This is a genomic window from Pseudoalteromonas sp. J2K-J031 (assembly GCF_058197095.2).
In genome coordinates, this window is sequence record NZ_CM200279.1 from 3685172 (window position 1) to 3742842 (window position 57671).

The following is a 57671-nucleotide window of genomic DNA, read 5'->3' on the forward strand; positions in this document are numbered from 1 at the left end:
TGCAGCGGCAGAAGGCATCGACCTTAGCAATTACATCGCAATGGAAAAACAAATTGCTATGACCTCAAAAGGCTCTGCAGCAGTAAAAAACTTTCGCGACCAGCAATACATTAAATTTGGTTTTAGTGATATTCAGTTCATTAAAGATGATCCAAAAAACACCAAATAAATGAGTGCAATATTGTATTGTCCATTTAACCTGTTGCTGAATAAAAGATTTACTAACATATTAAGGTTATTCAGTTTTAGGTAGTAAAAATAATTAACAAGGATTGCTTATGACAACGATTTTGATTTGCGTATTTATCGCCGCTTTACTGCCTTATTTAGCAAAAGCGCCTGTTGCTTATGCCATGCAAAAAGACGGCGGTTACGATAATAACCACCCAAGAGCACAACAAGCGCGATTAACTGGCTTTGGTGCGCGTGCCCTTGCGGCACACCAAAATAGTTTTGAATCATTACTTATCTTTGCGCTGGCGATTGCAGTGGTATTGGCAACCAATAATATAGGCAGCACAGTGCAAGCATTAGCTGTTGTTTATATTGTTGCACGCGTTTTCTTTTGTATTTTTTATTACTTGAATCTCGATAAATTACGTTCAATGGTGTGGCTAGTCAGCCTGCTTTGCCCATTAGCTATGATTTGGCTGAGTATTCCATAAGGCTGAACCTTAATTAAAAACTAAAAAAGCGTGATTCAATCACGCTTTTTTAGTGTTAAGCTTTTGCTTCATCTGCTTCAGCCCCACTCAACCAGATTAATCAACCATTTTAAATGGCTCAAACAAGGTGTTTACATCCACGGTTGCCTGCAATTTGGCGGCAATTAAATACAAACCAGCCAATTTTCGGTGAATAAATAACGCATCGATGGGGGGCGTATGCCATTGCTTAGCCTGCGTGCTCATGGCCAGCCCAGCTTCTTTCATGCGGCGCGCTAACTCACTGTGAGCAAAATCATACTCACCTGTAAAGCGCAGCGGCTCACACGCCAATATAAACAAATCGATTACGTTATTTTTATAACTATCCAAGATCGTATTTTGAAAATAACCAATCTCGATTGCAGCACTCAATACCTGATTGTGGTCCTGCGCTTGCGCGCCAGAGAGTAGCTTACGATAACCACGGCTTAATAACTCAGGCACTTCGCGAGTGGCACCAAAATCGAGTAATACAATGCGATCTGTGCTGGCTTGGTATTGAAAATTGGCAAAGTTAGGGTCGGTTTGCACGAGTTTAAAATCAAACAACTCAAGAAAAAACAAAGCAATAAAATCACTAGCAATGCGATTTCGTTGTGCTTGGCTCAAATGACTCAGCTGCTCTATGGGTTGCGCTTCAACATATTCCATCGCTAAAATTTGCCCTGAACTGTATGCTGGGTAGTGCGTTGGCACTTTAAAGCGTGGGTTACCTGCCAAATGCTGCCCGTAGCGCGTTAAGTAACTGGCTTCTAATACATAGTCGGCTTCATTCAGCAGTTGTTTTTTCGCCTCAGCCACCAAGGGTTTAATATCAATTTCTGTTGGCAGCAAGCGTGATAAGGTTAATAACGTCATGACGTTATCCACATCACTCACCACGCTTTTTGCAATACCGGGATACTGAATTTTAATGGCAAGTTTACTGCCCTGCTCTGTGAAGGCTTGGTGTACTTGACCAATTGACGCTGCAGCAAAAGGCTTTAAATCAATGTGAGATAGCGTATCGAGCCAGTTATCACCCCACTGGTCTTTGAGCACAGCAATTAATTGTTTATGTGGCATGGGATCAGCATCGGCGCGTAACATCGCCAGCAATTGGGCGAGTTCAGGGCTGAGTAAATCACCGGCATCCATCGAGAGCAATTGGCCAAGCTTCATAGCTGCACCACGAAGATGGGCTAACTGTTTAGCTAAATGATTCATATTTTTCGGTTGCAGTAATAGCGCTTTATTATCCCATTGTTGTCCATTTAGCGCCCCTTTTGCACCCGATACCAGCATGTTGCCTGCCACTTTGCCAGCCATTGAGCCAAGTTTAGCCAAACGCGCTAATCGTGAAGTGGGTATTGCACGCTCTTTAGACACCTAACAGTCCTGATAAATTACCTTTAAGTGTAAGAAATACGGTTCAATCGGTCATTACGATCGATTGAACCGCCTTTTACTGGTTCGTTGTAAAGTTAAGGATGTGGATATTCAAACGCGCCAACATCGCCAGGAAATACCACCGGTGATTCAAATCCGTCTTTACTCACTGCGGCCACACCAAAGGTGTAATTATCAATCACGATATTCTCAAGTGAAGCGGCGGTGACTTTGCCAACATCACGACTAAATTGCCATTGTGGCTCACTGGTGTAGCGCCAATAGATACGATAACCCGCGATGGTAGGGTCATCGGACGCCTGCCAAGTAAAACTCGTACTTGCACTCACTGCCCCACTAATTTTTACCGCTTGTGGCGGCGCAGGCGCCCATGCCATAGCGGCCATGCTCACCGCATTCAGCGCAGTGAGTTTGGCGGCATAATCAAAGTCAACACCATCAATAGTATCGCCGTACACCACACCCTTTTCGGTCCGTAAGTCTTGATGCTGACGATCATAATGCTCATTGGTTTCCATAATGCGAATAGCGGCAAAACCAGCATCGTTAAAAGGACGATGATGTCCGCCACGACCAAAACGATCGAGGCGATACACTAATAAAGTATCGAGATTAGGAATGTAACGATCAGCGATGGTATCGATATAACGGGCCAAATTACGACTGGCCGAATCCACTTCACCGCCAGTAAAACGCCGAACCCGAGCTTGCTCTGGCGTCTCAATCACTCGCGTGCCTTCAGAGAACAGCCGTGCGGTGGTATTGTCGGTCACACCATTAATGCCAGTCACATTGCCAATCATGTCGTTGTTTAATACCCCATGCACCCGCCAGCCTTGCTGCTTGGCATAATCGGCTAAAATTTTGCCACCAAACAAACCTTGCTCTTCGCCAGAAAGCGCGGCATACACAATCGAACCGCTAAATTTGTACTGCGACAACACTCGCGCAGCTTCTAACGTACCGGCGACGCCCGAGGCATTATCGTTGGCACCGGGCGCATCGCTGGTAAAATCCATCACATCGCTGACGCGTGAATCAATATCCCCAGACATCATCACCATCCGGTTTGGCTCCACCATGCCGCGCTGAATAGCAATGATATTGACCACTTCAGTGGCATTGGGAATGCGTTTTTCGCCCGATATGGTCTCTTTGACTTCAATCACCTCTAAACAGCCACCACATTGGGTTGAGATTTTTTCAAACTCAGCTTTAACCCACCGCCTTGCTGCGCCAATACCACGGGTATCCGACTTCGTTTCGGATAAGGTATGGCGAGTGCCAAAATTCACCAGCGCTTGAATGTCATGTTCAATGCGATCTGCAGACACCGCTTTGGCAATCTGGTGCAGCTTTACTTGATCTTGATAGCTAATAGGATTAGCCAGCGCGAAATGGCTAAAAAACAAACTCACTGCAGCTAAAGGTAAATAAGTCACGGCACTTTTTGACTGAGTAAATGTTGAAATTGGTATTGTTAAAATAGGCATTTTGGAAATAGACATCACTGTTGCGCTCTTTTTATTTTGTCTTTTGAGACTAACCTAAGGCGAACAAACAACAATCATTTTGAGATGAACAGAAAATAAACAGGGTTAAATTAAGTGAGCACACTCGCTTTGTTTTTAATAAGGTGACATCCGCACTCAAGACCATAAGCCCATCCTAAAAACCCAAGCTAAAAAGCCCTTTTAACCGGTTGCTTTCAAGATGCGTGGGTGTTGGCAGTGCACCTTCACCTCAATCACCTAGTTCATCTATGCTCATGAGGATTCAGCCATTGGCCACCTACTCGCACCTTGAAAACCATTGGGCACAACCCGGATTTATTGATTCAATGTGATGCACTCAAGGCGTCAATAATCTTTACCTTTAGTTGGTTTGTTCAAGCAACCCAATAAAAAAGGCGAGCTCTAGAGCTTCTTCTTTTAAACGATTAAATCGCCCTGATGCACCACCGTGGCCGGCGTCCATATCGGTTTTAAACAGCAATAAATTATTATCGGTTTTTAACTCACGCAATTTCGCCACCCACTTCATTGGCTCCCAATATTGCACTTGTGAATCATGAAATCCGGTGGTCACTAAAATATTGGGGTAGTTTTGAGCGCGAATATTATCGTACGGCGAATAGCCTAAAATCGTGTTATAGGCATCCAGTTCATTAGGGTTGCCCCACTCATCATACTCGTTGGTTGTCAGTGGAATGCTCTCATCGAGCATGGTGGTGAGTACATCTAAAAAAGGAACCTGACAGCAAATACCTCGATATAACTCGGGCGCCTGATTAACTACTGCGCCCATTAATAAGCCACCCGCACTCGCGCCGGAGGCAAATACTTTGTCAGCATGAGCATAACCTTGTTGCACTAACGACTGGGTGACATCCACAAAATCATTAAAGGTATTTTGTTTATGCGCCAATTTACCTTGCTCATACCAATCACGGCCTAACATTTCAGAACCACGAATATGGGCAATGGCATAGACAAAACCACGGTCGAGTAAACTTAGCGCATTGACCGAAAAGCTGGCGTCAAAGGTAATGCCATAAGCACCATAACCATTTAAGAGCATTGGGTTTTGACTATTTTTGGCAAACATATCTTTGCGATACACCAAAGATACCGGTACTTCAACCCCATCGCGCGCTTTTATAAAAATACGCTCAGCTTGATACAGTGCGCTATTAAAATCGCCCAATACTTTTTGTTGTTTTAGTACATGGCTTTGACCGGTGGCCAAATCAAATTCCAGTAACGAACCGGGTGTCGTTAAACTTGAATAATACAAGCGGGCTTTTTGGCTATTTGGCTCTGGGTTTTCACCCAAACCGGCATAATAACAAGCATCATTAAATTCCAGGGGATACTCGCGCCCGTCGGCACAATAAACCCGAAAATGGATCTGCCCTTTTTCACGTAATGTCACCACTTTGTATTGCTCAAATAGCTCAACACACTCCAGCATCACCTCATCGCGATGGGCAATCAACTCGACCCACTGCGCTTGCTGTTCAATCGTAGCAAGGGTTGCTGTCATTAAACGAAAATTCTTCGCCTGCCAATTGGTCACTATATAAAACGTATCGCCCAGTTTATCTGCATCATATTCATGCCCCTTCACACGAGGGCATAATTGCATAAACTCACCTTGTGCATTATTGGCATCTAAGATCCAAGTATCACTGGTATCGGTCGCTTCTAAGTCGAGCATAATTAAGCTTTCATCACGGCTTTTACCCAAGCCCATAAAAAAGCTGTCATCGTGCTCTTCAAACACTAAAACATCATCAGCTTGCGACGTGCCCAATACATGGCGATACACTTGTGAGCCAAGTAAAGTTTTTAAATCTTTTTTGACATAAAAAACGGTTTTATTATCGTTCGCCCACACCGCTTGGCCTTCGGTATTTTCAAGGACATCATCGAGTAAAGTGTTGGTGGTTAAGTCTTTAAATCGAATGGTATAAATCCGACGGCTGTCGGTATCTTCTGAATAAGAAAGTAGTCTATCGTTAGGGCTAATCGAAAACTCGCCCAAATCATAATATTCATGTTCTTGTGCGAGCGCATTGCTGTCGAGTAACAGTTGTTTATTCAAGCCATGACCGTCGTCTGCACGATAATAGCGGGCAAACTCTTCATCGCCACTAATTTCAGAGCTATACCAATAGGCACCATCTTTTACCGGCACTGTGCTGTCATCTTTAACTATTCGGCCTTTTAACTCTTCAAACAATGCTTGCTCAAGCGCCTGATGAGGCTGCATTTGCGCATCGCAATAGGCATTTTCAGCCTCTAAGTGGGCAATAATCTTAGGGTCTTCTCGAACATCGTCCCGCATCCAGTAATAATTATCACAGCGACTATGCTGGTGATGAGTCATAACATGAGGGTGTTTTACCGCAACAGGGGCACTAAAGGTCGATTTCGCCACTAACTTATTTCCAAAACAAGAATATTAAAGTGGCAGTATTTTACCCAATCTCATAAAAAAAGCCCGAGATAATCGACTGCGGGCTTGGGGGGATAATAACAATCGGCCTCTTACGAGAAAAATTGCCTATTACTCAAGGGAAAGTAATCTGTTAAAAACTTATTCATACAACACTTCTTGCACTAAATGCCATGCGAGTGTCCAATTTTTGCCAACACCGGGCTCATATTGCTCATCCATATGCGCACCTAAACGACAAAACTCAGTATAAGGCCAAGGTTTACAACTATAAATTTGGCCTGTTTTTGGGTGAAAAACCCGATCACCAGCGCGATAGTCACTGCGATATTGCCCAAACACATAATCATATTGTGCTGCTGTTTGCCCTGTAGATGCTTCACGCTGCTGTTTGATATAAAAACGAATTTGAGCATGTGCTATTCCGCTCGCTTCGAGGGCAAAAATATTGTTTTCGCCAAAACTTGGAACAATGCCGAGCAGAGGATAATGACGACCCGCTTGCAGCACTTTAAAATGCTTATTAATGTGCTCACATAACAACTTGGGCCAAATGTGTGCCTCGCCCTCATTGGCTTGTGTAATATCAAACGTAATCGACAGCTCAGGCAACTCACCTTTTACATCAAATAGCTCTAACTTAACCTTATCGCCTTTATGTAGTTGCTGATTATTTTCAATCGAATGGATCACCGACCAATCGCCTGGTAACAACCCAGCTAAAACCTTAACCATGAAAACTGCCCTCTTTGGCAAATAAGGTGAAAACACCATGCCATGCACCATTTAATATGTATAAAAATAAGAATTTGGCAGAAAAGCTAAAGGCGCGTTTGTAATAAAACGAGACACTCAGGCACAACTCAATAAGTTGCGGCAACCCCGCTATCATGATCATAAAATGATGGTAGACCGGAAGCTTTGCGTCCTAACCTTTCGATTAGTTTGCCAAATAGGGGCAAATGATAATCAAACCACCTTAAAAATCAAACAAAAACATGAGTTAAATATTAAAATTCAACCTTAATAACTAGTTTTTAATGATTGGCCTGCCAAACAAAATTGCATACAATAGACCAAAAACAAGCGATGTTGACCATGCCTTACTCTTTAGTATTATTATTCCTGATACCTTTTTTAGGCCACGCATGCCCAATTTTGGCAACCGCGAATGAAGCTATCAATCGCACTGGCTCTCCAAACGCAATGCAGCAGCTCGACCAGTATGGCAACCAGATCTTTAATCCTTTTTTTGATTTAGGCAGCTGGCATGGTTTTTTATTGCCAGAAAAGCCGAGTGATTTTGGTTCATTTACAGGCCCTATGATCATCACTGAAGAATACAGCCTGTTTTTGGCACAAAAATTAGACCAACTCTCGCTCACCAATAAGCATACCGGTACACAATATGATTTTGGCAAAGCTTGTCGTTCACAACAGCAAGTTGCAGGGCAATTAGTGCAAGTTTATCAGTGGCCAGATCTTACTCTAAATTTAACTTTACAGTTTGTTACCCACCGCACCGCGTTAGTGCATGCGACACTTCACAACCTTAGTAACCAACCACTGGCACTTAATTTAACTTGGCAAGGGGAGCTTTTAACTCAATGGCAACCCGATATCGCCATCAAAACACAATTCCCTACTTGGCAACCCAAACTAACCACACACTCAAATGCCATCAGGTTTTCATTTTCAAGCATTCGCTCACCGTGGCAGTTGATGCAAAGTGATGGCGCTTATTATGAAATTAATCGCTCATTGCCAAGCCACACATCACTCAATCAAGCACAGACAAGCTACCAAAGCCAAAGCGACATCACTCTCGCCCCTTTTCAAACTATCGATATTTATACCGAACACAGTTACTTTCATCACCCAAAAGAGCACATCTCATCTGCCAACACCCAACACGTTGCACAACAAATAGCGGCAACAAAACAACGCTGGCAGAGTTATTTAACCCAATTGGAGCACAACTCGCCTGTACCTTTGGCCATTCAACAAAAGGCGCTTGCCACTTTGCTTAGCAATTGGCGCAGCCCTGCTGGTGCTATTTCGTTTGATGTGATCACTCCATCAGTTACAGCACGCTGGTTTAACGGTGCATGGGCGTGGGATTCATGGAAGCATGCGTATGCAATGGCAAAATTTGACCCAGAACTTGCTAAAAATAACATTCGCGCGCTTTTCAACTATCAAATTCAGGCCGATGATAAAGTTCGCCCGCAAGATCACGGCATGGTGATTGACGCTATTTTTTATAACAAAGATCAACAACGCGGTGGCGATGGTGGCAATTGGAACGAACGAAACAGCAAACCACCGCTAGCAAGTTGGGCGGCGTGGCATATTTATCAGCAAGATGGCGACATGCAATTTTTAGCACAAATGTATCCAAAATTATTAGCTTATCATCAATGGTGGTATCGCAACCGCGACCATAACCACAATGGCTTAGTAGAATATGGTGCAACCTTGCACCCCGCACAAACCACACCGAACGGCGAATTATTGTTTACTGTTGAGTATGCTACCCCGCCCAAAGACCTCGATTTAACCACATGCCAATTAAATAACAATCACAGTCAATTGAGCTATCAATGCAGTAGCAATAACCTGTATACACAAGTGCTGCAACATGCTGATTATCAAGCTCTCGATATACCTGTACAACATGGCGCAGGTTGGGAATCCGGTATGGATAATGCCGCACGTTTTGGCTTTATTAACCCAGACCAACTCGCGCGTTACAGCGAAGCTTATTATCAGGGTAACCTTAAAAAGGCCCGCCAAGATTGGCAAGTGCAATTTTTACCAAACCAAGTAAAAGGGCAGTTGGTTGGCTATTCAATCAATCAAGAATCGGTTGAGCTCAATAGCTATTTAGTACAAGAAAAACAACTCTTAGCCAAAATGGCGACTCTATTAAACAACCCCCAGCAAGCCACCCAACTTAATAGTGCTGCCAAACAATTAACACAGCTGATTAATCGCTGCTTTTTTGATGAGCAAAGCGGTTTTTATTACGACCGACAAATTAGCGACAGCCAAAACAATGAAATCTGCACAGGAAAGCTCCTCACCCAAAGAGGCAAAGGCCCTGAAGGTTGGGCACCTTTATTTAGCAATATCGCCAACATTGAACAAGCACAAAAAGTTGCAAATAGCATGCTTAACCCGTTGGAATTTAATAGTAAAATACCACTACCGACAGCTGCGCTCAACAACCCAGCTTACGACCCTGATATTTATTGGCGTGGCCGAGTGTGGCTCGACCAAGTGTATTTTGGCTTAATTGGTTTGCAAAACTATGGTTATCACAACGAGGCCAAGCAGCTATTAACGCAACTTATCTCTCACGCCGAAGGCTTAAAAGGCAACCAACCTATTCGCGAAAATTACCATCCAACAACAGGAAACATGCAAGGAGCGACTAATTTCAGCTGGAGTGCCGCCCATCTTTTAATGTTGGCTGATGAAATAACCACCACTGGCCCTAATAGCAAATAGCAAACGCAAATTAATTACAATTGCTCACAATATTTACACTAACAACACGCGTATAATTGAGCCGTTTTGGGTTAAAAATTATTAATTAGAGAACTTTGAAATGAATATTAAGTTTGTAACTGGGTTAGTAAGTGGCTTCATTCTGGGTTTTTGTTTAAATCACTATCTGATCACAAACTCTGATAAACAGCCCTTAAAAAACACTCGCCAAACGTTAACAGCGACAGCTAACCTTTCGCAGCAAGACGCAAAAATGCGAGCATTGTCTGAAAGTTTATTTATTGCTAACAACGATGCACCAAACCAACCGCTCAATCCCGCTGAAACGAGCGACGCAGCCCCAGAAACTCCTGATAACGACGCCGCTACAAATCAACCTCTACAAGAAAAATATGCCGCCATGGATGCACACTTTCAGAGCATTGAATTTACCAAGGCTGCATCTGAACTTGATTTAAATAACGCATTGCCTGAACTTACCCTTGCGCTCGGTTTGTCGGACGAACAAGCACAGGTACTGACACAACTATTGCACGATAAAAACAATGCTGAAATTGAATTACTCACCCCTTATTACCAAAGCAAAATGCCCGACATGGATACCAATCCATTTATTGACCCTCAAAATGAACAAGCCGAGCTTGATAATTTGAATTTAGAACGTGACGCCATTAACCAGCATTTCACTTCAAAACTCAGCGAGTATTTAAATGAACAACAAATCAGCCGTTATCAGCAATTTGAACAACAAAAACTAGCCCAACAAGTTAAATTTACTCAGTTTTTTAGTAGCCAAAGTTATTTTGCAATGATCCCTTCACTTGATGCCAGCCAAAAACAAGTGATTTTAGATTTACATCAACATGCTTATGACGAGCAAATGAAAAACCTTGAGGTAAGAATTGGGTCTTTTGGCACAGCCAACCCACAACAGAATGAACTTGATTTCTTTCAAGATATTGATATGCAAATTAGTCAGGTATTAACCGCTGAACAACTGGCGTTAAAAAAGACATTCCAACACCCCTAATTGCGTTCAAATACTTTTTTACAGCACAAAATTAAGCGTGAGCTTGTTGAAACTGTTTTGGACTCATACCAAACATGCCTTTAAACCGACGGCTAAAATGGCTTGGGTCGACAAAACCGCAGTCATAGCAAGCACGAGTAATGCTGCACCCTTGCTTAATTTTATCAGCAGCAAAACTTAGCCGCTGCTCCAACAAAAATGCCTGCGGCGTACTATTTAAATGCTTTTTAAATAAGCCATATAATCGACTGCGACCCACACAGGCAACCTTACACACGGCTTCAATTTCTATCGGTTGATGTAAATTACGCTGAATATAAGCCAAAGCGGCATGCAATGGCGTCAGTTCTGGGTCGCGCTGCACATGTTGTAAAAACATAGCCCGGGCTTTAACCCGAAACAGCCGCACAATTAGCTCGCTGATCCCCAAATCAAGCAGCAACCCCCTATCATCGGGTTCTTCATAACACACTTGTGTTAAGCGCTGGTATAAAGCCTGAGTAGCCATGGAGTTATCAAGCTGCAACGTGGCCTGCGCAGATAAACTAGCTGGTTGCTCTAACGCCAAGCGCTCAACCACCTGCTGGATTTTTTTACTATCTATTTCAATGGTTAAACATGAGGTGGGGGCTTGCCATGTAGCCGCAGGAAAGTCGATTGCGACCTGCTCGCCCGCCGCTATCATAAAGCTTTGACCGGGTAAAAAACGCTGTCCTTGCTCAAATGACGTATGGTGCATCACCTTTTCACCTAAGGACATCGCACACAGCATCAACTGCTCTGTTTTAAAAGGCACGTTATAAGCAGTCTGATAGGTGTCATACAAACAAATTTGCACATCATCACCGTTAAAAACAGTGCGATTATCAATCAATGTTTGAATGTTTTTACTGCGGATCAACTGCGCCATGCCCCTGTCCTTATGCTCAAAAATGAACAGCCAGCATGGACGAAAAATGGACAGCCAGTCAAGTTTTTTGCACCGAGCGACAAGTAGACCTTAGTCCAAAGCGCTAGGCTAAGGTCGGAACTCTCACAATTGGAAACCTAACAATGATCTATAAAAATCCAGGCCAACCCGGTTCACTCGTTTCATTTAAATCGCATTACGGTAATTTTATTGGCGGGCAGTGGGTTGAGCCCGTTGATGGTCAATATTTTGAAAATACCAGCCCTGTGACTGGCGAAGTCATTTGTAATATTCCGCGCTCAAACGCAAAAGATATCAATTTGGCGCTCGATGCCGCTCATGCAGCAAAAGATGCGTGGGGTAAAACCTCAGTGACAGAGCGCAGCAATTTACTGCTAAAAATAGCCGACAGAATTGAACAAAACCTCGAAATGCTCGCGGTAGCTGAAACATGGGATAACGGTAAAGCAGTGCGTGAAACCTTAGCGGCCGACTTACCATTATGTGTTGATCACTTTCGTTATTACGCTGGCTGTATTCGAGCACAAGAAGGATCTATCGGCCAAATTGATGACCAAACTGTTGCCTATCATTTTCATGAGCCGCTTGGTGTAGTTGGCCAAATCATTCCGTGGAACTTTCCATTACTCATGGCAGCATGGAAATTAGCACCCGCACTGGTGGCAGGTAACTGCGTGGTACTCAAGCCAGCAGAACAAACCCCAGTATCTATTTTAAAGCTAATTGAGGTCATTGCAGACTTATTACCAGCAGGCATTTTAAATGTGGTGAATGGATTTGGTAAAGAAGCCGGTGAAGCATTGGCAACCAGCAAACGCATTGCCAAAATTGCGTTTACGGGCTCAACCCCTGTAGGTGCGCATATTTTAAAATGCGCTGCCGAAAACATCATTCCTTCGACGGTTGAGCTTGGTGGTAAATCACCCAATATTTATTTTAACGATGTAATGAGCCAAAGCGAAGAATACATCAGTAAATGCGTTGAAGGGGCTGTCTTGGCCTTTTTCAATCAGGGTGAAGTCTGTACCTGCCCATCACGCTTGTTAGTACAAGAAGATATCTACGAGGCATTCATTGCCAAAGTCATTGAGCGCACACAACAAATTAAGCGTGGAAACCCGCTAGATACCGACACCATGGTTGGTGCACAAGCCTCGCGGCAACAGTTTGATAAAATTTTAAGCTACCTTGAAATTGGCAAACAAGAAGGTGCACAAGTGCTTATTGGCGGCGGCATTGAGGCCATCAGTGATGACTTAGCACAAGGTTACTATGTGCAGCCCACCTTATTCAAAGGCAACAATTCAATGCGGGTTTTCCGTGAAGAAATTTTTGGCCCAGTGGTCAGTGTTACCACCTTTAAAGATGAAGCCGAAGCGATTGCTATTGCCAATGATACCGAGTTTGGGTTAGGCGCAGGCCTTTGGACTAAAGATATGAACCTTGCCTATCGCATGGGGCGCGCCATTGAAGCAGGCCGCGTGTGGACCAATTGCTACCATCATTACCCAGCGCATGCTGCTTTTGGTGGTTACAAAAAATCAGGGGTTGGCCGCGAAACTCACAAAATGATGCTCGACCATTATCAAAATACTAAGAATCTGTTAGTGAGCTATACCGACAGCCCGCTAGGATTTTTCTAATCGAGTAATGCAATACCTAAGCATACTCAATTAACGTCAAAGCCATGCATTGCATGGCTTTTTCATTACTTTTACCCGCGTCTTAAACCGCAAGGGCTGGGCGGCTGCGATAATAGCTAATGCAGATAATTTGCGCGGCATTGGTTAGCAAAATCATCACAAACGTTAAAATATGCGACACGCTTGGCGCAGCCATCGACAACTCAGCAAGTAACCCACTCGCCCCTGCAATAAACTGCAAACTAAAGTAGCGGCTAGATTGATTGGCCACATCGCCACTTTTAATTGTTTTAAATGTTTGTGGAATGACTCGTAACGAGCTCATGACCAGCCCCACATAAGTTAATCCAATCAGCAACTGCGCAGTACTAACCCCATCAATTAACAACAAGCTAAAGGGCAACAACGCAAAAATCTGCATCATAACTAGCTGCTTACGCTGCAACACACTGGCGTTGTAACGCATAAAATAATACAAAATAACACTACTTAATAAGCCTGTAACACAAAATGGCAGTAGCATATAAAAACGCTCAAAAAACACATTGTAAGCAATAAAATAACTACTTTGCGCCACACCAAAGCTCATCATCAACAAAGACAATCCCGATACGCTGCGGTTTTTACGAATTTTACTTACTAGGGGCAAAAAGCTTAGCGCCAAGATTAAAGATGACAAAATAGGGAGATATTGGCTCATAGGGGGTGCCTTACGTAATTTAAATGTTAACAATAAAAACAATGCGTTACGACTTGTATGCACAAGTGTAAACCAATGAATTTTATATAAAATTTAATAAGGCGCGCATTGTATAGATCCTCATCTCAATTGCAAGTCGTCGATAAAATAAACAAAAAAAGCCCGCACATTACTGTGCAGGCTTCTTATTAAACTAAAAACTTATAGCGAACGATTAGGCTTTATTTTCTTGATGATGCGGTGCTTTATTTCGCGATAACTTAGTTTTAACCCAGCTAAAAGGCTTGCGTAAATCATACAAAATTAAGTACAAGCACGGCACTAATACCAAGGTAACAATAGTGGCAAACAATACTGCAAAACCCAGCGCAACCGCCATCGGAATAACAAACTTAGCTTGTAAGCTGGTTTCAAACATTATTGGCAATACGCCTACAAAGGTCGTAATCGAGGTTAATGTAATCGCCCTAAAGCGAGCGCAACCCGCTTCAATAACTGCTTTTTTAATGTCATACCCTTCTTCACGTTTTTGGTTAACGTAATCGGTCATCACCAAGCTGTCATTAATCACGACACCTGCCGCCGCAATTAAACCAAAGGTCGACATCATGCTGATATCTAAGCCAAAGAAGAAATGCCCCCAAATTGCGCCCGTTAAACCAAACGGTATCACCGACATAATAATCAGCGGCTGAGAGTAACTTTTAAGAGGCACAGCCAGCAAAATATAAACGATGATCATCCCCGCCAAGAAAAACAGCATTTGCTCGTTAGCTTGAGCTTGTTGCTCTTCAATAGCGCCGCCAAGTTCACTTTTCACCGACGGAAACTCAGTTGCAAGCTGCGGTAATAAATCATCTTTTACTTTTTTAACCACTTCGTTCGGCTCAATCACCTCTTCGTCAATCGCACCAAACACATACACAGTGCGATAACCTTCTTCACGACGAATATAACTAATGCCCGGTTTTTCATCTAAAGCAACCACATCACCTAGCATGACTTCTTGGCCTTTTGGTGTGGTAATTACGGTGTATTTCAAAGATGAAAACGCTTCACGAGTGAGTTTAGGGTAACGCACCATCACCCGCACTTCTTCACCATCACGCAGAACTCGCTGCGCTTCACCACCATAAAAGCTCGACCCAACCTGATTGGCTATCGATGACAATGTCAGCCCTAAATCATACGCAACAGGCAACAAGGTCATTTGCACTTCTTTACTGGCAGGGTCAATGGTTGAACTCACATCATACAAACCTTCTTGCTGTTGCAGCATGTCGATTAAACGACGGCCTGCAGCATTCAAGGTATCGATATCTGAGCCGTATAATAAATAACCAAACTCACCGTCACCCCCGCTGCCATTCACATCATCTTGAATAGTAAACGACTTCATACCAGGAATTTCAGGCAGCGCTTCACGCCAGCGACGCGACAACTCAAAGGTATTAAAAGGTCGCAAGTCTTCTTCAACTAACGGCACAACAATCCGTGCCTCGGTGCGGTCTTGGTTAAACGCTAAAATATCGCGGATCATCCCTTGGCCATGTTCAGACTTCGTTTGCTCATCTATTTTAAGAATGACTGCTTCAATTGTTTTTAAAGCCGCAATCGTTTGTTGGTCAGAGACATTTTCATTCATCTCAATGGCAATACTTGGAAAATCATGCGGCACTTTTGGTGTAGGTACTGTGCGAACATAATTTGCCGTAATAAGTGAAATGCTGATTAAAAAGAAACCAACAAAACTACTTAGCACTAACCAGCGCCACTGGGTGCATTTTTCAACAAAGCGCTTATAAGGGCCGTTTACAAAACCAAAAAAGCCACGGTTAAAGCGCGCGCGCCAGCTTGTTTCAGGGATTGGGTCAAAACGGCTATGCGCTAAATGCGCAGGCAAAATGAGTTTTGATTCAATTAAACTAAATACCAAACACAACATTACCACCACTGCAATACCGTAAAAAAAGGCACTTTCTGGGCCGCTCGATAAAGTGAATGGCGCAAATACTGCAATCGTCGTTAACACACCAAAGGTTGCTGGGGTCGCCACGCGCTTTGTACCACGTACCACGTTTTCAACTCCACCACCATTTTTTTCAATCTCGGTATACGCGCTTTCGCCAATAACAATGGCGTCGTCAACCACTATCCCAAGCACCATAATGAAGGCAAACAAAGAGACTATATTAATCGTGACACCAAACAAAGGCATCATCATCATTGCCCCTAAAAAACAGACCGGTAAACCAACCATTACCCAAAGTGCCAGTTTAAAACGTAAAAAGAGGCTCAGCATCAGCATCACCAAAATCGCCCCTTGAAATAGATTTTTTAGCATCATATCGAGGCGTGCATTGAGGTAATACGTCATATCAACCAAGGTTTTAAGCTCAAGCCCCGGCGGCAACGTTTTATTGCGCTCTACGATGTAATCTTTCACTGATTGTGCGACCGGAATCATATTTTGGTCTTTAGTGGCTTTAACCGCTAGATTAATGGCATTTTGGCCGCTGTACTTAAAGTAACGCTCACCTTCAACAAACTGATCTTTAATAATCGCAATATCTTGCAGCAATACCTTGGCGCCATTGGCACCTATTTTGATTGGGATCTGGCGAAACTCTTCACCACTATAAAACTGATTTTCAACTCGCACTGAAATAACACCCGCATCGGTACGCAGCTGTCCGGCAGAAAAGTTGGCCGAATAGCGACGAATAGCCGCCGATACGTCATTAAGGGTAAGGTTATATTTACGTAACGTTGCGGGTTGAATCTCAATCGCTATTTCATCAAGTGGTACTTTTAAATCCACTAAAGACACATTGCTGAGCTGCAATAACTCATCTTCAATATTTTTTGCGATGGGCTTGAGGTCTGTTAATTCCCAATCTCCAACCAAGGCCATTTCAATTACATCTTGACGAAACTCGGCCTGATAAATCGTAATGGGTTCCATATCAGCAGGAAACGTCGCAATGCCATCGACACGCAGCTTTATTTTATCAAGCACTTCGGGTAAATCTTCATCGGGCTGAATCTCTAACGAAATACGGCCCGAGTTACGAAACGCCCGCGAAACACCTTTTTTGACCTCAGTAATATCTTTAATCGACTCTTCGATTTTAATTAAGATACTTTCTTCAATTTCTTGTGGCGAAGCGCCAGGATACGAGGCATTGATATTGATATAGTTTATTTCAACATTCGGAAACATTTGTCGCTGAATGGTAAAGTAACTCACAATACCCATCACAATAATAAAAAACATCATGAGGTTTGCCGCAACCGAGTTGTTGGCAAAATAAGCGATAATACCGGTTTGTTTTTCAGGAGTCGGTTGAGTGGTCACAGTCGCATCCCTTACAATTTATCTGATGAAGGCACAACCGCCCCATCAGCATTCGCGATTTTCACTTCCATACCTTTTTGTGGGTACTCAGGCAGCGTTAAAACCAACCTATCTTGACTTTGCAGCCCTGCATTAATTAGGAAATACTCACCTTCTTCACGCAGCACTTGTACTTGTTTTGGCTCAAGCTTTTGCTCATCGTTCACTATCCACACCGTGCTGTTATTCACTAGCTCTTGAGGTAAACGGTAAATTTGATTGAGCGTCTGGCCGGCAAAATTAACTTCAACATAACTACCAAACTTAAGCGGCGGTAAGTTATTGCTCAAACCATACGGATCATCAATCCGCACCACTAAATTACTCATCCGTGTCGCGCTATCAATGACCCCTAAATCACGGGCGATATAAGCTTCACGAGTTAAATTGGCGATGCCTTTTTGAGTGACTGTCGCTATAACCCCTTTTATTTGACGGGGTAAAAACGCACTATCAAAACCAGCGATTGGAATTAACACCTCTGCTTTTTCAATATTATTAAGTACAGCAACTTGCGCACCTGTGTTCACAAATTGGCCTAAACCAAGTTCACGGCTAATCACCAAGGCATCAAATGGCGCACGCACTTGGCAATTGTCTAAGTCACGTTCCGCTCGTTTTAAGTTTGCCTCTGCTGATTTTACCGCAGCTTGTGCACTTAAAATTTGAGGTTTACGTAGGTATAAGTCGCTGTGGGTTAAATTCGGCGACAACTTAGCTTCTTTACGTGCAACTTCTCCAGCCGCTTGCGCTTCAATTAACGCCGCCTGTGCACGCGCCAATTCTGCTTGTGCCGAATACACTTGTGCTTGGTAGTTATCAGGCTCGATACTGAATAATATTTCACCGCGCTTTACCAAACCACCCGCTACAAATTCAGGGTGCCAATTGACTATTTCACCCGAAACTTGAGCCGACAATTGTGTGCGCTCTAAAGGTCTCACCTCGCCATAACTCGTAATCACCACTTGATGATCACTTGCCAAAACAGCCTCAATTTTCACTGTTGGACGTTTATCTACTACCTTCTTTTCATCTTTTTCATTAGCGGTAGCATTGATCCCCATAAAACCAGCGATTGACACTGCAAATACAACCAGCGGCAATGAGCCTTTTATCCATTTGCTCTTCATCTTCGATATCCTAGAATTTAACTGCTCATATAATAACAAAGCTATGACAGTTAAAGATATTAACAATTGTAACTAAGTATTAAATATATAAACTGTTTGATAAACATACTTTTTAGCATAGTACCGCAGTTATTTAATCGATTTAATTTTTTCACAACATGCATTTGATAATACGAGTTAAAAGTAAATATGCGATCAAACCTATGTATTAGTCGTGTTAGTCTCCATAAGCAGGCGAGCGCATCTTTGCTGATAACGACAATAAAGCCATTAGCTTGCGCCACATACTTGAGCAAGTCGGCAACGAAATTGGTGCAAGTTCCATAGATCAAGTCGTTTATACGGCGTGGTTATTAATGCATCCAAGCTCACCACAAGTGGTAGTGGAAACAGGTAGCATTGAACGAGTTAGATCAGCGGTTGCTGCTAAGCAACTAAAACTTAGCCGCAAACAATGGAATCGGATTTGGTTAACTTCAACAGGGTATAGTGTGCAGCGAAGTAAAAGGTTATTTGATAGCGCAATTTGACATCGCGCTATCAATATTAAAGTTAGCAGTTACCAACGGCTATAAAAGTTCTTTCTCTTTGATAAATGTTTATAACACGTTCGTTCCCATGCCTGTCGACGATAATGATGGTTCGTACAAGTCTTGTATCTATACCCGTTAATACCCCTTGAGGGCGACATTGAGTTTGTAAGTTGTTTTTTCTTACTAGAGATTCAAGTTCATCAGGTGAGTAAAAATCTTCGACCTTATTTATATCATTAAGAAATCGTGTCAGGGTCTGGCCATTAGCGGCACTTGAAGCATCTAAATCAGCAATGATTTTTGCAACCCCTCTAGTTACATCTACGTTGACAACTATCATACTGCCATCTTCAAAGCGCATAATTACATCATAATTGAGTATTTTATTTAACTTGTCAGTTTCAACATTGCCTAAAACTAGCTTAATAAAGCCGCTTGCTTTATCCAGTGCAGCAACGACTGCAATTGCGTTGGCATTGTTTTGAACTTCAAAACGAATTTCGTTGTTTAAAATACCTTCGCAGTTACTATCATTATTAATGTAACTCATTGCGGTTTTACAAACATTGAGAGACGACTTTACCGTTGACTCTTTACTCCCAGCATACGTGACACCATCTTTCTGAGTGAAGAACAGCGCATCTTGTACTTGTTTATGATAATACTGAGCTTCATTTAAATGCTTTACAAAGTCACGTTCGTGTTGTGTGGGGTTAATACGTTGCACGGTGATGTGCCCTTGTTGAGTCACTAGACCATTTGCGTTAATCACTTTGGGGACTATTTTGAGCTGGAACCTATTGGCTTCATCATCATCAATGTTATAAATAGCGTAAGGTTGATAAAATGGCTGATTATTGACATCACCAATACAAATAGCATCACCATTACTGCAACTGTTTTGTAAAGTAGGTATGTAGGTTTGCTGTTTTATAAAAGCAATTTGATCTGCAGGACAGGTTGAAAATTGTGCCTTCCAGTAATTGCTACAAATAAGGCCATCCCCTTGTGCTGAGACATGCTTTGCGAATAGGAAACCTGACAATAAAAAAATAAAAAATATTACTTTCCTCATATTACTTTCCTCATATTATTCAATTAATTTTAAAAGTACCAAATTACGGAACAGCAGTAAACGCATCACCCACATTTTGATAAATAATTGTTTATTTTTTATGGGAAAAGTTGCGAGATTGACCAAGTCGTTTATGCAGCGTAGCTATTAATGCATCCAAGCTCACCATCAATCGTGCTTGGCGCGGGTAGCATTGAGCGAGTTAAGTCAGCGGTTGCTGCTAAGCAACTAAAACTTAACCGCGAACAATGGTATCAGATTAGGCGAGGTTAAAAATTTAAAAAGCATAATTACAAACGCTTTCCCGAAAGTAAATGGTTCGAATACCTTAGTTCTGAGGCGGTTAAAGATGAGCTCTACCAAATTCGTCACAAATTTCACTATGAAACTCTTATTGTGCTTATTAGAAATTTATCGCCCACTTACTTCGTTCGCAGATGTAAACACAGAGCCTTTTATCCATTTGCTCTTCATTTACGATATCCTAAAATTTAACTGCTCATATAGTAACAAACCTATGATAGTTAAAAATATTAACAATTGTAACTAGGTGTTACAATCGCAAGCAGCCTTTCATTGAGCATACCTTACACATCACCTAACCCCAGCCACTACAAAACGCACAATACGTGATTCAGCCCACCTTTGAACAATAACACAACATTATTAAAATGATTTGAATAAAACCAAATTACAACAAGTTATAACAAATCAAAATCATAGACAGTTAAACCATATTTATGAGTAGACTATTTATCAAACAGCGCCAATGCACTACCTCAGATAAAATGTCGCACTACTTAATATATTCAGGTAGATTGATATTCGGCTTGTAAAGTTATAAATCTGGTAAATGTTTAGCTCTCCAAATAAAAGGAAAGTAGCGGTGCATGTTAAATTAATCATATTGCTTATCTGTTTATGCTTAGTTGCATGCCAAAACACCACAAATCAACCTCATAACCTGCCAGCTAATCCAATGACTTTGTTAAATGTATCTTTGTTTTCGAAGGTTGAAACATATAATACCGAACTGATTTTTCAACTCGATACCAAACAACAAAGTGAATTTTTACAGTTTTACCAAACTCAAAAAAGCAACGAATTTCCAAGCAGTCACGAGCGTATAATCTTTAATTTTTTAGACGCTAAATTAAGTGGCTTTACTTTTCATGGTGATACTCTAGACGCCAGCACCGCCTTTGCCGAAAAACGCGGTAACTGTATTTCACTGGCTGTTTTCACGACCGCTTTGGCTGATCTCATCAAAACTCCCGTTGATTACCAAGTCGTTATTAATGAACCCATTTATTTTAAAAAAGGCAGCTTAATCTTAAGTTCTAGCCACCTGCGCACTCGTCTATACAACCCTGACGATAAAGCGCCAAAAGACATGATTTTCTTTACCCCAAAAAGCATTGTGATTGATTATTTTCCAACTCGAGGCCAAGTCACGGCACAACGAGCACAGCGGCCACAATTAATTGCCAAATATTATGCAAATTTAGCCGCTGAAGCCTTAGTTAAAAACAATTTTAATTTAACCTTTAGCTATCTTTACACGGCCATGCTACACGACCCATACAATAGCGAACTGATAAACTTGCAAGCAGTATTGCACCGCCGCGCAGGCGATACAGCCACGGCAATCAAGCTTTACCAATATGCGGTTGAAAACAACCTTGCCAATATTAACTTGTATCAAAACTATTTAATCGTAGCGCAACAAAACAACAGTCAACCTTTAATCGATTTTCTGAATAAAAAGCTAACTGAAGTCGATGACCCAAACCCCTACGCTTGGATTGAGCTAGGAGAGCAAGCATTAAAAAACAATAATACCCAGCATGCTAAATTTTATTTTCATAAAGCCATTGCAGCCGCGCACTACATTCCAGAGCCTTATGTAGAACTGGCAAAAATTTCTTATAAAAATGGCCAATTAAACGAAGCCAACAATTACTTAACCACCGCAATTGAACGCACCCACGACAAAACCAAACTCTCAATTTACCAAACAAAATATCAAGCTCTTAAAACTGTTGCGGGAGAAGCAAACTAAACACCAATAAAAAAGCAGCTAAGCAGCTGCTTTTATGCTTTAAATCAAACAACTAATGAGCATGCTTAAACATTTTTCGCTCTAACACAAAACCCATAATACCCATACTGAACAACAACACGCCGATAATTCTAAATCCCGCATTTATATTGTTTTCGTTTTGCCTTACAGCCAAATAATTATAATAACGGCGACCTTCTGGCACACCCTTTACAAACGCTTCACCGCGATAATCGGCTAATAACAGAGTGTCGATTTCATGGCGTTGAAATATTTTTATCCGTGTATGTTGAATTTCGTCGGCTGACATATCGCTTGGTACTAAACTACGCCAATTATTAAAAATATCTTCTTGTTCACCGGCCAGTACCACCCCTTTTGATTCATATTGATATAACTTTTGATTAAATAAGCGTTCATTTTGGCCAATATAAAACAAGGTCACAGCAAGTACGATTAACGCGGTGCTGATGTACCACCAGCGCCGCTGCTGCATCACCGAAAGCTGCTGATGCTGTGATAAAAACGCCTCCACATCGGGAATTTGTTTTAAACGCGGTAATTCGTTTTTTAATTTAGGGCAGCGCAATAACGTACTTAACTCAATATTTAACGCCTCTAATAATTGCCGCAACACCTCGTTTGATGGTAACGATTTATCATTTTCTAACTTTGATAAATACGATTGCTCAATTGCGGCTGCCTGTGCTAGCTCCGGTTGGCTTAAATTTTGCGCCAAACGCAGCTCTTTGAGTTTTTCACCTAGTGTCATTTTAATTCCTTGTATTCTTCATCATAAAACCATTACAAAACAATATACTTAAACGTATTTTCAAAATCATGCACTGGCTGCATAACGGCCATTCTTGGTTAGTCATGATGAAATAGAAAGGTGAATATTAAGGAATTTAAAGGAATTTAAAGGAATGTAACATATAAACGGGCAATTCTGAGCTCAATGCCTTTGGCGCTATGCCGCAGGCATCGATATTTTATAAATACATTAAAATAGGCTGTGTAATGATAACGCCAGCCAACTCTGGTGGCGATTTAAGTCAAGGCGAACATCTTGCAAGGCATGGTGATACCCTAAGGCCAATTCCACACTCAGATTGTCGCTCAGTGCCAGATGAAGACCCGCTCCAACTTCAGCATGATTAAGGCCATCATGTTTATCAGATGCATAACCAAAATCCAAACCTAACCCACCATGAGCAAAAAACGAGAGTTGCTCATTAATCAACAGGGGCTTTAAATGGGCAATCAGCATCACAAAGCCACCTGCAGCCTCGGTAGAATACACATAATCAATACTTGGCATCCATTGCGTATAATTTGAATTAGCCAACCCTACAGATAATTCAGTGTCATATTGATTTGTTTCTGTAAACGCCAAACGCGTAATCCCTATATACCCTTGCCAATGCTCATGTTGAACATTTTGAACAATACTAACATTGACCTCTTGATAGTCTTCCTGCGTGCCTTGCCCTGCCCAAAATTGCACATCTGTTTGCTCAAAAGCCACATCAGCCTGTACAAAACGAAGCCCCCCGGTCATTAAATTATCGCGCCCTTCTGTCACATATTTACTTTGCCACCCAGCAGCAAGCAACCATTCGGGCTCTGCCTCACTTGCCATAACAAAAGGCATCGACCCAGTTAAAGCACCCAATAGCATCGCATGTTTATAACTGTTAAAAGGAATCATCGAACCCCCAGCGTGCGGTAATTAAAAATAAACGGCAAATTTACCATTACATTATTTTAACATATACTCGAATATCAACCGCATCTGCGGCCATTAAATAACAAAATAAAAAAGAGACAATAATGGATAATCAACACACACCCAGTACAACACCTAGATGGCTTAAACCCTTTGCTTGGATAATGGTGATCTGGAACGTAATGGGCGTCATGGCGTTTGTCCTGCACATCATGATCACGCCAGAGCAATTAGCCGCTTTACCTGAAGCTGAGCAAGCGCTGTTTAATAACGCAGCTAGTTGGGCGGTAGTGGTTTTTGCACTAGCGGTATTTGCAGGCACAGCGGGCTCTCTTGCGCTGGCTTTTGGCAAAAAGTTCGCCCTACCATTATTAAGCTTGTCGTTGATTGGCGTATTACTACAACAATTTCACAGTTTTGTATTACAAGATAGCATTGCGGTTTATGGTACAACCGCACTGATCATGCCTGCTGTGGTGGTCTTTTTTGCAGTGCTGTTACTTGTGGTGGCTAAAAAACACGTACCACAAAACGAATAACCGACTTGTTATAAAATCGCGCACTTTAGGGTGTGCGATTTCGCACAGCGCCCTGCGCACAAAAACATAACAACCTGAATTTTATAGCAATATTATTTGGCACATAAGTTTCATTAGCTTGACTATCTTGAAGCAATCGCGAACTTACTGTGCAGATTAATTTAACCCCAAAACATCATCAAAAACGAAGCTATTGGCTATTCGCATTGGCATTAATTGCGATGACTACTGCTTGTATATACTTTTTAACCAAACAATATACTCCCAAAATTGCGCGCGAAAACCTCACCATTGCTACAGTACAACAAGGTGACATTGCACTGATGGCACCGGTTTTTGGCGAATTTGCATCGCGCTATGAGCGCTTGATCAGCGCTCCCGACAACGGCAAAGTAACCGAAATCCTGCTGCGCGGCGGTGAAACCGTGACAGAAAACACCCCTATTGCCATTTTAACTAACCCCGATTTAACGCAGCAATATCAGCAACAAAAAACCCAACTAAACAGCACCACAGCACAATTTACCGCCTTTACTTTGCGTCAACAAAACGAACTGCTAGCCGAACAAGGTAAACAAGAAGATTTAATCGCCGACATTGAATCATTGATGCTTGATGTGGAAGCAAATCGAAAATTAGCTGAACTTGGGATCGCGGCAAAAATTGACTTAGAGCGCTCAGAGCTCAAACTTGCTCAGCTGAATAAACAGCTTGAACGCAATCGTTTTCGCTTAGCGTCATTTATTAAAATGCAGCAACTCGAAAAACAGCAACAACACATGCGCTTAGTTGCTGAGCAACAAAATGTCGCTAATCTGGCCGATAAAATGGCTGCTCTCACCATTAAAGCAGGCATTGCAGGCACTTTAGAAAAATTAGACATTGAACTGGGGCAATATGTTAATGCAGGGCAAACCTTGGCTAAAGTGGGCTCTAGCACCGATTTAATTGCCAAAATTCGCATTCCACAACGTTTAGCTGAAAAAGTTCAGCTCGATGCTAAGGTCAATATTAAAAGTAAAGACAGCATTCTTAGCGGTAAAATTAGCCAACTGAGTTCGGTGATCCGCGATGGCTTTGTGCTTGCTGAAGTCAAAATTCTCGACCCTCTGCCAAACTACATTCGACCGGCACTCAATTTAACCGCCGATGTATTTATTGAACAAAAAACCGACGCACTATTTATCAAACAAGCCCCAGGCATTCAGCCATTAAGCAAAAAAATCCTCTATCAGCTCACTGGTGATTCGGTTGCCGAACAACGAGAAATCACCTTTTCAGAGCGCAGTGGCGAGTATGTGCTCATTAGTGCGGGTGCAAAAAAAGATCAACAAATTATTACCTCAGACCTCAGTCAGTGGCACAATTTCACCCAACTGACCGTTGTTGCTAATTAACAAGGAAAAAACAATGAAAACCATCGTTTCGTTACAGAACGTTTGTAAAGCATTTAATAAAGGTCAGCTACAGACTCAAGCACTCAACAATATTAATTTAACCATTGAACAAGGTGAATTCGTGGCGATTGTTGGGCCCTCTGGCTGCGGCAAATCAACCTTACTCAGCATTTTAGGGTTGCTCGAGCAAGCCGACAGCGGTCAGTACCACCTCACCGAACATGATGTCAGTAAGCTCAACATCGACCAAAGCGCCAAAATCCGTAACCGCCATATTGGGTTTGTTTTTCAATCGTTTAATTTAATTGATTCATTAACGGTATTTGAGAATATTGCATTGCCGCTTGAGCATCGTGGCAGTAAAAAAGCCGAGATTGAACAAGCCGTAAACTCGCTTTTAGCCAATTTAAATTTATTACCCCGCGCTGCTTATTACCCTAATCAACTTTCGGGTGGTCAACAACAGCGTGTCGCCATTGCAAGAGCATTGGTCGGCCAACCTGATTTACTGTTAGTTGATGAGCCAACCGGTAACCTCGATAGCCAAAATGGTGATTCGGTTATGCAGCTATTATGCGACCTCAATCAAGCTGGCACCACCATTGTGATGGTAACGCACGATAATCGCTACAGCCAAATGGCGAGTCGCCAAATTCGTTTATTAGATGGCGAAGTGATCACCCAGCACAGCCGAACAGCTCACAGTGCCAATAATACCAATCAAGCTATTGCGGAGGCGATATGAGTTTTTACTTACGCGCCCTGCGCTACGGCATCATTCGGCTAGTGAGTTTACCGCGCTTTAGCTTGCCAATTTTGGTGACTTTAAGTTTAACGTTAGCCACGGTTATGACGGCGGTTGCGATTAGCAGCAACGTACTATTTCAACCATTGCCTGACATCAAAGATGAGCACACGCTTTATAACGTGACAATCAGCAAAAAACTCAATGACAAAATGGAAGCCCCCATTTTGGGTTCGAATATGTTTTTACATTTAAAAGCCCATTATGCGTCACAGGGGCAGTGGGCGTATTTTAAGCCCTCAACACAATCAATCACCATTGCTGAGCAAAATTATGCCGTAACGCAATTTGATGCTTTTCAAGGTACTGAGCAGATTTTAGGCACCCAGTTGGTGCTTGGTGAAAATAGCCAAACCTCTACCAGTATCAAAGAACGCGTCTGGATTTCTGAAACTCTCTGGCACCAAGTGTTTGCAAGCGACCCAGAAGTTGTCGGAAAGCAGTTAAATTTAGATACGCAACATTATTTAATTCAGGGTGTGCTGCAAGATTTCACTTCAAATAGCTACGGCGATAAACATGGTCGCCAACAAATTTGGCGCTTTGATGACCTCTCCATCCCAATAGGCACAAACATGCCCGATGCCATTAAAAGCAACGAGACATTTTTTTTATTACAAACCACCTTACCCGCATTAGACACAAACCAATTAATAGCAGTGGCTGAGCAAGGTATTGCTGAGGGTGACTTTATGAAAAAATTTCCAGCACCGACAACTGCAACAATTGAGCTGTATCGAGATCACTTAGTGGGTAAAAACAAAGTGATGATTTTACTGCTATTAAGTGCCTTTATTGGCTTGTTATTGATGGCGTGTAGTAATCTGATTAATGTCTTCATAGCCCACTATCAAGCGCGCCATAAAGAATTTGCTATCTCAAAAAGTTTAGGAGCTAGCAAGCTTAAGTTACTCAACCAAATTTTTATTGAATCCGCGCCCTTATTTATCAGTGCTGGGGTTTTGGGATTACTGGGCGCCGCTTGGATCATCAAATTACTGCCGATTATTTTTAATAAAGAATTTCCACTGCTACACAGTATTTCGGTCAATCAAACAACTTACCTGTTTGCCATAATAAGCTTACTGCTGATGAATCTTATATTCTCGTTACTATGTTTTTTCCATTTACCCCTCAAGCACCTCAATCAAGCGCTGCAAGGCAGTGGTAAAGGCGTGGCAAAATCGGGGAGTTCACGTTTGCAAAAAGGGTTGTTTGTTGTACAACTGTGTATTGCCAGTACACTGTTAGTGAGTTTGGTAATGATTTCACACCAAAGCTACCAAACGCTTTACCCTCATTTTGGCTACCAGCTCAAAAACACGCTATTGATGACCGTAAAATTAAAGCCAGATGGTGCGGCGCAAACTAGCAACGAATTGAGTAATGAAAAATCCGCACAAACTCAGCAACTCGCTCAAGACTTAAGCAGCCACCTTCAGCAAAATCGACCACAATTAAATATATTACAAGGCCAAGGTGAACCTCTGGGCCTAACCAATATATTCCACTTTTCTAAGCATCCGGTCACCCAAGCCGATCTCAGTTATCAATCAAGCCAACTAACCCCCGATTTTTTAGCTGCTTTTGATATTCCATTAATTGCAGGGCGCAACATCAGCGAGCAAGAATGGCAAGATAAAGCCAAGGTTATGCTAATTAATGAAAATTTAGCGCAACAGCTCAGCCCCAATCAACCGATTGAATCATTACTCAATACCGAGTTTGAGAAAGCTAAAATTATTGGCATTGTTGGCAATACCTTTAATTTAATGACCCGTGATAAGCTCCAAGCAATTTCCTATCAGCACCTTAATTACCAAACACAGCAAGAGATTAAATTACTGATGCAATTGCCTGCTGGTGAGCCGTTTGCAACGCAAACCCTGCAACAACTTGCTTTAGCCTTTGACCCAAGCATTTATCAAATAGAACTGCGTACACTCAACGAATACTGGAACGCTGCAACTGCCGACACCCGCATGCTCTTTTATTTCACCAATTTACTCACTCTGTTAACCCTAGCACTTGCGGCTATCGGAATGGCGGGGCTTGCAACTAGCTTAACCGAACAAAAACGCTTTGAGCTGGCCATACGCATGGCGACGGGGGCATCGCGTAATCAGCTGTTGCGCTTAGTGCTTCGCCAAGCCAGCTGGTTGTTATTCTCTGGTTTGTGCGCTGGTGTTATTTTTGCAACTTTGGTATATACAAGCTTACAACCCAAGATTGCCAGCTTGCCTGCGTTTGATTTAATGCCGATAATTTTGATTGACCTGCTGTTAATTATCATTGTGCTGATAGCCACACTTTGGCCAGCTAAACGCATTATTAACCGCGCACCGATGCAAGCATTGCGCGAGCTGTAACCCATTGCCCTGATGCTAAATAATCAGGGCTTTTTTTGAAGGATCATCATGACACCCCATACCCCGCTCATTTTAATTGCCGATGACGATAACGACATTCGCTTTTCTTTGTCGTTATTATTGGCGCAAGCGGGGTATCGTACCCTTGAAGCTGATTCAGTTAAAAGCTGTGAGATTCAAATTCAACGCCACCAGCCCGATTTATTATTATTGGATATGAATTTTAGCCGTGATACCACCTCGGGCCAAGAAGGGCTGAGTTTGTTACAACGCCTTGATTTATCAAAACTACCAACCATTTTAATGACGGCCTGGGGCACCATTGAATTAGCCGTTCAAGGCATTAAATTCGGTGCAAAAGACTTTATTGAAAAACCGTGGCAAAAAACGAAGTTACTCACCTTAATTTCAACTTATGTGGCGAATTCACACCCCCACACCCCATTTGAAAAAAACTCACTAGCTCAGCCTACGATAACGGCTTCAACCAGCGATTGGATTGCCCAAAGCGATGCAATGCAGCGCCTAACAAGCTTAGTGACAAACATTGCCCCAACCGATGCCAACATTTTAATTATTGGCGAAAACGGTACGGGGAAATCTCAATTAGCCGCACGTATTCATCACTTATCACAGCGAAAAAATCAGCCATTTATTGCCACCAACATGGCTGCTATTCCTGAGTCATTGTTTGAAAGTGAATTATTCGGTCATCAAAAAGGCGCGTTTACCGATGCAAAACAAAACCGCTTAGGCTGCTTTGCCAGCGCCAATCAAGGCACCTTGCTATTAGACGAAATTGGCGCATTACCATTTCATCTACAAGCAAAATTACTACAGGTGCTCGAAACTCAGCAATTTAGACCGTTAGGCGCTGAGCAATCTCTGCGTGTCAATGTACGAATTATTGCCGCCACTAATCAAGATTTACCTCAAGCTATTAGCGCAGGTGAGTTTCGCCAAGATCTCTATTACCGTTTAAATACGTTTATTATCGAATTGCCACCACTGCGGGCGAGAATTGCGGATATTTTACCATTGGCCTCTTTTTATTTAGGCCAATTTGCAACCCGGTATCACAAACCGACCCCACAATTAGCGCCGTGTGCAGAGCAAGCTTTGCAAAGCTACTTTTGGCCTGGGAATGTGCGAGAACTACGCCATGTTATGGAACGAGCAGTGTTATTACACGCCAACAACACAAGCCAACTGGTAAGTGCAGATTTAATGCTGCCGAATCATCACGTTCAGCCTAACCAACCTGCTTTAGATTCGCTGGCGCTGCATACCGTTGAGCGTCAACAAATAGAAACTGCATTACAACAAACACAAGGTAATGTCAGCCAAGCAGCGGTGCGCCTTGGTATTTCGCGCCACGCGCTTTATCGCCGCATGCAAAAATACCAATTAAACGTGGGCAATTAAGTCATGGGGCCAATGACACGGTTAACACAACAGCGCAAAGTCAGTGCGATCATAACCTTGGTCATGTTACTTATTGGCCTGCTGATTTTGTGGGTGATGAAACTACATGCATTTAGCGCCCTTACACTTGCTACTGCAAGCCTCGTGATCGGTTATGGCTTAAGCTGGCTGGGATACCGCATTTATCATTTTTGGCAGCAACCTCAGCTTGATTTAATTGCGTTTTGCCAAACTAAAATTGAAGGTGAATCAAATATTTCACTGCAATTTGCCAATAAAACCAGTTTAAATCAGCAGTTAGCCGATGCCATTACGAGCTTAAGTGAGCAAAAACAGCAACCCAACCCCCTTAATCACGCACTTTGGCAGCAAGTATTTAATTTATGGTCAGCGCCGCTGGTGATTTTTGATCAGCAACTTAACCTGCTGTTTTGTAATTTAGCCTTCAAGCAACATTACAAGCACCCTATTCTAGCCAAACAAAACGCACATGCTTTGGGCTTTACACACACACAAAACCAGCTTTCACACCCTGACTTTCAAACACCGTGGCATTGCTCAACCTTATTACACGGCGAAGGCGAACAACAACTTTGGATTTTTACCGCCACTAATATTGCCATGCCACTGGAGCAACAGCGCCGCCAAAGCCAAAATGATGTTATTCGTATTCTCAGTCATGAAATTCGCAACTCACTCACTCCCATCGCCTCGATGTCTGACACATTGCTTACAGCACCTGATTTACCGCACGCCCAACAGCAAGAAATACTGGAGCGCATCAAAAAGCGCAGTGAATCTTTACTCGATTTTATCCATAATTATGCGATGTTAAGCCACTTACCTTTGGCTAATCCAAAACGCACCAATTTAGCCCACTTATGTCAACAACAAGCAGCTAACTTGGCGATTCCTCTTTGTTATCAAGGGGAGCACTTTGCCACGGTCGACCCCATTTTATTTGAACAATTACTGATTAACCTGTTTAAAAATGCACAACAAGCCAATCCCAATACTCAGCTTAGCTGCCAGTGTTATTTTCAAGATCAGGAGTTTATTTTAGAAATAGCCGATTTAGGCCCAGGCTTTGCTAATTTAGATAACGCGCTCAACCCCTTATTTACCACCAAGGTCAATGGCCAAGGGTTAGGATTAACTTTATGTCGCGACATCATGAATCTACATCAAGGCAACATCGTACTCAGTAACTATAAAAACGGTGCGTTAGTCACCTTGTCGTGGCCATAATTGGTAGCAATCATTGATAGCGATTGTTGATAGTGATAGTTGCAATGGCTGATAGCGATAATACGCGCCCCTTCTGGCCTTCTTGAAGTTACATGCTGTAACACTTTTACCTTATTTTGATGTTCATCACTGCTTTTTGGCGTCCTAGCGCAGGGTGTTTTAGTCACTAAAAAAATTCAGGTACACTGAAAAAACAACACAATGACTATAAAAATCGAGGGATCAGCGTGAAAATTTCAACTATCGCTTTAGCGCTCACTGTTGCATTTAGCACAGTTAATCCGGCACTGGCCGCAGATAAAAAAAACGACAAAGAAAAAAAACCACACACCATCGCATCACTCATCAAAGATAAAACCGCATTTAGCGGCCTGTTTAATCTCTATTTAGATGAAAAAACAGGTAAAAACCTAATGGTGATCAACGCAGCTCAACTCGATACACCCTTTGTTTATTTTGCCCATACCGTTGATGGCGTAACCGATGCAGGTCATTTTCGCGGCTCATACCGTGAAACCAAACTAATTGAGTTTCGCCGCCACTTTAACCGCATTGATATCATCAGCAAAACACCACGTTTTTTGTTTGATGAAAACAGCGCTATCGCCCGCGCCAGTGAGGCTAATATTTCTGAAGCCGTATTAGCTTCTATCGATATTGAAACCGAAGAAAACGGCCAAATTGCCTTTAATGTTGATAAATTATTTTTAAGCGAAGAACTGCACAAAGTCTCACCTTGGACCAACCCTGACGATAAAAATGCTAAAAAGCGCTTTAACGTTGGCAAACTGGATGATAAAAAATCACGCATTATTAAAAATCGTGTTTATGACAACAACCTAGATGTAGTGGTCGATTACGTATTTAGTAACAGCAACCCAAGTGTACGTGGCTCAAACGCAGTGTCTGATGCGCGTTTTGTATCAGTCAAAGTACAGCATTCGTTTGTTGCCTTACCAAAAAACAGCTATCAACCACGTTATGATGATGCCCGTATTGGTTATTTCACCAACCAGTTTGACAACATGACCTCAAGTGATTGGGCGCCGTATCAAGATGTGATTAAACGTTGGGATTTACAGAAAAAAGACCCCAGCGCAGCCCTTTCCGAACCTGTTAAACCTATTACTTGGTGGATTGAAAATACCACCCCTGTTGAATGGCGCGACACCATTAAAGCAGCAGTGCTTGATTGGAATACCTCGTTTGAAAAAGCGGGCTTTAAAAATGCCATTGAAGTTAAAATTCAGCCCGATGATGCAACTTGGGATGCCGGTGATATTAACTACAACGTACTACGCTGGACCTCATCGCCGCGCCCACCTTTTGGCGGTTATGGCCCTGCGCTAGCTAATCCATTGACGGGTGAAATTTTAGGCTCAGACATCATGCTTGAGTTTGTATTTATGCGTAATCGTTGGATTTATGACTCTCTCTTTTCACAAGGTGCAAGCACATTGAGCGACACACCGCTCGAATCAAACCAGCTAAATTGCTCTTTAGGCCATCAATTACAGCAAAATATCATGCTTGCTAATACCTTGGCATCGGGCGCAGATATCGAGCAAAAAGCCATTTTGACGGAAGGGTTACGCCAATTAGTACTCCATGAAGTGGGCCATACGTTAGGCCTTAACCACAATATGAAAGCCTCGATTATGTGGGATGAAAAAGACATTCACGATAAAACCAAAACCCAAGGCATATTAACGGGTTCAGTGATGGACTACAGCCCAGTTAACGTCGCACCGCGCGGTGTGAAACAAGGTGACTTTTTCCAAACCAAACCTGGCCCTTATGATGATTGGGCCATTGAATATGGTTATTCAGCCGCGTTAACCGATGCAGCAGCTGAGCAAGCTCGCTTAGCGCGCATTCTATCTCGCTCAAACCAACATGAATTAGCCTTTGGTAACGATGCCGATGATATGCGCTCACCAGGTCGCCATATTGACCCGCGTGTGATGATTGGTGATATGTCATCTAATGCGGTGGCGTATGCAAGTGATCGTATGGAGCTTGTTGACTCGTTGCTGGGCGAATTAATCAGCAAAGCCCGCATCCAAGGTGAGTCACATCAACAACTGCTGACTTCAGCCAATAACTTATTTGGCCAATACCGCACCCAAGCGGGTGTCATTTCACGTTTCATTGGCGGGGTATATGTTGAACGTAATGTGGTTGGCACCGATGACTCAGTGAAGCCTTATACGCCAGTGCCTGCAGACATTCAAAAAGCGGCCATGAATACGTTGGCGAAAAAAGTGTTTGCACCAGAAACACTTGCGAACATGAAGCCACTGTATAACTACATGCAACAACAACGTCGTGGTTTTAATCATTACGGTAAAAATGAAGACCCACAAGTTCATAGCATGCTGTTAAATATGCAAAAATCGGTATTAGACCAGTTGTTACACAAAAATGTATTAACCCGTATTTCAGATACTGCGTTATACGGCAACCAATACAGCTTATCTGAGTTTATGAATGACTTAACCAGCAGCATTTTTGTGCCTGCAAAAACGGCTAACTCGATGAGCCATAATTTACAAATTAATTATGTTGAACGCTTAATTGCCATCGCTGGCCTTGGCAAAGCTTCAAGTCACGATAATTTAGCCCGTGCCGCTGCACTGGCCCAGCTACACGCTATTTTGGATTCAAGCACGCCTTGGGGTGCTAGCCAAGATGCTAAAGCACAAAAAGCCTATGTTAATCTCTTGATTGAAAAAGCGCTTAAAGCGTAACTAAGTGATTAAAATGAGCTAGAAAAAAAGGCCGCGTTGATGAATCAACTCGGCCTTTTTTTATTTAAAATCATTAATACATTCGCTTAAGCTGCGGCTGTTTTTGCCGCTTTTAATGCTTTTAACGCATAACGTTTTGATTGCCACACTGCGGTAGCTCGCACCACAAATGACCCACTTAGCACGCCATACAGCGCACAAACCACCAACATAAAAATCGGCTCAGTGCTCAGCGCATGCTGCTGCGCTTGTAATACCGCGACCGTATATTTAGTAAAAAAGATGGTCATCATTAACAGTAGTGGCACCCAACTGCCTTTTAGATGAAAAGTATGGCTAGCAACATCATATTCAGCTCGTTTGGTTAACCTAAATAACCAGTTAAACATCAGTGCTGTAACAACGCCCACCATCCAAAATACAATCGTCAACAAGGTCACACCAAACCCACTGATCACACCTAATAAAGATAAAACCAACATTGCGATTGGCAATATGATTACCATTCGCTCTGGCACTTGGCGTTCTTTACTTTGTTTTAAGCCAAAAAAAACTAATACGCCAAACAAGACAAACACCCAAATTGGGGTGTGAGAAATAATCTCGCCCATGCTCATTTCCTCTTCTTATTTTTATAAATGCACCCTAAATACTAGGAGCGACCTACGTTTATAACCTAAGAACAAACTAAATAACAATTAATTTTATTATTAAAAATGAGCAGCTAGATAAACATCAAGACGTAAAAATCCAGATAACATCAGATATGTAAACGTTTAAAATTGTGCACCGGAGTGTGAGCAAAAAGATTAATAAATGGCACATTAAGACCTAAGCCATTAATTTTCATCACCTCTGTTTTGGCTAAAGGTAGGTAATCTCAATATTTACTTTTAATTCAATAATCATTGTTAAACATCTTATCCAGAACTGAGGCTAAATACTCGCAGCCAAATCATCTTGCGGTTTGTCTTCGGTCGCAAACTGCACTAACTCAACTAAAAGGCGGCCATGCATCGGGGTAAACCCTGTTTTGGCGAGTTTTTTTTCTAAATAAAGGGCAAAGTTTTTACGGCGAGTATGCTGCTCTTTAATGCTTGATAACAACTCATGCTGTTTTTGATTAATTAATGGCGCTTGATAAATAGGGTCTTCATCTGGCCAATCTTGCACAGGCACGCCTTTATGCTGAAAAACAAAATTCGATAAGGTGCGGTCAATGCGGCCATAGTCGGTTTCGCCGAGCAATATTTCAATCTCTTTGAGCAAGCTGCCATAAAGAATACGCGGAAAAAGCTTGTAAAAATCATGGTTCCGATACGCTTCCCCCGCTGGCGTTTGCTGCCAATCACCAAAAGCAGATTTAAGTGCATGCACAAAAATCCGCCCAACATAATGGCTTTTTTGGCACGAAACACCTTCTTTTTCAAGCCGAGTCAGCACGTGATTTAAACGCTCGCGGTAGCTTCGCAGCTCCGCTTTTTGCTCGCCATTTTGTTGCTCTAAAGTTTGAATGTCGCTTGCACTTTGGCTTAATAATTGTTCAAGCTTGGCAATTTTAAGCTGCGCACTGTGAAATAAATCGCGGGTATCTTTTAGTTCAACCAACAAACTTGCATGTTTTAACTTAATAGTCTGATCGGTGCTAGCCGAAAAAGGCGTTGTAGGTTCAAGCTGGGCATGAGCGCGCTTAATTGCTTGACTGATTTTGCGCTCAATCACCTCGCCCGACTGACTACCTTTTAGCAATGTATTCAACTCTGTCGAAATATGGTGTTGATACCACTGCTGAATTTGCAGGTATTGTGTCTGCGATAAATTAGCAAAAGGGTTATCAGCACTGATAGGTTTATCGGGCATGTAACGCTCCATGTAAGCGCAGCACAGCTGAGCAATTTTTATTTTTGTGGCTTCAATTATACGACAAACCTCACTAATCGCGAGCACAAATAAACAAACCGATAAAAGGAACAAATATCTTGCTTTAGTACAGTAAAAATTTACTATACAGCTGATAAATAGCGATATTTATTTAAAACAAGACCCTCTACAAAATTATAAGGAACATAATGAAAAAAATAATAAGCCTTGGCTTTTGTTTAATTTTAGCTTTCCCGAGCGTTGCTAACATATTACCCGTTGAGCTGTTTAGCAAAAAATCACAATTTAGCCAGCTCAAAATATCTCCCAAAGGCACTTATTTTAGTGCGATAACCCAAGAGGCACCGGGCAAAGAAGGTAAAAACACCCTCATTATTTTTGACCGAAAAACCCTCAAACCTATTCATACGGTTTTTTTCCAAGCGAACGCTCAAGTTGGCAATTATCAATGGTCGAGTGATTCACGCGTGGTACTTGAAAAAGAATACATTCAAGGCTGGCATGACCACCCAAGAAGCCAAGGTGAATTGTTTGCGGTCAATGCCGACGGCACCAAACCGCAATACGTTGTTGGCCACGAGCCCGAGCAGCAACTTGGTAGCAACATCAAAAAGCGTGAGGCGCTACGCGCATTTTCTAAAATTCTCGACCCGTTAATAAATGATGATAAACATATTTTAATCAGCTCACACCCTTGGAGTGGTGAATACAAAGAAAGTGAAACCTATGTTGATGTGTACAAGGTTAATACCTTTAATGGCAAGCTTAAAAAAATAACCCGAGCACCGGCACAAATGGCCCAGTACCTTACCGATCGACAAGGTAATGTTCGCCTTGCGACCGCCTCAAAAGATTACATTTACTCTGACTTGTATATTCTTGACCAAAAATCAGATACGTGGCAATTAAACCAATCGATTGCTAAAGGCATGCGCAATTTACAGCCGTTAAGTTTTGATTTGTCAGGTGACAATATTTTGGCCCTTGCATCGAAAGAAGGTGAGCCTGAAGGTCTTTACAAAATTAACCTTGCCTCTGGAGAATCTCAACTACTGAGCCAGCACGACCATGTATCACCGAGCAGAGTATGGATTGATGACACAAACAAAGAAGTGTTTGCGGTTGAATATGAAGCCGGTTACCCAACTTATGAGTTTATTAATCAAGATTCAGCCATGACTGCACGATTAAAGGCTCTTTTGGCATATTTTCCTAATCAACAAGTACGAATAGTTAGTAGCTCAAAAAATAACAAAGCGAGTATCGTGGCTGTATTTAGTGATACCAACCCGGCTGAGTTTTATTTATTTGATGCTGAAAAAAATAAAATTAGCTTTTTAGCCAAAGCCTTTGCAGAAATTACCCCTGAACAAATGAACACCGTATTGCCGATCAATTATAAAGCCAGAGACGGCCTGACTATTTATGGTTATTTGACCCTACCAAAGGGAAAAGAAACCAAAAATCTACCCTTAGTGGTAATGCCTCATGGTGGCCCTCATGGCCCACGAGACTACTGGGGATTTGATGCCACAGCCCAATTATTAGCCAATAGAGGCATGGCGGTGCTGCAAGTAAACTTTCGTGGCTCCGGTGGTTTTGGCAGTAATTTTGAAGCTGCCGGTTATCAAAAATGGGGCGCTGAAATCCAATTTGATATTTTAGATGGCGTACAACATTTAATTTCGCAAGGCACAGTCAACAAAGACAACATGTGCATGATGGGGGCAAGTTTTGGCGGCTATTCTGCATTGCAAAGTGCGATATTATCGCCAAACCTATTTAAATGCGCCATTGGCGTGGTTGGGGTGTATGACTTACCTTTGATGTTTAAAGAAGGAGATATTGCCGAAAATAAAGCAGGTATTAATTACTTAACCGCTGTATTAGGGCAAGACACACAGCAACTACAAGCGTTTTCACCTAGTTACAACATCGATAAATTAACAGCCCCGGTATTAATCGTTCATGGCGGTGAAGATAAACGAGCGCCGTTAGAGCAAGCTGACTCGTTAATCGCGGCAATGAAAAAGCACAACCACCCTTATGAGTATTTATTACTTGAAGATGAAGGCCATGGCTTTTATTTAGCTAAACATCGTCAAAAGTATTTTGAAACTGTACTGGCGTTTTTAGATAAACACTTAACGCTATAACCCGCCAATAAGATTAAGCCGCAGTAGTAAACTCGCGGCTTAATCGCCCACCTCAAGCACCAATTAATGAAGGAGCGCTGAAGTGTTTTAGCCCGAACCAGCCATATAATGCATGCGCTTCGCTTCATGAAGACTTAACACCACAGCTAACTACTCAATACCGCGCTTTAATCACGTAGTAACTATTTTTCATAAACCTTCCGAACTATTTTGTTGATAAATCATTTTTGTTACTGTGTGAGCATACTTAAAACCTCAGCATAACTTGAGGTAAAGTCATTATTTTTAAAAATTTTACATTTTTTAAGGAATAGCAATGCAAGAAGAGGCAAATTTAAGTGTCGGAATAGTAGCGAAACGCACCGGCGTAGCTGTATCGACACTGCATTTTTACGAGCAAAAAGGGTTAATTTCCAGCTTACGTAATCAGGGGAATCAACGCCGCTTTAAACGCGATGTCTTACGGCGAATTGCGATTATTAAAGCAGCCCAGAAATTTGGGGTGAGCCTTGATGAGATTAAACTGGCGTTTGATGCCCTACCTAATAAACGCAACCCAACAAAAGATGATTGGTCACAACTTGCAGCGCAGTGGCAAAAACTACTCGAAGATAAAATTAACGCTATGACACAGCTAAAAAATAATATTGCAGGGTGTATAGGCTGCGGCTGTTTATCACTGATCCATTGTCCAATTTATAATGAAGATGACAAACTCGCCGCACAAGGTGATGGTGCACACTTACTGTTTACCGACCATTACCCTGTTAATGATTGACGGTTTTACTGTTGATGTAATCGGTGACAGAAAATAACACACCCGAAACTACAAACGTCATGTGGATCAATACTTTCCAAAAAAGCTCTTCTTCAGTGTGCTGAACAGAATTGACAAACACTTTGAGTAACTCCACTGCAGAAATAGCGACTATGGCGCTAATAAGCTTGATTTTTAACCCAGAAAAACCAACCTTGCCCATCCAGCTTGGCTTATCTTCGTGCTTATCAATATTGAGTTTAGAAACAAAGTTTTCATAACCACTAAAAATAATAATTAATAAAAGCCCAGCCAATAAAGCAGTATCAACTAAGGTTAAAATATTAATCAGCATTTGATCGTTTGTTGCGGTAAATGTATTAACCACCATGTTAAACAACAACTTACAAAATTTAACTAACAACAACAATACGGCAACAAATAAACCAAAAAAGAAAGGTGCTAATAACCAACGGCCAGAAAAAATTAACCCCTCTAATCGCATTTCTAATTTTTCACGCATATCAGTCCTTATTACTTATAAATGTGCTGCACAATAACCGCTTCGTTAAATAAATCAATCAAATTTACCGATAATACAAAGCGAACGACTTTCTTCACTATACTGAACTAATAACGTGATTAATCCATTTAGTTAAAGGTAAGTGACATGATGCCTTTTCGCATTTTATGTATCTATTTTATAGTTATTTTTACCTCATCTTTAACAGCCAAAACGATTGAGGTTTATGATGAGCAGATTAAACAAGCAGTCAATGCACAAAAGATTGAACTCATTGTTAACTTTTTAGAGGACTACTCGCGATATTCCGCCAAAAAATCCATTACCTATGCAGAGCAAGCGCTTAAAATACTCCAAGAGCACCCCAATGTAGAATTTGAAATTAACATCTATGCCCATCTTGCTGTGGCGTATAGCTCGATTGGCAATCAAGCAGAGGCTCTGGCGCTCGCTGAACAAGCCTTAGAGCGTGCAAAAAACATCAACCATACTCGACTTACCATATTAGCCTACAAAGTAAAAAGTAAGGTTCAAGCCGAACTTAGGCTTTATGATAATGCGTTAGACAATCTGAATATTGCATTGACGCTAGCAGAACAGATTGATGATAACGAATTGCTTGCAAATTTACTCGATGATAAAGGCACCATTTTTCGCCAATTGGCAAAGCTTGATCTTGCACTAAGGGAATACCTCACAGCGCTGGAACTTTATCGCTTTAAAGAAAACAAAGCTAAAATGGCCGAATCGGTTGGTTATATAGGCTCTATCTACAGAACCTCCGGCGACCTTGAAAAAGCGCTAAAATATCAACTTGAAGCACTTAAATTAAAGCAAGATTTAGGCGATATTCGCTCACTAGCTACTCAATATAATAATACCGCCATCGTCTATAAAGACCTGGGTGATTATGACAATGCGATTAAACTACACCTAAAGTCACTTGAACTGAAAACTCAGCTAAATTACTTACGCGGCATGGTTTTTTCAAACAATAATTTAGGTGAAACCCATCGCTTAGCTGGTAACACACAAACCGCTTTAACATACCTAACAACAGCAAAAAAACTCGCTGAAGAGCTCGGAAATGAAGAACTTCAAGGATCGTCAAATCTGTATTTAGGCCGCTTGTATCGAGACCAAAATGAGTTTACAGAGGCTGAAAACTATCTCCAACAAGCACTGACGATTTTCAATACTACACAAGAACTGTCTCGTCTTGCAGAAACTCATTTAGCAATTGGTAAGCTTCGCTTTGCTCAAGGCAATTACAACATTGCAGTCAATCATGTAGAACAGAGCATTATGTTCGCTGAAAAATCAGAAAAAAATGTCGTATTGCTTGATGCCTACCAATCGCTGGCCGACTTTAACGAGACACTCAAAAACTACCCAAAAGCGCTTGAGTACTTTAAAAAATATACGGTAAAGAACGAAGAAATCTTCAGTAAACAAGCACAATTAAGCACAGGCGCTTTAAGGGTTGAATTTGAAGTCGACCAAAAGCAACGAGAAATTGAGGGTCTCAAACAAAAAAACACCATTGCCCAATTAGAACTCTCTCACCAAGAATCTACAAAAAATACCTTATTACTGAGTAGCATGTTGATTTTTTTAGCAGCCCTATTTGCCGTATTTTTATACCTCAAGCATAAAAAGCATCAGGCACAAGAATCCGTTTTGGCAGCCATTAAAGAAGGTAAAAAAAGGCTCAAATTGGCCCTATGGGGCAGTGGTGATGAGTTATGGGATTGGGATCTTATCACTGGCGTTATTTCTCGTGAAAATACCTTTTGTAATACGGCATTACCAACCAATCACATTGGTAATTCAATGATTGCTATGGAACAAAACATACACCCTGATGATTTTGAGAATGTAAAAAGCAAATTTAATCAGCATGTTTTTGAAAATGTAACCGATTACTTTGAAGCCAGTTATCGCATTAAAAACCAAAATCACCAATGGCTTTGGGTGCTTGATAGAGGAAAAGTTGTGGAGCGCGATCAAGAAGGCAAAGCACTGCGCATATCAGGCACTTTGCGAGATATATCATTATTAAAACAACATGAAACCTCATTAAAGCAACTTAATAGCGAGCTTGAGCAGCGAGTCGAAGAGCGCACCTCTGACTTACAAAAAACCAACGCGGAGCTCTCAGTTACTTTAAACGCCCTCACCGAAACACAAGATAAGCTGATAGAGGTAGAAAAAATGGCCTCTTTGGGGCATTTAATTACAGGAATTGCACATGAAATGAATACCCCCATTGGTACGTGTGTCACTGCAACCTCTATTTTAGGCGAGGTGATACATGATCTTGATGTGCAAATTATCGAAAACAAACTCACTCGTTCAAACTTACTCAATGGCCTTGAAAGATTAAAACACAGCGAATCATTGATCAGTAAAAATGTAGGTAAAAGCGCAGACCTTATTTTACAATTTAAGCAAATTGCCAGCACCTCACAGCACAAGTCAACGTTTGATCTCGCACATTTAGTGAGAACAAAATTAATGGTATTTCAAAATCAAAACCCGACTACCGTTTGCACTCAATTTGCTCTCAGCGACCCTATTACGATCCATAGTTTTTCTAGTAGTTTTGATATGATTGTGGATATTTTATTACTCAATAGCCTTCAGCATGGGTTCAACTGTGAAGCCCCTTTAAATATTTCAGTTGATATAGTCAAACAAGAGTCACACTTGCTGTTAATTTTTAAAGATGATGGCAAAGGAGTTAATGGTGAAGATGCAGAAAAAATATTCGAGCCATTTTTTACCACTAAACGCAACCAAGGCAACATAGGCCTGGGTTTACACATTCTTTATAATCAAGTTACTCAGCAACTTAAAGGGAGTATTCGCTTTCAACAAAATACCCCTCAGGGAGTCATTTTTACTATCACTGTTCCATTGTAATGTCGTTATGGAGCAAGACTTAACTACTTTTGGTAGCCGAAGTATTTAAGCGTGAGATCAAATTATTTTTAACCGCAGGCCACTCGCTGGCAATAATTGAATAAACGACCGTATCGCGAATTGAGCCATCTGCTAAAATTTGATGGCTTCGCAAAATACCATCTAATTTGGCCCCTAAACGCTCAATCGCAGTACGTGAGGTTTGGTTAAAAAAATGAGTCCGAAACTCGACCGCAATTGCCTTATGCTCTTCAAATACATAGCGCAGCATTAAGAGTTTAGTTTCGGTATTAACGCCTGTGCGACACACGCTTGCGCTATACCAAGTATAGCCAAGCATCACACGTCGATGAGCACTATCAAGATTATAAAATCGCGTTGTGCCTACAATTTTATTGGTTTCTTTACAATATACAGCGTAAGCAATATTCCCAAGTGGCATGTCATCTAATGCACGCTGAACATATTGAGCCATTTGCTCTGGCTTAGGCACGTTGGCATACCACAAGCGCCAATATTGGCCATCATTCACCGCTTCGGTTAGTTGCTCAATATGGCTTACATCAAGCGGGATGAGCTCGACAAGCTGACCTGATAAAATACGCTTACTTAATTTCATTATGGTTCTTCACCTTTTTAATTCACCTTGCTAGCCAACCCAACGTAGCTATAAAGGTACAGTTAAATCAAAAACTGCATACACTGTTGCGCTAAAGGTCAGTGTTTCGGGCAAATACTGCCCTTCAACACCTGCGCTCGCCGTTTTATATAAGCCATCTTCCATCATGCCGCGATGCTGCCCATATTGAAACTGCGGCGCTTGTACTTGGCTGTTAATACTATAAATTTTACCCAGCGATGCATTAAATGCTTTTGCGAGTGCTTGGCCTTGCTCAGTGGCATCTTGCACGGCTAACGCACTGGCTTGCTGTTGCAGCTGTTTAGCTTGTGATGACTTAAATTCAATATTATTTACTTGGTCAATCTCAATGCCTAATGCAAAATTAATGAGTTCACTTACCTGATTAATATCCTTTAATGAAACTTTTAAATTTCGATTAGCCCGATAACCCACAGTACGTTGCTCACCACTGTCTAAATATTGGATCATTGGCGAAGTCGCCAATTGCGACGCAGACACATCATCGGTTTTAAGATTAAATTTATCTATTCCAGCTAAAAATTGATTCACTTTTTGATCAATCTCTTGCTTGGCAGCTAAACTTGTTTTTTGTTGGCTTTTTACTTCTAAATTAATAATCGCCAAATCTGGTTTCGCACTGACTTGGGCTTGCCCATTAACAGCAATATGGCGACTATTTGGTAACGCTGTGTTGGCAAACGCGCAAAAACTTAACAGCGACAAGCTAAATATTAATATGTTTTTCATACAATTTGATTCCTAAATATTTTATTGAGTATAAGCATGAGCCGTTATAGATGACATTAAATTACCGTAAACTGAACAAAAATCAGGATTATTACTTTACACTGCATACAAATTCACTATTATTGCATGTTCTCTCAAAAATCAACAAACTGGACCCCTACGACTATGGTTATAAACACTGCGAGAACCACTGAACTCGTTGAAGGATTTCGCCAATCAGCACCTTACGTTAATGCGCATCGCGGCAAAACGTTTGTATTAATGCTCGGTGGCGAAGCAGTTAACCATGCAGGCTATCGTAGCATTATCAATGACATAGCCTTATTAAACAGCTTAGGCATTAAAACAGTCTTAGTTTACGGTGCCCGTCCGCAAATCGATAAAGCATTAAAACAAGCCAACATTCAAAGTGAGTTTCATCAAGGCGTTCGCATCACTGATGATGAGTCATTTACCTTAATTAAGCAGGTTGCAGGCGCTTTACAACTCGATTTAACTGCCCGTTTATCGACCAGCTTAAGTAACACTCCTATGTCTGGCGCGCAAATTAATGTTGTGAGCGGTAACTTTGTTATCGCACAACCGCTGGGCGTATCTGATGGGGTTGATTATTATCATTCAGGTCGTGTACGACGCATTGATGTTGAAGGTATACGCCGTCAATTAAATAACAGCGGCTTAGTGCTATTAGGCCCAGTAGCAGCCTCGGTAACAGGTGAAAGCTTTAACCTGACCGCAGAAGAAGTCGCCACTCAAATTGCGATTAAACTCAAAGCCGACAAAATGATTGGTTTTTGCTCTGAAAACGGTATTTTGAATGATTTAGGAGATGTAATTCCTGAACTCATGCCTAACGATGCTGAAGCCGAGCTTGTTAAATATCAGCAAGATCCTGATGAATGCGCCAGTACAACAGCATTTTTGGCCGCCAGTATTGAAGCGTGCCGCAATGGTATTCCGCGTTGCCATTTAGTCAGTTATCACCAAGATGGTGCTTTGCTACAAGAGCTATTTTCACGCGATGGTATCGGTACACAAATTGTAACGCAAAGCGCCGAAGTCTTGCGCCGTGCAACAATTGCTGACATTGGTGGTATTTTAGATTTAATTCGCCCACTAGAAGAGCAAGGCTATTTAGTGCGCCGCTCACGCGAACAGCTTGAAATTGAAATTGAACAATTCACTATTATTGTGCGTGATGGCTTAATTATTGGTTGTGCTGCGCTTAACCCATTTGAAGAAGAGCAAGCCGGTGAATTTGCCTGCTTAGTGGTGCACCCGCAATATCGTGATGCCGATCGCGGTTCAGTCTTGCTTCGCACCGTCATTCAACAAGCTAAGTCATTACATTACAAAACTTTATTTGCCCTAACCACTCGCAGCATTCATTGGTTTTTAGAGCACGGTTTTGAATTCGCCAATGTAGAAGATTTACCTGAAAAGAAAAAATCGCTGTATAACTATCAGCGTCGTTCAAAAATTTTGGCATTAAAGCTCAATCAATAATTTGTGCTATTTCAAATAAAAACAGCAGCCTAAGCTGCTGTTTTTATTTATCTCTTACAAACTATACCACAAGCCAAACCAACCTCTCACTTCATCTTCAATGGTTTCACCTGTTACTTTTACAACCCCAAAGTTAATATTAAGGTCATTGATAGCTGCAGGCCCTAAACCAAAACTCACTTTTTGCTGCCATTTAACACCGTAACTGTCGGCAAATTCTTGGCCATCCATTTTATAGTGTTGATAATAAAACCACGGCGCTCCTGCTTTTACACTCATGCCAGCCGATACCGACTCAAACTCTTCACCCGAAATCGTCCAAAATGGCAACTCAGGCGCAATCACATATTCAGCATGGGCATCGGCTTTAATTAAGGTTGATTCAAAACCACCCAAACTCACAGCACTGTCGGTACGCGAACGTTTTTGATATTCACCGTACAAAGGTAAGTGCCACGCCTTACCAAATAACGCAGCGCTTAAGTCATAACCATGCCAATCTTGGCCGTCGTTATCGCCTTCATACGCGCGAGCTTTGAGTGATTGACCAATTGCAAACTTTTGCCAATCACGTTGCCATTGTTGGTCAATGCCCACTCGCAACCATTGTGCATCGTGTGCGTCATAATCACTGTAGTTGTAAGCGACATGACTGGTGAGTACAAATTGATCGTTCCGATATGGATAACTCATTTGCGTATAAATACCTGATGCTTTAATGCGCGCACCTGTACTTTCTGAGTGTTGTTTTTGCTTAGCTGCGTTGAGGTCATAACTAAATACATGAGCATTCAGCTCAACCGCAAGCGCTTGATAATTTAGCTCAGCATACGCTCCCGAGAGCGCACTTTTGGTATCAAATGCACCACCCACTTGCCATGTCAGCTGATTTAAAAAGTCGCCCCCTTTAATACCAAGCTGAAGCAAGGTCGTGGAGGCGCTGGCATATTGCTCACCGATATTAATAGTTATATTTTGCTCAGTTGGGTCGTAGTTTTTACTTTCACCTATGTCTTGCTGATAAATTTTGGCTGCCGGTAAAATATGCGCTTGAGCTTGGCGAGTATCTGCCACTAATACTTCAGCGCGCGCAGTGACTTCTATAACAGCTGCATCGGCAGCCAACTTATACAAATCAGGCCCTTGTGAATTAATGGCTTGGTACAAAATGCCGCCATCTTGCATTGGCATTGGATACGCAGTGACTTGCTGCCCTTGAGTGAGCTGCACTAAGCGATCGCCGGCAAAGTCATAGCGGTAGATGTTGGTTTCGCCCGCGACACCGGCCACATAATAAATGCTTTGCCCATCAGCCGACCAAGCAGGATACGATAAAAATTGATAACCGGCTGGCATTGGCACTTGACTTAGCGTGTGATCATCAAGATTTTTGATCCACAGCGCCCAATTTTCATTTAAAGCGGTTTTTAAATACGCCAGCTTATTTTGATGAACGATAGGAAAGTCATACACAGTGGCTAAATCTTTGCTGGTAATTTCAGTCACAACACCGCTACTTAAATCAACCTTCACCAATTCTGAATAACCAAATTGTGCGCGTTCCGCATAAGCGGTAGTTTTATCGCCACTAATAGAAAAACGACGCAGATTGGCCAACTCAGTTAGTTGCTCTACTTTTCCTGAGTTTGTATCGTAACGAAATAAGTCTTGATGGCGGGTATTAAGCTCATTATTCGCCACGCTGAATGCACCAAAAATAAGGGTGTCATTATCAAGCCATTGCGGGTTCATAATGCCTTTTTGATCAATTTGCTGCAGCACGTTTTTTTCTTCACGAGCAAATACCGTAGGTGCTTTATCGGCAATATCTTTTGGGTCATCCGCTAAAATTTCTTGCTGCTTTTTGCTGAACTCTTGCGCTGCTTTTTGGTTATCCGCCGTGGCAAAAATATTTAACTGAGTATTCCCTTTTTTATCAACGCTCACCATGGCAATTTTATCTTGCTCTGGCGATAGGTTAGGGCTTTGCTGAATATGGTTTAAATCAAACCAGAGGTCAGTTTTTAATTCGGTTTGCTGTTGTTCTTTCGCTAATGTTTTGTAGGTGTACTCGGCAACAAAACGACGATACAGCGTTTGTGCAGGTTGGCCAAACGCACCTTTAAACGCTTCTTCAAAATCACGACTTTCGACGGCCTGTAAACGCGTCCATACTGCATCTAAGGTTGCTTTATCAAAGGTATCTTCTAACCATTGTAAATAACGCACGCCCACTAAATACGCCATTGAGCCTGTCATATAGCCACCTTCAGTGGCGCTCAACTGATCATAAGTCGGCAACATGCCTTCTTTGGCAAATTGGCTTATCAGCGATTCAACATAATTATCGTGCAGACGGCCACGACCCGTCATTTGAGATTCAAGCAAGGTAGCATAACCCTCAGCTGCCCAGCGTGGTACTTGCATGCCCTGTGCGACATCGTACAAACCAAATGCATTACGCACCGTTTGTTTCCATTCACTGCGACTTGGTTGCGCTAGGTGAACTAAATGAATGTATTCGTGCAACGCTAAAAGTTGCTGCCAACCTGAGCTGTTCGAGATCACGGTATCTGATTGAGGTGGCGTGGCAAAAAAGGCCATTAGCGGCTGGTTACTGGCTGGAATTGCAAAGCCATTAGGCTGATTAAAAGGGTCAAAAACCAGTACATCTACTTTTTTATCTAAGGAGCGGTTTTGTTGTTCAAGCACTTTGGTGCGAACAATTTCAAGCTCATTGGCGGCTGAGCGCGCCCAATCTTGATACTCTTTGCTGAAATGCACCTTAAAATTTTCGGTTTCAATGGTTTGCCACTGTGAATTAGCGTGAGCATTTAAGCTAAAGGCAACACTTAAGGCGAGGAGTGTTTTTTTCATTATTATTCCTGTTGTTTAAAGTCCAAACACAAGCCGCAGTCTAAATTAACTATTCACACGGCATACTACAAAATGACAAATGGCCTAATTACCCGATAAACGGTAAAAAAGCCGCAAAGCGGCTTTAGGGGAATCAAGTGTGCTATAAATCAACGTTTATACCCTATGGATTTCAAGAGGCTCGTAGGTGGCAAGTGACTGAATCCTCATGAGCATAGAGACACTATGTACTGAGGTAAAGGCACGCTGACAGCACTCGGGCATCTAGAAAGATGATAGGGATAAAAAGTTAAAACAAGTAGCGCACCTTGAAAGTCAGTTGGTCTTGCTCGCGCTGTTGCCACATCGAATTAAGCTCGCTGAGCCATTCTTTTGAGCCGACATTTTGATCAAATTGCCCTGCACCGCGGTTATAAACGACATAAATATCTGAGTACGCCCCTAAACGATATCGCAGCTTTATTTGGCTGGTAAATCGCTGATCAGTAAAGCTATTGTCAACCGCACTCACACGACTTAAATGATGACCACGAATGTCATACACTGCTTTAGTATCCGCATCAAGAATCGCCCACTGAAAAATCATACTGAACTCAAGTTTGTCACTGAGCAAGCCCGATAAATTAATATAATTGTGAAATAAACGTCGGTCATATTCAGTGATTTTTCCTGGGCCTGACGCAATGACCATACCATCGCCTTGGCGATAAAAGTTATTAAATTTAAGGCTCCAATTTTCATGGGGCATCCACGTCATATCAACCGCGTATTGCTGCGCCAAACCATCAATGCCTTCTTGATCTAAACTAAAACTGGCCGCCCAGCTAAAAGAGCCGGTGTAAGGGCTGCCATAAAAAAACCAGCTCTTTAACAAATCGCGATTTTCATATTGGCCTAATCCTGCACCAATTAAATCATCCCAACCTGCAGTTTGATAATCAAACGAGGCATCAAACGATGAGCCATCGGCCAAAATAAATGACGCCCAATAAGATTGAGTTGCTGGCAGTTTTAAACCACTGTCGTTGCTTTCATAATTGAGCTGAACATTATGTTGAATGCGATTAATAAAACCACTGCTGTAGTTAACCGCATGGCTAAAATAAAGTTCATTAAAACGCCAGTTATTGCGCTTTCGATAACCTAAGTCATTGTTATCAAATTCATCATCAAGGCGTAAGTAGCGCCCAGTTAGGTGAGTATTCGGATCAAATTGATATTTTATATTTGTACTGACACCATAACCTTGGCTGTCCTCGCCACGCTCTGTCACCGCAGAGGCTAATAAAGCGCTTTGCCACGACCACGTATCACTTTGGTATTGGCTATCCCAAGCTGCAGTTTGGGCATTGCGATCAAGCCAAGGGCGCTCAGTATGAGTCACTAAAACCCCACTTTGCCAAGTGTCCTCACGGTAACGAGCTCGGCCAACATAAAAATCTTTACCTGCGCCCGAATCTAACTCTTCTTCCAATGCGGCAAAACCAGCAAACTGCCAATTATCACCTTGATGAATAAAACGCACTGCACCGTCAATTGGAGTAATCACTTTTTGGCCATCATCACTGCCTGCGCCAATGCGCCGCGTATGGATAAGCTTAGTATTTTGCTCTGCATTAACATTCATCACGCCGATATCTTGGGTAAAAAACGGCCGTTTATCTGTCACTAAGGTCTCAACGGTTGAGTAATTCAAATCAAGCTCGTCACTATCCACTTGGCCAAAATCAGGGTTAACCGCCAAGCTCAATTTTTGATGATGTTCGGGTTTAAACACCAAATCAAAACCCATGTCGGTATTGGATGCCTCACCAACAAAATCCTGTTGATGCGTCGCATACGGAATAAATGCCCACTGTTGTTGCTCTGGAATTGACGCTTGTATCTTTGGCATTTTGAGATAAAAATCACTGTTGCTAGTCGTTTGTGGCTGCGACGCATAAATGTGATTCGTGGCAAGCTCATAAAGCTGCAATGATACCCCCACATTAGCCATGCCATCATTAGTGCGATTTGGCTTAAACGAAACCGAATGCCAAGGAATAAACACCTCAGAACTCCAGTAATCTTTATATTCATAAAATGCTGACTGCCAAATTCCATCCCAATCAGCATCTGTGGTGAGCTGCGGCGTTAACACCGCATCTTGCACGCCACCACCGAGTGTTACTGCAAACTGATAAGCCCCGCTGCCATCACCCGAAAAATCAATCACAAACCGATTAAAATCAGCCTGCATAAAGGCATCTTGCAGATTGTATTGTTTTTTACGCTCCCCTTGTTTTTGCCAATTTTTAAAACCGATATAAATACCATCTGCAGTCGCAAAAGCACGGCCTTCCACCTTGTTTTGAGTTTGCATTAAGGTGGCTGGCACCACTTGGTAAAAATCGCGATAAATTACAGCGCCTTGCCAAGCTGCTTCATCGAGCTTGCCATCAACCTGTATTTCATTGGCCAAAACGGTTTGCCCACTTACTAACGCCAATATCAAGAAGCGAGTTCGCATCACACTATTCCTGTTAAAAATTTTTATTTATCAAAGCAAATTTAACGCAAAAAAAAGCTGATATTTTCCTGAATAAGACTGAGTAAAGACTTATAAACATTGACTTTATGATGGATCGCGGTATTTTTGGCGAGGAATGGAAAACAGGTGTGATATGACAGCAGAAAAACAACAAGAACACACTTCGTCACAGGTAGCGGATGAACTTTTACATGTTCAATTTGGCGATTTTATTTTTGATATCGGCCAAGATGAGCTCATCCATCATCATTCACGCGCCATCACAAAATTAGAACCGCAAGTCTCGCAATTACTTCACCTTTTTGTAACCCACCCCGCGGAAGTATTAAGTAAAGAATATTTACAAGACACGCTGTGGCCCAATACCATAGTCGAACAAAATAGTTTGTATCAACTGCTGACTAAAATTCGCCGTTTATTAAATGACTCCAGCCGTTCGCCTCAATACATTAAAACGCTGCCTAAAAAAGGTTACTGCTTCATTGCACCAGTCACCCGCTATCACCCGCAAGCCAAACCCAGCAATGACAGCGTAATAAACAACAGTAACGTTTCTAAACCCAACTATCTTTGGCTTTGGTTAGTACCAGCCTTAATCATTTGCTTTAGCGCATACGCCTTTTTTAGCCAGTATGATGCCGCTCCTAAAACGCCTCAGTATCAATTGCAAGATGTGAGCTATGAGCTAGGGCTTGAGTCTGATGTGGATGTGCATATCAGCGAAAACTTAATGGCCTATGTCAAAGATATTTACACCCTGCATATATCCAATAAACAAGGGCAAGTACTACATCAACTCAACTCCCCATATCGAGTGGCTTTTCCAACATGGCAAAGCACTGGCAGTTTGCTAGCATATTGGCGCTATAAAGAAGATCAGTGCGAATTGTTTATTATGACTCCGCAAGGTGCGCAAAATCACCAAGCGCCATCAATTGCATGTGAGTCAGCCATACGCCCCGTGTGGAAAAGCAGTGATGAATTAGTATTAAGCGTGTTACAAAAAGGCCAACTGACCCCTTATTTATATCGCATTAGTCAGCAAGATTTAGTCGAACTCCCCCTTTCAATGCCAAGGCAATCCATTTATAAAGGGGCGGTCAAAGTGTGGAATGGTGACGTTTTTTACCTTCTCAATCACGCCAACCACCAAAGTAGCTTAATCAAACTCAATGGTGAAACCGTCATGAACTGGGATTTTCCGGTTTGGCTTGCCGCTTACAACCCCAGAACTCAAGCAATTATCACTAATGACAGCAGCCAGCGCCACGCTTTAGTGGCAACTCATTTAGATGGCCGCCAATATGAGGTTTATCAAACGGCTCAAGGCCTGTTTACCAATGTATCGATTGATCAACAAGGAGACATTTATACTGCGATTGAAAGCTGGCAAGTTAATATTCGCGATAAAGATCAACTCCCTATTTTTTCAACGTCGAGCATTGATTACCTTCCAGTCAGTAATCGCTTAGGCGAAACCGCATTTATGTCACGGCGCAGTGGCGTATGCGAAGTGTATTTGCATGCCGACAACCAAGTGGTGCGTTTATCTCATCACAAGGGATATGAATACGTTCAATTTTTAGAATGGCGCCCCGACTTATCAATGCTGTTATCCAATCGGGATTTGGATTTAGCCTTGTATGACAGGCAAGGCCAAGTGTTGCAATTTACCACCGAACTTAATGAAAAAATTCGTAACATTGGCTGGTATAATAACAATACGGTGTACGCATTTGATGGTCAGCAACTGCATTTTTATAACTTGCAAGGCCACCTCACGAATACCATCCACCTTGATGCACAATTTGTTTATTTTGATGCGCAGGCAAAACGGTGGTTACGACTTAAAAACCGCATTTTATATAGCCAAGATGATTTAAATAGCTCAGGCCCAGAAACAGAACTTGCCGAATTAACCACACAACAAACAAACCTGTTGCATAACATTCGACTGAAAAATAATACCCTATATTGGCAGTCATCTTGGTCAAAACAAGACTATATTTGGCGTTTACCACTTGAAGCGGGGCAAGATGCTAGCATCGTTAAACAAGGTAATTTAATTTGGCACTTTGATATTAGCCCCTATGAAGAGCTAACAATTGCTAAAATGGAAGCCCTCGAAGGTGATATTAAGCGCCTTGTTGCGACACCGATAAAACCTTAATTTTAAAAGCAAAATAAAAAAGCCTTTAAATTAAAGGCTTTTTTAGTACAAAATTTAGAAAAACTAAACCCAATAAACGATCGTGCTTAAGCTGTGGCTTTCACCCGGTGCCAGCACGACCTTGTCGTCCATCACATTGCCCGCTTCAAGGCATAACATGGTTTTATATTCATCGTCAGCAAAGTTAGACAAACGCTTAGCTTTCTCAATCCAAGGATTCCAAAGTACACAAGACGTAGAGTTTTCACGACCAACTGCAATCGTACCCTCAGGCGTATTAATGTGCTGCATTGTTTTTGCTTGGGTATAAACCATATCGGTTTCACGAGCAAAACTCACCACGTCAGTTTGCGCAAATGGGCCTTCACCAAACTCAATAAATTGTGACCCTTGCAGTCCATCAACCAGCGTAGCGGTAATGTCTGATGTCGGAAAATAGGTATGCAGAGCTTGTGTTAATTCAAACGGCTTTGTATCTAAATTGGTATTAATCAACGTCACTTTTAAAACATGCGACAAGTGGAATACAACTTTCAATTCGCTTTTATAAGGCCAATAGGTTTTATCTACTTGCGCCATAGGTAAGGATAAAATGACTTCGGTATATTCGGCATATTCGTTTACTTCTTCTGCGCGCCAAAGATTGGTACGTGCAACACCGTGAATAGGCCAGCCTTCATTTTTACTGACACCAAACCAAGGCCAACAAATTGGAATACCGCCGCGCAAGCCTTTACCTGGTTGATAATCTTCCTCTTGCGACATCCAAATTAAAGGGGCTTTATTTTTTGGCGTGAACGAAGCTAACTGCGCTCCTTGTAAAAAAATAGTTGCACTGCAATGCTCAGTCTCAATGGCTAAATATTCAAGGTCAGTATCTGTTTGTATAATTGTTACACAAGGAGAAAGTTTCATAAGGCATCCTATTAATGTGAGTCAGTGTAAAACAAAAATTTTATCTGATTGTGCCGCTAACACTGGCTAACAACAAGCATTAGTTAACACTGTGATTTTTATTCATGTTCAGCAACGTTTAAAATTGCTTAACGTATTTATAACATTGAAATTTTAAGCTGTTCCGCAAGGCGCTCAAGAGCATACAAGCCCGCCACTGAATTACCAAACTCGTTCAATTCTGGTGACCAAACACACACGGTAAACTTACCCGGCACAATACCGATAATGCCCCCTCCAACTCCTGACTTTGCGGGAATACCAACGCGAAAAGCAAAGTCACCTGCGGCATCGTATAAACCACTAGTAAATAATAGAGAGTTCACTTGTTGCGTTTGTTTTGCACTTAGCATTTGCCTACCGGTTTGCACGCAAATACCTTGATTAGCTAAATAACTAAACATTTTGGCCAGTTCTATACTGCTCATTTCGATAGCGCAATAGCTAAAATAAGCACGCAGTACGGTATCAACATCGTTATCAAAATTATTGAACGACTTCATTAAATGCGCCATGGCAGCATTTCGGTGGCGATGTTGGTATTCAGAATCTGCGACTTTTTTATTAATAACTACTTTATCGTTGCCACTTAATAAACGCGCGGTTTCAAGCATGTTAAACACAGGTGCCGACACGCGGCTCACCAACGCATCACATACCACCAGCGCCCCAGCATTAATAAAGGGATTGCGTGGAATTCCTGTTTCAAATTCAAGCTGTGCTAAAGAGTTAAATGCAGTACCTGAAGGCTCTTTACCGACCCGTAGCCATAACTCATCACCGTGATGCTGCATGGCCAAGGTCAGTGTCAGCGCCTTAGAAACGGATTGGATTGAGAACGTAGCATGGGCATCACCTGCAAAAAAGGTTTGGCCGTCAACCGTATGAATTGCGATAGAAAATTGCTTGGCAGGTACATCGGCTAATGCCGGAATGTAATTGGCGACTTGGCCCTGACCAAAACAGGCTGCAGCCTGCTGGCTAATCTGTTGCAAAATATCATTATATTGCGGCATCACAAGAAGAACGTCCTCACTCACTTTTAAATTCGATGGGCACAATAGCAAGTTTTAATAACAAAAAACCATGCAAACGCCATAATTATTTTGCTTTATTTTCTGGTAATTTTAATGGCAAGCGCATTTTTATCTCAACACCATGTCCAGGTGTGGAATAACACTTAATTTCACCTTGAAACAATTGAGTCACCAAATTAAACACAATATGCATCCCCAAGCCACTGCCACCTTGACTTCGTTTAGATGTGACAAACGGTGAAAAAACTTGGCTCACCATCGCAGGCGCCATCCCTAAACCATTATCAAAATAATAAAGATGAATGCATTCTGCATGTACGCTAATTTCTATGCAAACTTGGCCGCGATCTAAACCCTCAAAGCCATGAATAACGGAGTTATTTATCAAATTAGTAAAAATTTGATGCAGCGCTCCAGGGTAAGTATTAAACAGCAGCTTATCTGGCCCGTTAATTTGAATTTGCAGATCTTTATTTTTCCAAAGAGGTTTGAGAGAGAACACCACATCATGCAAATACTCTGTTACATTGATTTCTCTGCATGCTTCAGAGCTCTGATCGACCGCAACTTGTTTAAAACTTGAAATTAACTGATTGGCCCGATCTAAATTTTTCATAATCAAGGTGTAGCCGCTACCTTGCATTTGAATCGACTCTTCAAGTTCCGATTGCTTTAATATTTTTTGCTCTAACTTATTTTTTAAACTGATTAAACAATCTTGGTTATAGGTAATGGCAGTAATCGCAATACCTAGCGGGGTGTTTATTTCATGTGCTACACCAGCAACCACCCCCCCAAGCGATGCCATTTTTTCGCTTTCAATTAATTCTTGCTGTGTCGCCTTTAACTGAACCATAGCTTGCTCAAGCTTGAGGTTTTTACTCGAGATCTCTTGGGTGCGCATCGCTACTTTTGCTTCAAGTTCATCATTGAGTTTTTGTAAGGTTGCTTCGTGTAGTTTTAGCTGATTTATGTCTTTTAATGCCCCCACAATTCGCAGCGGTTGGCCATTTTCGTCTCGCTCAATGACTCGACCCTTATCAAGTACCCACACCCAATTATCAAAAAAGTCTTTTACTCTAACCGCTACTTCATAGCTATCGATATGATTTTCATGACACTGCGTGAGCTTTTGCAGCAAAAGATACCGGTCTTCAGGATGGACAAAATCGCCACTCAACTGCGTTTCAGGTGCGTTACTTTGAATCCCAAAATCTATGCGCGCCGTCACACAATAACGGTGCACTCGATGACTTTGTACATCCCAATCCCATAACTCATCACCACTGGCCCATAAAGAAAGCTCAAGACGTTGCTGTAATTGCGCCATAGCTAAATTATCTGCCACCACTTTGCGGTACATCCGCTGTTTACGGATAACAAAAAATCCCGCTAACATCAAAATACTTACAAGGTAAAAAAATTGGCTCGTTTTATTCCACCACCAAGGCGATTTCAAAAAGAGTGCTAAGGTATGAATTTCTGACTGGTTACCAAATTGATCAGTAGCGTAGGTTTCTATTTGATACTGCCCTGGGGGTAATTTTAGTAAATTAATTTGCCTGTTGCCTTGGTCAAGTGCAAGCCAAGTATCAGACAAACCTAAAATGCGGTAGTAATATTGTAAATGTTTCGCCGAAGAATAGGTTAACGAAGCAAAGCGAAACGACATAATGTCCTGATAATAATCAAGCTCTATGTTTGAAACTAATTCGGCGGGCTTTGAAATCAATGCATTTTTATCGCTTGGTATAATAGCTTTGCCCAAAATTGAAATATCCGTCAATACAATATTGGCAGGATGAAGCTGTGCCGTAATCGACAGCGGATAAAACTGGTTAAACCCTTGCGAACCACCAATAAAAACCCGCCCATCGGGCGCTAGCCATACAGCGCCAAAATTATATTCAAGCCCTTGTGTGCCATCGGCTTTTACATAGGTTTCGTAGCTAAAATCAACGATATTTATACGAATTAAACCTCCACTCGTACCCAACCAAACACTTCCTTGCAAATCATAAACCAACGACCAAATTGCATCATTTTTTAAGCCATTGTTACGGTCAAAGGTTTTAATTATTTTAACGTCGTCACTCACTACATTTAAACCAACCTCACTTGAGGCCCAAATGCGGTTTTGCTTATCAACCGTAAGCATAAATACCAAGTTTGATAACAAACCTTGATCTGAATTTAGGTTGTACAGTTGGTCTTGGTGAAATTTAAATAAACCTTGCCCTAAAGAGCCAAACCATAAATCTCCGTTATGTACCAACATATCGGATACTTCATCTGGAGGTGCTAATTGCGGGCTAAAAAATGGGATCAGCGCATCTAATTGTGCGTCATATTTTAGGATGCTATTGCTGCGCGTGCTAACCAAAACCTCACCGTTATACTTTTCTAAACTATTAAAAACTAAGGTAGGTGCATTTTGGTTATGTGCTGAATAAATCGTAATTTCTTCGCTGACAATATTAAATTTGGCAACACCATCACCCCGGGTTGCCACCCAAATATCATCACCATCTCGTAAAATAGACGATACAAATGAACTATTTATAACATCAAAAGCAGGGTAAATATCTTCAACTTTAGCGAAGCCTTTACCTGCAAAGATATAAATTCCT

General features: G+C 41.8%; 40 protein-coding genes and 1 riboswitch (2 of these 41 running past the window's edge). Of the genes, 19 read left to right on the forward strand and 21 right to left on the reverse strand.

Annotated features, from left to right (window positions below):
- Window positions 1-169, forward strand: partial view of a DUF2960 domain-containing protein gene (locus tag AC3KZC_RS16810; protein ID WP_490578586.1) — the 3' portion only. 89 nt of this gene lie to the left of the window's left edge; only the last 169 of its 258 coding nucleotides appear in the window; its start codon lies beyond the left edge, outside the window; the stop codon is at window positions 167-169.
- A 109-nt stretch (window positions 170-278) separates the two neighbouring features.
- The gene (locus AC3KZC_RS16815) at window positions 279-665 is read left to right on the forward strand and encodes an MAPEG family protein (RefSeq protein WP_490578587.1); all 387 of its coding nucleotides are present in this window, start codon (window positions 279-281) and stop codon (window positions 663-665) included.
- Between the two features lie 96 nt (window positions 666-761).
- Here AC3KZC_RS16815 and AC3KZC_RS16820 read toward each other — a convergent pair whose 3' ends face one another.
- From AC3KZC_RS16820 to AC3KZC_RS16835, 4 genes are all read right to left on the reverse strand, one after another.
- The gene (locus tag AC3KZC_RS16820; RefSeq protein WP_490578588.1) at window positions 762-2075 is read right to left on the reverse strand and encodes an ABC1 kinase family protein; all 1314 of its coding nucleotides are present in this window, start codon (window positions 2073-2075) and stop codon (window positions 762-764) included.
- 95 nt (window positions 2076-2170) lie between these two features.
- Window positions 2171-3604, reverse strand: coding sequence for a M28 family metallopeptidase (locus tag AC3KZC_RS16825; protein WP_490578589.1), 1434 nt, complete (start codon window positions 3602-3604; stop codon window positions 2171-2173).
- 367 nt (window positions 3605-3971) lie between these two features.
- The gene (locus AC3KZC_RS16830; RefSeq protein WP_490578590.1) at window positions 3972-6038 is read right to left on the reverse strand and encodes a S9 family peptidase; all 2067 of its coding nucleotides are present in this window, start codon (window positions 6036-6038) and stop codon (window positions 3972-3974) included.
- 159 nt (window positions 6039-6197) lie between these two features.
- Window positions 6198-6791: a chitin-binding protein gene (locus AC3KZC_RS16835; protein WP_490578591.1), complete on the reverse strand. Its 594-nt coding sequence runs from the start codon at window positions 6789-6791 to the stop codon at window positions 6198-6200.
- Window positions 6792-6928: 137 nt separating this feature from the next.
- A riboswitch (cyclic di-GMP riboswitch) is annotated at window positions 6929-7016 on the reverse strand.
- 102 nt (window positions 7017-7118) lie between these two features.
- Here AC3KZC_RS16835 and ygjK point away from each other — a divergent pair.
- Both ygjK and AC3KZC_RS16845 read left to right on the forward strand, forming a co-directional pair.
- Window positions 7119-9569, forward strand: a complete 2451-nt coding sequence (gene ygjK / locus AC3KZC_RS16840) for an alpha-glucosidase (protein ID WP_490578592.1) — start codon at window positions 7119-7121, stop codon at window positions 9567-9569.
- Window positions 9570-9669: 100 nt separating this feature from the next.
- Window positions 9670-10599: a hypothetical protein gene (locus AC3KZC_RS16845; protein WP_490578593.1), complete on the forward strand. Its 930-nt coding sequence runs from the start codon at window positions 9670-9672 to the stop codon at window positions 10597-10599.
- A 31-nt stretch (window positions 10600-10630) separates the two neighbouring features.
- Here AC3KZC_RS16845 and AC3KZC_RS16850 read toward each other — a convergent pair whose 3' ends face one another.
- Entirely contained in the window at window positions 10631-11509 is an 879-nt protein-coding gene (locus AC3KZC_RS16850) for an AraC family transcriptional regulator (RefSeq protein WP_490578594.1), read from the reverse strand.
- A gap of 143 nt (window positions 11510-11652) precedes the next feature.
- On the opposite strand from AC3KZC_RS16850, the gene exaC reads away from it, so the two are divergent.
- Complete coding sequence (gene exaC, locus AC3KZC_RS16855; RefSeq protein ID WP_490578595.1) at window positions 11653-13173, forward strand: acetaldehyde dehydrogenase ExaC; 1521 nt, start codon at window positions 11653-11655, stop codon at window positions 13171-13173.
- A gap of 82 nt (window positions 13174-13255) precedes the next feature.
- On the opposite strand, the gene AC3KZC_RS16860 is transcribed toward exaC, so the two are convergent.
- From AC3KZC_RS16860 to AC3KZC_RS16870, 3 genes are all read right to left on the reverse strand, one after another.
- Window positions 13256-13873 (reverse strand): hypothetical protein, encoded by a 618-nt coding sequence (locus AC3KZC_RS16860; protein ID WP_490578596.1) that lies wholly within the window; start codon window positions 13871-13873, stop codon window positions 13256-13258.
- Window positions 13874-14087: 214 nt separating this feature from the next.
- On the reverse strand, window positions 14088-17231 hold the full coding sequence (locus AC3KZC_RS16865) for an efflux RND transporter permease subunit (protein WP_490578597.1): 3144 nt from the start codon (window positions 17229-17231) through the stop codon (window positions 14088-14090).
- 11 nt (window positions 17232-17242) lie between these two features.
- A complete protein-coding gene (locus tag AC3KZC_RS16870; RefSeq protein ID WP_490578598.1) occupies window positions 17243-18403 on the reverse strand; it encodes an efflux RND transporter periplasmic adaptor subunit in 1161 nt (386 codons plus the stop codon).
- A 275-nt stretch (window positions 18404-18678) separates the two neighbouring features.
- Between AC3KZC_RS16870 and AC3KZC_RS16875 the strand changes: the two genes are divergently transcribed.
- On the forward strand, window positions 18679-18933 hold the full coding sequence (locus AC3KZC_RS16875; protein ID WP_490578599.1) for a hypothetical protein: 255 nt from the start codon (window positions 18679-18681) through the stop codon (window positions 18931-18933).
- A 22-nt stretch (window positions 18934-18955) separates the two neighbouring features.
- Here the strand turns inward: AC3KZC_RS16875 and AC3KZC_RS16880 are convergent, their stop codons facing one another.
- Window positions 18956-20011, reverse strand: coding sequence for a hypothetical protein (locus tag AC3KZC_RS16880; protein ID WP_490578600.1), 1056 nt, complete (start codon window positions 20009-20011; stop codon window positions 18956-18958).
- A gap of 886 nt (window positions 20012-20897) precedes the next feature.
- On the opposite strand from AC3KZC_RS16880, the gene AC3KZC_RS16885 reads away from it, so the two are divergent.
- Window positions 20898-22073 (forward strand): tetratricopeptide repeat protein, encoded by a 1176-nt coding sequence (locus AC3KZC_RS16885; RefSeq protein WP_490578601.1) that lies wholly within the window; start codon window positions 20898-20900, stop codon window positions 22071-22073.
- Between the two features lie 52 nt (window positions 22074-22125).
- Here AC3KZC_RS16885 and relB read toward each other — a convergent pair whose 3' ends face one another.
- Both relB and AC3KZC_RS16895 read right to left on the reverse strand, forming a co-directional pair.
- Window positions 22126-22845: a type II toxin-antitoxin system RelB family anti-toxin gene (gene relB, locus AC3KZC_RS16890; RefSeq protein ID WP_490578602.1), complete on the reverse strand. Its 720-nt coding sequence runs from the start codon at window positions 22843-22845 to the stop codon at window positions 22126-22128.
- 231 nt (window positions 22846-23076) lie between these two features.
- Window positions 23077-23784, reverse strand: coding sequence for a hypothetical protein (locus AC3KZC_RS16895; protein ID WP_490578603.1), 708 nt, complete (start codon window positions 23782-23784; stop codon window positions 23077-23079).
- Window positions 23785-23906: 122 nt separating this feature from the next.
- On the opposite strand from AC3KZC_RS16895, the gene AC3KZC_RS16900 reads away from it, so the two are divergent.
- From AC3KZC_RS16900 to AC3KZC_RS16930, 7 genes are all read left to right on the forward strand, one after another.
- Window positions 23907-24341 carry a hypothetical protein gene (locus AC3KZC_RS16900; protein WP_490578604.1) on the forward strand — a complete coding sequence of 145 codons (435 nt, stop codon included), beginning with the start codon at window positions 23907-23909 and terminating at the stop codon, window positions 24339-24341.
- A gap of 149 nt (window positions 24342-24490) precedes the next feature.
- Window positions 24491-25738, forward strand: a complete 1248-nt coding sequence (locus tag AC3KZC_RS16905; protein ID WP_490578605.1) for an efflux RND transporter periplasmic adaptor subunit — start codon at window positions 24491-24493, stop codon at window positions 25736-25738.
- Between the two features lie 13 nt (window positions 25739-25751).
- Window positions 25752-26483, forward strand: coding sequence for an ABC transporter ATP-binding protein (locus tag AC3KZC_RS16910; RefSeq protein ID WP_490578606.1), 732 nt, complete (start codon window positions 25752-25754; stop codon window positions 26481-26483).
- Window positions 26480-28912, forward strand: a complete 2433-nt coding sequence (locus tag AC3KZC_RS16915; protein ID WP_490578607.1) for an FtsX-like permease family protein — start codon at window positions 26480-26482, stop codon at window positions 28910-28912. The genes AC3KZC_RS16910 and AC3KZC_RS16915 overlap by 4 nt, the downstream gene beginning before the upstream one ends.
- Window positions 28913-28960: 48 nt before the next feature.
- Entirely contained in the window at window positions 28961-30337 is a 1377-nt protein-coding gene (locus AC3KZC_RS16920; protein WP_490578608.1) for a sigma-54-dependent transcriptional regulator, read from the forward strand.
- A 12-nt stretch (window positions 30338-30349) separates the two neighbouring features.
- Complete coding sequence (locus AC3KZC_RS16925) at window positions 30350-31585, forward strand: sensor histidine kinase (protein WP_490578609.1); 1236 nt, start codon at window positions 30350-30352, stop codon at window positions 31583-31585.
- 227 nt (window positions 31586-31812) lie between these two features.
- The gene (locus tag AC3KZC_RS16930) at window positions 31813-34335 is read left to right on the forward strand and encodes a zinc-dependent metalloprotease (RefSeq protein ID WP_490578610.1); all 2523 of its coding nucleotides are present in this window, start codon (window positions 31813-31815) and stop codon (window positions 34333-34335) included.
- 86 nt (window positions 34336-34421) lie between these two features.
- On the opposite strand, the gene AC3KZC_RS16935 is transcribed toward AC3KZC_RS16930, so the two are convergent.
- Both AC3KZC_RS16935 and AC3KZC_RS16940 read right to left on the reverse strand, forming a co-directional pair.
- Window positions 34422-34946: a DUF6622 family protein gene (locus AC3KZC_RS16935; protein ID WP_490578611.1), complete on the reverse strand. Its 525-nt coding sequence runs from the start codon at window positions 34944-34946 to the stop codon at window positions 34422-34424.
- Between the two features lie 325 nt (window positions 34947-35271).
- The gene (locus tag AC3KZC_RS16940) at window positions 35272-36195 is read right to left on the reverse strand and encodes a hypothetical protein (protein WP_490578612.1); all 924 of its coding nucleotides are present in this window, start codon (window positions 36193-36195) and stop codon (window positions 35272-35274) included.
- Between the two features lie 209 nt (window positions 36196-36404).
- On the opposite strand from AC3KZC_RS16940, the gene AC3KZC_RS16945 reads away from it, so the two are divergent.
- Window positions 36405-38372 (forward strand): alpha/beta hydrolase family protein, encoded by a 1968-nt coding sequence (locus AC3KZC_RS16945; protein ID WP_490578613.1) that lies wholly within the window; start codon window positions 36405-36407, stop codon window positions 38370-38372.
- 316 nt (window positions 38373-38688) lie between these two features.
- On the forward strand, window positions 38689-39150 hold the full coding sequence (gene soxR / locus AC3KZC_RS16950) for a redox-sensitive transcriptional activator SoxR (RefSeq protein ID WP_490578614.1): 462 nt from the start codon (window positions 38689-38691) through the stop codon (window positions 39148-39150).
- On the opposite strand, the gene AC3KZC_RS16955 is transcribed toward soxR, so the two are convergent.
- The gene (locus tag AC3KZC_RS16955) at window positions 39140-39652 is read right to left on the reverse strand and encodes a TIGR00645 family protein (RefSeq protein ID WP_490578615.1); all 513 of its coding nucleotides are present in this window, start codon (window positions 39650-39652) and stop codon (window positions 39140-39142) included. The two genes, soxR and AC3KZC_RS16955, sit on opposite strands and share 11 nt — an antisense overlap.
- 147 nt (window positions 39653-39799) lie before the next feature.
- Between AC3KZC_RS16955 and AC3KZC_RS16960 the strand changes: the two genes are divergently transcribed.
- Entirely contained in the window at window positions 39800-42577 is a 2778-nt protein-coding gene (locus tag AC3KZC_RS16960) for a tetratricopeptide repeat protein (RefSeq protein ID WP_490578616.1), read from the forward strand.
- A gap of 19 nt (window positions 42578-42596) precedes the next feature.
- Here AC3KZC_RS16960 and AC3KZC_RS16965 read toward each other — a convergent pair whose 3' ends face one another.
- Together AC3KZC_RS16965 and AC3KZC_RS16970 are read right to left on the reverse strand one after the other, a co-directional pair.
- On the reverse strand, window positions 42597-43196 hold the full coding sequence (locus tag AC3KZC_RS16965) for a GNAT family N-acetyltransferase (RefSeq protein WP_490578617.1): 600 nt from the start codon (window positions 43194-43196) through the stop codon (window positions 42597-42599).
- 48 nt (window positions 43197-43244) lie between these two features.
- A complete protein-coding gene (locus AC3KZC_RS16970) occupies window positions 43245-43967 on the reverse strand; it encodes an SIMPL domain-containing protein (RefSeq protein WP_490578618.1) in 723 nt (240 codons plus the stop codon).
- A gap of 165 nt (window positions 43968-44132) precedes the next feature.
- On the opposite strand from AC3KZC_RS16970, the gene argA reads away from it, so the two are divergent.
- Window positions 44133-45473, forward strand: a complete 1341-nt coding sequence (gene argA / locus AC3KZC_RS16975) for an amino-acid N-acetyltransferase (RefSeq protein ID WP_490578619.1) — start codon at window positions 44133-44135, stop codon at window positions 45471-45473.
- A gap of 54 nt (window positions 45474-45527) precedes the next feature.
- On the opposite strand, the gene AC3KZC_RS16980 is transcribed toward argA, so the two are convergent.
- Window positions 45528-48350, reverse strand: a complete 2823-nt coding sequence (locus AC3KZC_RS16980; RefSeq protein WP_490578620.1) for a TolB family protein — start codon at window positions 48348-48350, stop codon at window positions 45528-45530.
- Between the two features lie 289 nt (window positions 48351-48639).
- Window positions 48640-50859, reverse strand: coding sequence for a DUF5916 domain-containing protein (locus tag AC3KZC_RS16985; RefSeq protein ID WP_490578621.1), 2220 nt, complete (start codon window positions 50857-50859; stop codon window positions 48640-48642).
- A gap of 154 nt (window positions 50860-51013) precedes the next feature.
- On the opposite strand from AC3KZC_RS16985, the gene AC3KZC_RS16990 reads away from it, so the two are divergent.
- A complete protein-coding gene (locus AC3KZC_RS16990) occupies window positions 51014-53050 on the forward strand; it encodes a winged helix-turn-helix domain-containing protein (protein WP_490578622.1) in 2037 nt (678 codons plus the stop codon).
- 63 nt (window positions 53051-53113) lie between these two features.
- On the opposite strand, the gene AC3KZC_RS16995 is transcribed toward AC3KZC_RS16990, so the two are convergent.
- From AC3KZC_RS16995 to AC3KZC_RS17005, 3 genes are all read right to left on the reverse strand, one after another.
- Window positions 53114-53965, reverse strand: coding sequence for a D-hexose-6-phosphate mutarotase (locus AC3KZC_RS16995; protein WP_490578623.1), 852 nt, complete (start codon window positions 53963-53965; stop codon window positions 53114-53116).
- Window positions 53966-54102: 137 nt separating this feature from the next.
- Window positions 54103-55020 (reverse strand): glutaminase B, encoded by a 918-nt coding sequence (gene glsB / locus AC3KZC_RS17000; protein ID WP_490578624.1) that lies wholly within the window; start codon window positions 55018-55020, stop codon window positions 54103-54105.
- Between the two features lie 85 nt (window positions 55021-55105).
- Window positions 55106-57671, reverse strand: partial view of a sensor histidine kinase gene (locus tag AC3KZC_RS17005; protein ID WP_490578625.1) — the 3' portion only. It continues 1007 nt past the right edge of the window; only the last 2566 of its 3573 coding nucleotides appear in the window; its start codon lies beyond the right edge, outside the window; its stop codon occupies window positions 55106-55108.

Excerpts from the sequence above, each read along its gene's own strand:
- AC3KZC_RS16995 (WP_490578623.1), bottom strand. The coding sequence starts at position 53,965 with ATGAAACTTTCTCCTTGTGTAACAATTATACAAACAGATACTGACCTT.
- AC3KZC_RS16835 (WP_490578591.1), bottom strand. The coding sequence starts at position 6,791 with ATGGTTAAGGTTTTAGCTGGGTTGTTACCAGGCGATTGGTCGGTGATC.
- argA (WP_490578619.1), top strand. The coding sequence starts at position 44,133 with ATGGTTATAAACACTGCGAGAACCACTGAACTCGTTGAAGGATTTCGC.
- AC3KZC_RS16825 (WP_490578589.1), bottom strand. The coding sequence starts at position 3,604 with ATGTCTATTTCCAAAATGCCTATTTTAACAATACCAATTTCAACATTT.
- AC3KZC_RS16860 (WP_490578596.1), bottom strand. The coding sequence starts at position 13,873 with ATGAGCCAATATCTCCCTATTTTGTCATCTTTAATCTTGGCGCTAAGC.
- AC3KZC_RS16955 (WP_490578615.1), bottom strand. The coding sequence starts at position 39,652 with ATGCGTGAAAAATTAGAAATGCGATTAGAGGGGTTAATTTTTTCTGGC.
- AC3KZC_RS16870 (WP_490578598.1), bottom strand. The coding sequence starts at position 18,403 with ATGAAGAGCAAATGGATAAAAGGCTCATTGCCGCTGGTTGTATTTGCA.
- AC3KZC_RS16900 (WP_490578604.1), top strand. The coding sequence starts at position 23,907 with ATGGATAATCAACACACACCCAGTACAACACCTAGATGGCTTAAACCC.
- AC3KZC_RS16970 (WP_490578618.1), bottom strand. The coding sequence starts at position 43,967 with ATGAAAAACATATTAATATTTAGCTTGTCGCTGTTAAGTTTTTGCGCG.
- AC3KZC_RS16945 (WP_490578613.1), top strand. The coding sequence starts at position 36,405 with ATGAAAAAAATAATAAGCCTTGGCTTTTGTTTAATTTTAGCTTTCCCG.
- AC3KZC_RS16960 (WP_490578616.1), top strand. The coding sequence starts at position 39,800 with ATGATGCCTTTTCGCATTTTATGTATCTATTTTATAGTTATTTTTACC.
- AC3KZC_RS16895 (WP_490578603.1), bottom strand. The coding sequence starts at position 23,784 with ATGATTCCTTTTAACAGTTATAAACATGCGATGCTATTGGGTGCTTTA.
- AC3KZC_RS16920 (WP_490578608.1), top strand. The coding sequence starts at position 28,961 with ATGACACCCCATACCCCGCTCATTTTAATTGCCGATGACGATAACGAC.
- AC3KZC_RS16985 (WP_490578621.1), bottom strand. The coding sequence starts at position 50,859 with ATGCGAACTCGCTTCTTGATATTGGCGTTAGTAAGTGGGCAAACCGTT.
- AC3KZC_RS16850 (WP_490578594.1), bottom strand. The coding sequence starts at position 11,509 with ATGGCGCAGTTGATCCGCAGTAAAAACATTCAAACATTGATTGATAAT.
- AC3KZC_RS16940 (WP_490578612.1), bottom strand. The coding sequence starts at position 36,195 with ATGCCCGATAAACCTATCAGTGCTGATAACCCTTTTGCTAATTTATCG.
- AC3KZC_RS16880 (WP_490578600.1), bottom strand. The coding sequence starts at position 20,011 with ATGAGGAAAGTAATATTTTTTATTTTTTTATTGTCAGGTTTCCTATTC.
- AC3KZC_RS16915 (WP_490578607.1), top strand. The coding sequence starts at position 26,480 with ATGAGTTTTTACTTACGCGCCCTGCGCTACGGCATCATTCGGCTAGTG.
- AC3KZC_RS16925 (WP_490578609.1), top strand. The coding sequence starts at position 30,350 with ATGACACGGTTAACACAACAGCGCAAAGTCAGTGCGATCATAACCTTG.
- glsB (WP_490578624.1), bottom strand. The coding sequence starts at position 55,020 with ATGCCGCAATATAATGATATTTTGCAACAGATTAGCCAGCAGGCTGCA.
- soxR (WP_490578614.1), top strand. The coding sequence starts at position 38,689 with ATGCAAGAAGAGGCAAATTTAAGTGTCGGAATAGTAGCGAAACGCACC.
- AC3KZC_RS16990 (WP_490578622.1), top strand. The coding sequence starts at position 51,014 with ATGACAGCAGAAAAACAACAAGAACACACTTCGTCACAGGTAGCGGAT.
- AC3KZC_RS16965 (WP_490578617.1), bottom strand. The coding sequence starts at position 43,196 with ATGAAATTAAGTAAGCGTATTTTATCAGGTCAGCTTGTCGAGCTCATC.
- AC3KZC_RS16910 (WP_490578606.1), top strand. The coding sequence starts at position 25,752 with ATGAAAACCATCGTTTCGTTACAGAACGTTTGTAAAGCATTTAATAAA.
- AC3KZC_RS16935 (WP_490578611.1), bottom strand. The coding sequence starts at position 34,946 with ATGGGCGAGATTATTTCTCACACCCCAATTTGGGTGTTTGTCTTGTTT.
- AC3KZC_RS16815 (WP_490578587.1), top strand. The coding sequence starts at position 279 with ATGACAACGATTTTGATTTGCGTATTTATCGCCGCTTTACTGCCTTAT.
- AC3KZC_RS16980 (WP_490578620.1), bottom strand. The coding sequence starts at position 48,350 with ATGAAAAAAACACTCCTCGCCTTAAGTGTTGCCTTTAGCTTAAATGCT.
- AC3KZC_RS16845 (WP_490578593.1), top strand. The coding sequence starts at position 9,670 with ATGAATATTAAGTTTGTAACTGGGTTAGTAAGTGGCTTCATTCTGGGT.
- relB (WP_490578602.1), bottom strand. The coding sequence starts at position 22,845 with ATGACACTAGGTGAAAAACTCAAAGAGCTGCGTTTGGCGCAAAATTTA.
- exaC (WP_490578595.1), top strand. The coding sequence starts at position 11,653 with ATGATCTATAAAAATCCAGGCCAACCCGGTTCACTCGTTTCATTTAAA.